The sequence below is a fragment of the Agrococcus beijingensis genome (genome assembly GCF_030758955.1).
Classification (GTDB): Bacteria; Actinomycetota; Actinomycetes; order Actinomycetales; family Microbacteriaceae; genus Agrococcus; species Agrococcus beijingensis.
In genome coordinates, this window is the sequence record NZ_CP132360.1 from 2123099 (window position 1) to 2177010 (window position 53912).

Annotated in this window: 61 protein-coding genes and 1 tRNA gene (1 of these 62 cut by a window edge); 35 read left to right on the forward strand and 27 right to left on the reverse strand. The window is 72.1% G+C overall.

Annotation, left to right across the window (positions count from 1 at the left end; translation table 11 throughout):
• The first annotated feature begins 500 nt into the window (after window positions 1–500).
• On the forward strand, window positions 501–1142 hold the full coding sequence (locus Q9250_RS10335) for a hypothetical protein (RefSeq protein WP_306231825.1): 642 nt from the start codon (window positions 501–503) through the stop codon (window positions 1140–1142).
• A 31-nt stretch (window positions 1143–1173) separates the two neighbouring features.
• On the opposite strand, the gene Q9250_RS10340 is transcribed toward Q9250_RS10335, so the two are convergent.
• Genes Q9250_RS10340 through Q9250_RS10355 form a run of 4 tightly spaced genes read right to left on the reverse strand, consistent with a single transcriptional unit; the run spans window position 1174 to window position 3739 of the window.
• Complete coding sequence (locus tag Q9250_RS10340; RefSeq protein ID WP_306231826.1) at window positions 1174–2091, reverse strand: asparaginase; 918 nt, start codon at window positions 2089–2091, stop codon at window positions 1174–1176.
• A 48-nt stretch (window positions 2092–2139) separates the two neighbouring features.
• Entirely contained in the window at window positions 2140–2781 is a 642-nt protein-coding gene (locus Q9250_RS10345) for a methylated-DNA--[protein]-cysteine S-methyltransferase (protein ID WP_306231827.1), read from the reverse strand.
• A complete protein-coding gene (locus Q9250_RS10350) occupies window positions 2778–3239 on the reverse strand; it encodes an RNA polymerase sigma factor (RefSeq protein WP_306231828.1) in 462 nt (153 codons plus the stop codon). Before Q9250_RS10350 ends, Q9250_RS10345 begins: the two co-directional genes overlap by 4 nt.
• Window positions 3236–3739 carry a methylated-DNA--[protein]-cysteine S-methyltransferase gene (locus Q9250_RS10355; protein ID WP_306231829.1) on the reverse strand — a complete coding sequence of 168 codons (504 nt, stop codon included), beginning with the start codon at window positions 3737–3739 and terminating at the stop codon, window positions 3236–3238. The genes Q9250_RS10350 and Q9250_RS10355 overlap by 4 nt, the downstream gene beginning before the upstream one ends.
• A gap of 91 nt (window positions 3740–3830) precedes the next feature.
• Between Q9250_RS10355 and Q9250_RS10360 the strand changes: the two genes are divergently transcribed.
• Window positions 3831–4376: a histidine phosphatase family protein gene (locus Q9250_RS10360; RefSeq protein ID WP_306231830.1), complete on the forward strand. Its 546-nt coding sequence runs from the start codon at window positions 3831–3833 to the stop codon at window positions 4374–4376.
• Complete coding sequence (locus Q9250_RS10365; RefSeq protein ID WP_306231831.1) at window positions 4373–5731, forward strand: FAD-binding oxidoreductase; 1359 nt, start codon at window positions 4373–4375, stop codon at window positions 5729–5731. The genes Q9250_RS10360 and Q9250_RS10365 overlap by 4 nt, the downstream gene beginning before the upstream one ends.
• 67 nt (window positions 5732–5798) lie before the next feature.
• Here Q9250_RS10365 and Q9250_RS10370 read toward each other — a convergent pair whose 3' ends face one another.
• Window positions 5799–6170: an FKBP-type peptidyl-prolyl cis-trans isomerase gene (locus tag Q9250_RS10370; protein WP_306231832.1), complete on the reverse strand. Its 372-nt coding sequence runs from the start codon at window positions 6168–6170 to the stop codon at window positions 5799–5801.
• Between the two features lie 104 nt (window positions 6171–6274).
• On the opposite strand from Q9250_RS10370, the gene Q9250_RS10375 reads away from it, so the two are divergent.
• Complete coding sequence (locus Q9250_RS10375) at window positions 6275–6697, forward strand: OsmC family peroxiredoxin (RefSeq protein ID WP_306231833.1); 423 nt, start codon at window positions 6275–6277, stop codon at window positions 6695–6697.
• A 338-nt stretch (window positions 6698–7035) separates the two neighbouring features.
• On the opposite strand, the gene Q9250_RS10380 is transcribed toward Q9250_RS10375, so the two are convergent.
• Window positions 7036–7527 carry a hypothetical protein gene (locus Q9250_RS10380; RefSeq protein ID WP_306231834.1) on the reverse strand — a complete coding sequence of 164 codons (492 nt, stop codon included), beginning with the start codon at window positions 7525–7527 and terminating at the stop codon, window positions 7036–7038.
• A gap of 71 nt (window positions 7528–7598) precedes the next feature.
• Window positions 7599–8063 (reverse strand): hypothetical protein, encoded by a 465-nt coding sequence (locus Q9250_RS10385; protein WP_306231835.1) that lies wholly within the window; start codon window positions 8061–8063, stop codon window positions 7599–7601.
• 599 nt (window positions 8064–8662) lie between these two features.
• Between Q9250_RS10385 and pstS the strand changes: the two genes are divergently transcribed.
• From pstS to pstB, 4 genes are all read left to right on the forward strand, one after another.
• Complete coding sequence (pstS, locus tag Q9250_RS10390; protein ID WP_306231836.1) at window positions 8663–9766, forward strand: phosphate ABC transporter substrate-binding protein PstS; 1104 nt, start codon at window positions 8663–8665, stop codon at window positions 9764–9766.
• Window positions 9767–9876: 110 nt separating this feature from the next.
• Window positions 9877–10812 (forward strand): phosphate ABC transporter permease subunit PstC, encoded by a 936-nt coding sequence (pstC, locus tag Q9250_RS10395; protein ID WP_306231837.1) that lies wholly within the window; start codon window positions 9877–9879, stop codon window positions 10810–10812.
• A gap of 3 nt (window positions 10813–10815) precedes the next feature.
• On the forward strand, window positions 10816–11898 hold the full coding sequence (pstA, locus tag Q9250_RS10400) for a phosphate ABC transporter permease PstA (protein WP_306231838.1): 1083 nt from the start codon (window positions 10816–10818) through the stop codon (window positions 11896–11898).
• Between the two features lie 7 nt (window positions 11899–11905).
• Window positions 11906–12685 carry a phosphate ABC transporter ATP-binding protein PstB gene (gene pstB, locus Q9250_RS10405; protein WP_306231839.1) on the forward strand — a complete coding sequence of 260 codons (780 nt, stop codon included), beginning with the start codon at window positions 11906–11908 and terminating at the stop codon, window positions 12683–12685.
• 237 nt (window positions 12686–12922) lie between these two features.
• Here the strand turns inward: pstB and Q9250_RS10410 are convergent, their stop codons facing one another.
• The 4 genes from Q9250_RS10410 to Q9250_RS10425 all read right to left on the reverse strand — a co-directional run bounded on the left by Q9250_RS10410 (window position 12923) and on the right by Q9250_RS10425 (window position 17678).
• Entirely contained in the window at window positions 12923–13882 is a 960-nt protein-coding gene (locus Q9250_RS10410) for an NUDIX hydrolase (RefSeq protein ID WP_306231840.1), read from the reverse strand.
• Window positions 13879–15984 (reverse strand): RNA degradosome polyphosphate kinase, encoded by a 2106-nt coding sequence (locus Q9250_RS10415; RefSeq protein WP_306233982.1) that lies wholly within the window; start codon window positions 15982–15984, stop codon window positions 13879–13881. Before Q9250_RS10415 ends, Q9250_RS10410 begins: the two co-directional genes overlap by 4 nt.
• A gap of 174 nt (window positions 15985–16158) precedes the next feature.
• Window positions 16159–17040, reverse strand: coding sequence for a mycothiol synthase (mshD, locus tag Q9250_RS10420; protein WP_306231841.1), 882 nt, complete (start codon window positions 17038–17040; stop codon window positions 16159–16161).
• Window positions 17040–17678, reverse strand: coding sequence for a winged helix-turn-helix transcriptional regulator (locus tag Q9250_RS10425; RefSeq protein WP_306231842.1), 639 nt, complete (start codon window positions 17676–17678; stop codon window positions 17040–17042). Before Q9250_RS10425 ends, mshD begins: the two co-directional genes overlap by 1 nt.
• On the opposite strand from Q9250_RS10425, the gene Q9250_RS10430 reads away from it, so the two are divergent.
• From Q9250_RS10430 to ygfZ, 4 genes are read left to right on the forward strand one after another with little or no spacing between them, the layout of a single operon-like run.
• Window positions 17610–18047: a hypothetical protein gene (locus tag Q9250_RS10430; RefSeq protein ID WP_306234011.1), complete on the forward strand. Its 438-nt coding sequence runs from the start codon at window positions 17610–17612 to the stop codon at window positions 18045–18047. The two genes, Q9250_RS10425 and Q9250_RS10430, sit on opposite strands and share 69 nt — an antisense overlap.
• 35 nt (window positions 18048–18082) lie before the next feature.
• Window positions 18083–18205: a hypothetical protein gene (locus Q9250_RS10435; RefSeq protein WP_306231843.1), complete on the forward strand. Its 123-nt coding sequence runs from the start codon at window positions 18083–18085 to the stop codon at window positions 18203–18205.
• 3 nt (window positions 18206–18208) lie between these two features.
• Window positions 18209–18823, forward strand: coding sequence for a heme-binding beta-barrel domain-containing protein (locus Q9250_RS10440; protein ID WP_306231844.1), 615 nt, complete (start codon window positions 18209–18211; stop codon window positions 18821–18823).
• Window positions 18823–19869, forward strand: a complete 1047-nt coding sequence (gene ygfZ, locus Q9250_RS10445; protein WP_306231845.1) for a CAF17-like 4Fe-4S cluster assembly/insertion protein YgfZ — start codon at window positions 18823–18825, stop codon at window positions 19867–19869. The genes Q9250_RS10440 and ygfZ overlap by 1 nt, the downstream gene beginning before the upstream one ends.
• A 10-nt stretch (window positions 19870–19879) precedes the next feature.
• On the opposite strand, the gene Q9250_RS10450 is transcribed toward ygfZ, so the two are convergent.
• Window positions 19880–20728: a class I SAM-dependent methyltransferase gene (locus Q9250_RS10450; protein WP_306231846.1), complete on the reverse strand. Its 849-nt coding sequence runs from the start codon at window positions 20726–20728 to the stop codon at window positions 19880–19882.
• A gap of 48 nt (window positions 20729–20776) precedes the next feature.
• Here Q9250_RS10450 and Q9250_RS10455 point away from each other — a divergent pair, with 48 nt between their 5' ends.
• Window positions 20777–21526 (forward strand): phosphoglyceromutase, encoded by a 750-nt coding sequence (locus Q9250_RS10455; protein WP_306231847.1) that lies wholly within the window; start codon window positions 20777–20779, stop codon window positions 21524–21526.
• A gap of 59 nt (window positions 21527–21585) precedes the next feature.
• Here Q9250_RS10455 and phoU read toward each other — a convergent pair whose 3' ends face one another.
• Window positions 21586–22317, reverse strand: a complete 732-nt coding sequence (gene phoU, locus Q9250_RS10460; protein ID WP_306231848.1) for a phosphate signaling complex protein PhoU — start codon at window positions 22315–22317, stop codon at window positions 21586–21588.
• Between the two features lie 144 nt (window positions 22318–22461).
• Between phoU and Q9250_RS10465 the strand changes: the two genes are divergently transcribed.
• Together Q9250_RS10465 and Q9250_RS10470 are read left to right on the forward strand one after the other, a co-directional pair.
• Window positions 22462–23610, forward strand: coding sequence for a sensor histidine kinase (locus tag Q9250_RS10465; RefSeq protein ID WP_306231849.1), 1149 nt, complete (start codon window positions 22462–22464; stop codon window positions 23608–23610).
• Complete coding sequence (locus Q9250_RS10470; RefSeq protein WP_306231850.1) at window positions 23607–24290, forward strand: response regulator transcription factor; 684 nt, start codon at window positions 23607–23609, stop codon at window positions 24288–24290. The genes Q9250_RS10465 and Q9250_RS10470 overlap by 4 nt, the downstream gene beginning before the upstream one ends.
• A gap of 27 nt (window positions 24291–24317) precedes the next feature.
• Here the strand turns inward: Q9250_RS10470 and Q9250_RS10475 are convergent, their stop codons facing one another.
• Window positions 24318–24779: a hypothetical protein gene (locus tag Q9250_RS10475; RefSeq protein ID WP_306231851.1), complete on the reverse strand. Its 462-nt coding sequence runs from the start codon at window positions 24777–24779 to the stop codon at window positions 24318–24320.
• A gap of 289 nt (window positions 24780–25068) precedes the next feature.
• Here Q9250_RS10475 and Q9250_RS10480 point away from each other — a divergent pair, with 289 nt between their 5' ends.
• From Q9250_RS10480 to rlmB, 4 genes are all read left to right on the forward strand, one after another.
• Window positions 25069–25557, forward strand: coding sequence for a CarD family transcriptional regulator (locus Q9250_RS10480; protein WP_306231852.1), 489 nt, complete (start codon window positions 25069–25071; stop codon window positions 25555–25557).
• 66 nt (window positions 25558–25623) lie between these two features.
• A complete protein-coding gene (ispD, locus tag Q9250_RS10485; protein WP_306231853.1) occupies window positions 25624–26829 on the forward strand; it encodes a 2-C-methyl-D-erythritol 4-phosphate cytidylyltransferase in 1206 nt (401 codons plus the stop codon).
• A gap of 53 nt (window positions 26830–26882) precedes the next feature.
• Entirely contained in the window at window positions 26883–28307 is a 1425-nt protein-coding gene (gene cysS, locus Q9250_RS10490) for a cysteine--tRNA ligase (protein ID WP_306231854.1), read from the forward strand.
• Window positions 28304–29275, forward strand: a complete 972-nt coding sequence (rlmB, locus tag Q9250_RS10495) for a 23S rRNA (guanosine(2251)-2'-O)-methyltransferase RlmB (RefSeq protein ID WP_306231855.1) — start codon at window positions 28304–28306, stop codon at window positions 29273–29275. Before cysS ends, rlmB begins: the two co-directional genes overlap by 4 nt.
• A 3-nt stretch (window positions 29276–29278) precedes the next feature.
• Here the strand turns inward: rlmB and Q9250_RS10500 are convergent, their stop codons facing one another.
• On the reverse strand, window positions 29279–30583 hold the full coding sequence (locus tag Q9250_RS10500) for a DUF4032 domain-containing protein (RefSeq protein WP_306231856.1): 1305 nt from the start codon (window positions 30581–30583) through the stop codon (window positions 29279–29281).
• A gap of 59 nt (window positions 30584–30642) precedes the next feature.
• Window positions 30643–31716, reverse strand: coding sequence for an ABC transporter ATP-binding protein (locus Q9250_RS10505; RefSeq protein WP_306231857.1), 1074 nt, complete (start codon window positions 31714–31716; stop codon window positions 30643–30645).
• A 174-nt stretch (window positions 31717–31890) separates the two neighbouring features.
• On the opposite strand from Q9250_RS10505, the gene Q9250_RS10510 reads away from it, so the two are divergent.
• Entirely contained in the window at window positions 31891–32793 is a 903-nt protein-coding gene (locus Q9250_RS10510) for a DsbA family protein (protein ID WP_306231858.1), read from the forward strand.
• On the forward strand, window positions 32793–33788 hold the full coding sequence (locus Q9250_RS10515) for a DsbA family protein (protein ID WP_306231859.1): 996 nt from the start codon (window positions 32793–32795) through the stop codon (window positions 33786–33788). Before Q9250_RS10510 ends, Q9250_RS10515 begins: the two co-directional genes overlap by 1 nt.
• 3 nt (window positions 33789–33791) lie before the next feature.
• Here the strand turns inward: Q9250_RS10515 and Q9250_RS10520 are convergent.
• Window positions 33792–33863 (reverse strand) — tRNA-Thr (locus tag Q9250_RS10520).
• 50 nt (window positions 33864–33913) lie between these two features.
• Here Q9250_RS10520 and Q9250_RS10525 point away from each other — a divergent pair.
• Together Q9250_RS10525 and Q9250_RS10530 are read left to right on the forward strand one after the other, a co-directional pair.
• Window positions 33914–34063 carry a hypothetical protein gene (locus Q9250_RS10525; protein ID WP_306231860.1) on the forward strand — a complete coding sequence of 50 codons (150 nt, stop codon included), beginning with the start codon at window positions 33914–33916 and terminating at the stop codon, window positions 34061–34063.
• Window positions 34060–34983: a DMT family transporter gene (locus Q9250_RS10530; protein ID WP_306231861.1), complete on the forward strand. Its 924-nt coding sequence runs from the start codon at window positions 34060–34062 to the stop codon at window positions 34981–34983. Before Q9250_RS10525 ends, Q9250_RS10530 begins: the two co-directional genes overlap by 4 nt.
• Before the next feature lie 49 nt (window positions 34984–35032).
• Here Q9250_RS10530 and msrB read toward each other — a convergent pair whose 3' ends face one another.
• Complete coding sequence (msrB, locus tag Q9250_RS10535) at window positions 35033–35434, reverse strand: peptide-methionine (R)-S-oxide reductase MsrB (protein WP_306231862.1); 402 nt, start codon at window positions 35432–35434, stop codon at window positions 35033–35035.
• A 71-nt stretch (window positions 35435–35505) separates the two neighbouring features.
• Between msrB and Q9250_RS10540 the strand changes: the two genes are divergently transcribed.
• From Q9250_RS10540 to groL, 3 genes are all read left to right on the forward strand, one after another.
• A complete protein-coding gene (locus tag Q9250_RS10540; protein WP_306231863.1) occupies window positions 35506–35865 on the forward strand; it encodes a DUF3263 domain-containing protein in 360 nt (119 codons plus the stop codon).
• The gene (locus tag Q9250_RS10545; RefSeq protein ID WP_306231864.1) at window positions 35862–36416 is read left to right on the forward strand and encodes a LytR C-terminal domain-containing protein; all 555 of its coding nucleotides are present in this window, start codon (window positions 35862–35864) and stop codon (window positions 36414–36416) included. The genes Q9250_RS10540 and Q9250_RS10545 overlap by 4 nt, the downstream gene beginning before the upstream one ends.
• A gap of 277 nt (window positions 36417–36693) precedes the next feature.
• Entirely contained in the window at window positions 36694–38313 is a 1620-nt protein-coding gene (groL, locus tag Q9250_RS10550) for a chaperonin GroEL (RefSeq protein ID WP_306231865.1), read from the forward strand.
• A 65-nt stretch (window positions 38314–38378) separates the two neighbouring features.
• Here the strand turns inward: groL and Q9250_RS10555 are convergent, their stop codons facing one another.
• On the reverse strand, window positions 38379–39077 hold the full coding sequence (locus tag Q9250_RS10555; protein WP_306231866.1) for a TetR/AcrR family transcriptional regulator: 699 nt from the start codon (window positions 39075–39077) through the stop codon (window positions 38379–38381).
• Window positions 39078–39175: 98 nt separating this feature from the next.
• Here Q9250_RS10555 and Q9250_RS10560 point away from each other — a divergent pair, with 98 nt between their 5' ends.
• A complete protein-coding gene (locus Q9250_RS10560) occupies window positions 39176–39490 on the forward strand; it encodes a hypothetical protein (RefSeq protein ID WP_306231867.1) in 315 nt (104 codons plus the stop codon).
• 81 nt (window positions 39491–39571) lie between these two features.
• On the opposite strand, the gene Q9250_RS10565 is transcribed toward Q9250_RS10560, so the two are convergent.
• From Q9250_RS10565 to Q9250_RS10580, 4 genes are all read right to left on the reverse strand, one after another.
• Complete coding sequence (locus tag Q9250_RS10565) at window positions 39572–39862, reverse strand: WXG100 family type VII secretion target (RefSeq protein WP_306231868.1); 291 nt, start codon at window positions 39860–39862, stop codon at window positions 39572–39574.
• Window positions 39863–39924: 62 nt separating this feature from the next.
• The gene (locus tag Q9250_RS10570) at window positions 39925–41526 is read right to left on the reverse strand and encodes a sensor histidine kinase (protein ID WP_306231869.1); all 1602 of its coding nucleotides are present in this window, start codon (window positions 41524–41526) and stop codon (window positions 39925–39927) included.
• The gene (locus Q9250_RS10575) at window positions 41527–42222 is read right to left on the reverse strand and encodes a response regulator transcription factor (protein WP_306231870.1); all 696 of its coding nucleotides are present in this window, start codon (window positions 42220–42222) and stop codon (window positions 41527–41529) included.
• A 49-nt stretch (window positions 42223–42271) separates the two neighbouring features.
• Window positions 42272–43900: a DNA repair helicase XPB gene (locus tag Q9250_RS10580; RefSeq protein WP_306231871.1), complete on the reverse strand. Its 1629-nt coding sequence runs from the start codon at window positions 43898–43900 to the stop codon at window positions 42272–42274.
• Between the two features lie 119 nt (window positions 43901–44019).
• Here Q9250_RS10580 and Q9250_RS10585 point away from each other — a divergent pair, with 119 nt between their 5' ends.
• From Q9250_RS10585 to Q9250_RS10595, 3 genes are read left to right on the forward strand one after another with little or no spacing between them, the layout of a single operon-like run.
• Window positions 44020–44421, forward strand: a complete 402-nt coding sequence (locus Q9250_RS10585) for an ArsR/SmtB family transcription factor (RefSeq protein ID WP_306231872.1) — start codon at window positions 44020–44022, stop codon at window positions 44419–44421.
• A complete protein-coding gene (locus tag Q9250_RS10590) occupies window positions 44405–45346 on the forward strand; it encodes a cation diffusion facilitator family transporter (RefSeq protein ID WP_306231873.1) in 942 nt (313 codons plus the stop codon). The genes Q9250_RS10585 and Q9250_RS10590 overlap by 17 nt, the downstream gene beginning before the upstream one ends.
• Before the next feature lie 43 nt (window positions 45347–45389).
• The gene (locus Q9250_RS10595; protein WP_306231874.1) at window positions 45390–46634 is read left to right on the forward strand and encodes an Nramp family divalent metal transporter; all 1245 of its coding nucleotides are present in this window, start codon (window positions 45390–45392) and stop codon (window positions 46632–46634) included.
• Window positions 46635–46691: 57 nt separating this feature from the next.
• On the opposite strand, the gene Q9250_RS10600 is transcribed toward Q9250_RS10595, so the two are convergent.
• A complete protein-coding gene (locus tag Q9250_RS10600) occupies window positions 46692–47822 on the reverse strand; it encodes a M23 family metallopeptidase (protein ID WP_306231875.1) in 1131 nt (376 codons plus the stop codon).
• Between the two features lie 281 nt (window positions 47823–48103).
• On the opposite strand from Q9250_RS10600, the gene Q9250_RS10605 reads away from it, so the two are divergent.
• A complete protein-coding gene (locus Q9250_RS10605; protein WP_422665041.1) occupies window positions 48104–48796 on the forward strand; it encodes a DsbA family protein in 693 nt (230 codons plus the stop codon).
• Window positions 48797–48866: 70 nt separating this feature from the next.
• On the forward strand, window positions 48867–49220 hold the full coding sequence (gene cmtR, locus Q9250_RS10610) for a Cd(II)/Pb(II)-sensing metalloregulatory transcriptional regulator CmtR (RefSeq protein WP_306231877.1): 354 nt from the start codon (window positions 48867–48869) through the stop codon (window positions 49218–49220).
• A gap of 106 nt (window positions 49221–49326) precedes the next feature.
• On the opposite strand, the gene Q9250_RS10615 is transcribed toward cmtR, so the two are convergent.
• Window positions 49327–50988, reverse strand: a complete 1662-nt coding sequence (locus Q9250_RS10615) for a helicase-associated domain-containing protein (protein ID WP_306231878.1) — start codon at window positions 50986–50988, stop codon at window positions 49327–49329.
• On the reverse strand, window positions 50988–51299 hold the full coding sequence (locus Q9250_RS10620; RefSeq protein WP_306231879.1) for a hypothetical protein: 312 nt from the start codon (window positions 51297–51299) through the stop codon (window positions 50988–50990). Before Q9250_RS10620 ends, Q9250_RS10615 begins: the two co-directional genes overlap by 1 nt.
• 96 nt (window positions 51300–51395) lie before the next feature.
• On the opposite strand from Q9250_RS10620, the gene Q9250_RS10625 reads away from it, so the two are divergent.
• Window positions 51396–51770: a cold-shock protein gene (locus tag Q9250_RS10625; RefSeq protein ID WP_306231880.1), complete on the forward strand. Its 375-nt coding sequence runs from the start codon at window positions 51396–51398 to the stop codon at window positions 51768–51770.
• The gene (locus Q9250_RS10630; protein ID WP_306231881.1) at window positions 51754–52392 is read left to right on the forward strand and encodes a DUF3027 domain-containing protein; all 639 of its coding nucleotides are present in this window, start codon (window positions 51754–51756) and stop codon (window positions 52390–52392) included. The genes Q9250_RS10625 and Q9250_RS10630 overlap by 17 nt, the downstream gene beginning before the upstream one ends.
• 36 nt (window positions 52393–52428) lie before the next feature.
• On the opposite strand, the gene serC is transcribed toward Q9250_RS10630, so the two are convergent.
• Window positions 52429–53529: a phosphoserine transaminase gene (gene serC, locus Q9250_RS10635; protein ID WP_306231882.1), complete on the reverse strand. Its 1101-nt coding sequence runs from the start codon at window positions 53527–53529 to the stop codon at window positions 52429–52431.
• Window positions 53530–53611: 82 nt separating this feature from the next.
• Here serC and Q9250_RS10640 point away from each other — a divergent pair, with 82 nt between their 5' ends.
• Window positions 53612–53912: the start of an iron-dependent transcriptional repressor DtxR gene (locus tag Q9250_RS10640; RefSeq protein WP_306231883.1), read on the forward strand. It continues 371 nt past the right edge of the window; only the first 301 of its 672 coding nucleotides appear in the window; the start codon lies at window positions 53612–53614; its stop codon lies beyond the right edge, outside the window.

The window sequence follows — 53912 nt, forward strand, 5'->3', positions numbered from 1 at the left end:
GCGCTTCGCGACTCTAGAGTGGAGGCCCTTTCGGGCCTCCTCGTCGCGCCAGCGCCGAGGCCCGTCCCGGGCCGAGGTCCCGCTGCGACTCTAGAGGGGAGGCCCTTTCGGGCCTCCCCGTCGCGCCAGCGCCGAGGCCCGTCCCGGGCCGAGGTCGCTTCGCGACTCTAGAGAGGAGGCCCTTTCGGGCCTCCTCGTCGCGCCAGCGCCGAGGCCCGTCCCGGGCCGAGGTCCCGCTGCGACTCTAGAGGGGAGGCCCTTTCGGGCCTCCCCGTCGCGCCAGCGCCGAGGCCCGTCCCGGGCCGAGGTCGCTTCGCGACTCTAGAGAGGAGGCCCTTTCGGGCCTCCTCGTCGCGCCAGCGCCGAGGCCCGTCCCGGGCCGAGGTCCCGCTGCGACTCCAGGACCAGGGCTGCACGGCGAGAGGCCCCGCGCTCACGTTCGGCTGAAGACCGGCGCAACCGCCTTCCCCGACAGTCCGGCCGACTGCTAGGCAGGGCGCGTGACCATCGACCAGCTCGCGGCCGCCCCGATGTCCATGCGCTCCGATCGCTCCCGGCGGGCTCGCCTGCTGCTCGCGCTGGCGGGTGGTGCGTGGGCGCTGTTCACGCTGCCGCTCACCGCCGCCGAATGGAGCTGGCCGTGGGTCGCGACGGTCAGCCGGCTCGAGCCGTGGCGCGCGCTGATCGGTGCGGTCGACGAGCCCTACGTCGTCTACGGGGCGCTGACCGGCCTCTCGTTCCTGGCGATCGGGCTCGCACTCCTGCCCGATCTGCGTCGCGCAGGCTGGGGCGGTGCGTTGCTGGCCTGGGCGGTCCTGGCGGGCACCATCGTCAGCCCGGTCAGCTACCTGAGCACGCCGCCCGGGTCGCCGCTGCATGCGCTCTGGGGCTCCGAAGGGCCGCTGCTCGTCGTGATCGGCCTGGTCGGCGTGCTTGCGGCCGTCACGGCTCGGGGCTGGCCCCGCGGCGCTCGCATCCTCCTCGGCATGACCCTCGCCGTGCTGGTCGCCGGCATGCTCGCCTTCGGCTACTACCCCCACGGTCCGCTCATCGGCCTGGCGATCGAGGCTGCGGCTCTGATCGCCCTCGCGCCCAGCCACACCTCGTCGCGCCGCATGGCCGAGCCGGCGGATCGGCTCTAGCCAGCGCGTTCAGCGCTTCCTGGCGAAGGCCTCAGACCACGACGCGCAGCATGCCGACCGGCGCATCGGCGCTCCGCTGCACCATGCCCAGCGGCTCCGCGAGCCGCTCGAGCGTGCCAGCCGGGATCGCGCCCGCGCGCTCCAGCATGGCGAGCGCAACGGGTGCGCCAGCGCGCCGCGCCCCGTCGGCAGTCTTCACGATCGCGGTGGTGCCATCGGGGGCGACCATCGCCTGGGTGCCCTCCGCGCCGAACTTGGTGACGCATCCGGTCTCACCGATCACGACCGCGTCGGGCCTGCCTGTCCCGTCGATGAGGGTCGGATGCGCGAGCATGGCCTGTCCGACCGAGCGGTGCGCCCCGGTGCCGTCGGGCGCGAGGCGGCGGAAGGCGCGGGCGAGGCCCACGGGGGTGGTCGGGAACACGAGCGCGCCGCAGCCGTCGTGCGCGACGCCGACGATCGGCTCGCCGGTCGCCTCGACGAGCCCGTCGCGGAGCAGCGCGCCGAGCGGGTGGGCGTCGGCCCAGTAGTCGGCGCCCGCACCCATCGCGCGCGCCGCGGCGGCGAACGCGATGTGCTTGCCGACGCACATGTGCGCGAAGCGTCGCATCGTGCCGTCCGGCGCCTTCATCGGCGGGCAGCGCAGGGCGTCCTCGGCGACGCCGTGCAGCGCGGCCATGTGCTCGGCCGTCGAGAGGTGCTCGGGGTCGCCCCAGTGGCTCGCGCTCGCCAGCGCCGCGTGCGCGGGCTCGAGCTCGATCAGGCCCGCGTCGATGAGCGCTGCGGCGAACAGCGGCTTCAGCGCGCTGCGGGCGAGGAAGGGGCGGTCGACATGGCCGTGGGCCTCGAGCAGGCGGCCGTCGGGGTCGACGAGCACGGCGACGCCGCGGTGCTCGGACTCCGCGAAGCCGTCGCGCTCGATCACGGCGAGGAGCTCGGTGGCAGGCATGGGCATCACGCTACCGGCGCGGTGGCCGGGCCGAGGCCGCGTCGGGGCTCAGCCGCGGCCCGAGCGCGGCTCCTGCTCGATCGTCGGGGCGTGCGCCTCGACGTCGAGCAGCAGGCGCTTCGCTTCGACGCCGCCGGCGTACTGGCCCATGCCGCCGTCGCTGCGCACCACTCGGTGGCAGGGGATGACGATCGGCAGCGGGTTCTTGCGGCACGCGGTGCCGACTGCCCGCACGGCCTTCGGCGAGCCGACGGCGGCCGCCACCTCGGCGTAGCTGCGGGTCTCGCCGTAAGGGATCTCGCGCAGCCGCTCGACCACCTGACGCCCGAAGCCGCGCGCGAGCGTCAGGTCGAGCGAGCCGTGGAAGGCGCGGGCACGCCCGGCGATGAGGTCGTCGAGGGCGTGCGCCGCGTCGTCGAGCACCGCGGGCGCCTCGAGCACGCGCGGGCTGAGCGCCTCGGCGAGCCGTGCGAGCGTCTCGTCGGGTCGGTCGCCGTCGAAGGTGACCGACACGAGCCCGGTCGGCGTCGCCGCGAGCAACAGCCTGCCCAGCGGGGTGTCGAGCGTGCGGTACGCGACGTCGAGCAGTCCGCGCTCCGCGGCACGCGCCACGAGGCGGGCGCGCAGGCCGTCGAGCGGCGGCGCCGGCACCAGCCCTGCCAGGTCGCTCGCGTCCGTCAGGTCGCTCATCGCGCGTCTTCCAGCAGCTCGCGCAAGCGACGCACGCCGTCGGACGAGGCGCGACGCACCGCATCCGCCGACGATCCGAGCACGATGGCCACCTCGGCGAACGGCAGCCCGCCGAGGTGGTGGAGCACGACCGCCTCGCGCTGCCGCGGCGGCAGCGCGGCGAGCGCGCGGGCGAGGTCGAGGTCGCGCCCGACGTCGGTGACGGCGCGCTCGGGCACCTCGCCCACCTCGAGCCGCGAGCGCCGCCGCAGCACGTCGATCGCCTTGCGGTGCGCGATGGTCACCAGCCAGCCCTCGATGCTGGCGTCGTGCGCGAGCCGGGGGTAGGCCTCGAGCGCCGCGAGGAAGGTCTCGCTCCACGCGTCGTCGGCGTCTTGGCTCTCGAGCAGCGCCCGGCACACCCGCCAGACCCGCGCGCCGTGCAGGTCGACGAGCGTCTCGAACGGCGCACGGCTCACGCCACCGAATCTAGCCCGGAGGCGCCGATCGCCGCGCTCATCTCGTGCTCGAGCAGGAACCGCTTGCGGTCGACGCCGCCGGCGTAGCCGGTCAGCGCGCCGGTCGAGCCGACCACCCGGTGGCAGGGCACCACGATCGACAGCGGATTGCGGCTGTTCGCGAGGCCGACGGCGCGCACTGCCGTCGGCTGCCCCAGCTGCGCAGCGATCCAGCCGTACGTGCGGGTCTCGCCGAAGGGGATCGCCCGCAGCTGCGCCCAGACTCGGCGTTGGAACTCGGTGCCGCGCGGGTCGAGCGGCAGGTCGAACGACGTGCGCGCCCCCGCCCAGTACTCGCCGAACTGCTGCACCGCATCCGCGAACGCCGCGTCGTCGCGCTCGCCGAACCCCGCCTCGTCCGGTGCCGGGCGGTGGTCGAGCATGTAGATGCCGGTGAGCCCCTCGTCGCCCCGCACCAGCGTGAGCGGGCCGATCGGGCTGTCGATGATCGTGTGCGTCATGGCCGTATTCCTCTCATACCCTGCCAACGCGCGGGCGGTGCGGAATGTGAGGCTGTGGATGGAGAGCGCTCGCGCGGCCTACGCTCGAGCCATGGAGATCGCGCTCGTACGCCACGGCCAGACCGACTTCAACCGCGACGGCAGGCTGCAGGGCTCGAGCGACATCGAGCTCAACGAGACCGGCATCGCGCAGGCCCACGAGGCCGCTCGCCTGCTCGCCGACGAGTCGTGGGATGCGGTGGTGTCGTCGCCGCTGACGCGCGCGGCCGTCACCGCCGACATCATCGCGGCCACCCTCGACCTGACGGTCGCCGGCCGCCACGCGAGCCTCATCGAGCGCGCGTACGGCGAGGCGGAAGGCCTCACGAAGGAGGAGGCCGTCGCCCGGTTCGGCACCGACTGGCCGGGCGAGGAGGCGTTCGACGACCTGCAGCGGCGGGCCGTCGCAGCGGTCGACGAGGTCGCCGGCCTGCACCCGGTCGAGGGGCTCGTGATCGTCACGCACGGCACGTTCATCCGCGCCTTCGTCGATCACGTCACCGGGCTCGAGACGCGGACACCCGACAACGCCCACTCGGTGCGGTTCGCGGGGCGCCCGGGCGCGTGGCAGCTCGTCGGCGGGCTGGTGCGCAAGTGAGCCTCGAGGCGCTGCGCGCGGCGCTCCCCGCCCACGTGCTCGTGACCGACCCGGCGGCGCTCGAGGTCGCGCGCGCCGACAAGTCGGGCCATCGCTCGCAGGGGCCGCCGCTCGCGATCGTCGCCGCCGAGACGGTCGAGCACGTGCAGCTCGCGATGCACTGGGCGAGCCAGCACGGCGTGCCGGTCGTGCCGCGAGCCGCCGGCACGGGCCTGGCCGGCGGCGCCATCGCCGGCGACGGCGAGCTGGTGATCTCGACCGACGCCATGCGCGAGCTGCGGCACGTCTCGCTCGTCGACCAGTCGTGCGTCGTCGAGCCGGGCATCCGCAACGCCGAGCTCAACGACCTGCTCGCCGCGCACGGCCTCTGGTGGCCGCCCGACCCGGCCAGCCGGGCCATCTCGTCGGTCGGCGGCAACATCGCCACGAACGCCGGTGGCCTGCTCTGCGCGAAGTACGGCGTGACCCGCGAATGGGTGCTGGCGCTCGACGTGGTGCTGGCCGACGGCAGCCTCATCTCGACCGGCCACCGCACCGTGAAGGGCGTCACCGGCCTCGACCTCACGGCGCTCATGATCGGCTCCGAGGGCACCCTCGGCATCATCGTCGGCGCGACGCTGAAGCTGCGCCCGCTCGTCGAGGGCGGCATCTGGACGGTCGGCGCCTTCTTCGACGACGAGGCCCTCGCGGCCGCCGCGTGCACGGCCGTGACGGCCGCACGCATCCGCCCCGCGATCATGGAGCTCGTGGGGCGCGACGCGGTCTCGATGCTCGCCGCGTACACCGGCCAGCCCATGGAGGGCGCGTTCGTGCTCGTGCAGACCGACGACCTGGGCGCCGAGGCGTCGTCGGAGCTGGTCGCGCAGATCCTCGCCGCGCACGGCGGCCGCGTCGAGCGCACCGACGACATGACGCGGTCGGATGCCCTGGTGCAGGTGCGCAGGCAGGTGCACTTCGCGCTCGAGTCGTTCGGGACGGTGCTGGTGGAGGACGTCTCGGTGCCGCGCTCGCGCCTGGCCGACATGTTCCGCGCCTGCGACGAGGCGGCGGCGCGCCATGGCGTTCGGTTGGCGACCACCGCGCATGCGGGCGACGGCAACCTCCACCCGACGTTCGTGTTCGACGGCACGGAGTCGGCCGATGGTGGGCCGTCGGAGGCGATCTGGGCGTGCGCGAACGAGGTGTTCGAGGCCGCGATCGCGATGGGCGGCACGCTCACGGGCGAGCACGGCGTCGGCATCCTGAAGCGCCGCTGGCTCGTCGACGAACTCGGCGAGCGGCAGCTGATGCTGCAGCGCGCGGTGAAGTCCGCATTCGACCCCGACGGCATCCTGAACCCCGGCAAGGCGATCTGACGCCCGATGCAACGAAAAGAGGAGGCCCTTTCGGGCCTCCTCTGGTGAACCGGCTGGACGCGTGCAGCTACTTGACGGCGATCAGGTCACACACGAAGATCAGCGTCTCGTTCGGGCCGATCACGCCGCCGGCGCCGCGCTCGCCGTAGGCCAGGTGCGGCGGGATCACGAGCTTGCGGCGTCCACCGACGCGCATGCCCTCGATGCCCTGCTCCCAGCCCTTGATGACCATGCCGACGCCGAGCGGGAACTCGAGCGGTGCGCCACGGCCGTACGAGGCGTCGAACTCCTCGCCGCCGGAATGGGTCACGCCGACGTAGTGGACGCTGACCTGCTTGCCGGCCACCGCCTCCTCTCCGTCACCGATCGTGATGTCGGTGATCTCGAGCTCGGTGGGTGCGGGCCCCTCGGGGGCGTCGATCTCAGGCTTCTCAGTCATGCCTCCATCCAAGCACTCTGTCGATGGTCGGATGCGGTGCGTAGCCTGGGCTGGTCCGGCCACCGTCGGTCGGACCGCGATATCGCACGACCGAGGAGCACCCGATGGCCATCACTTCGAACGCAAGCACCGCCTGGACCGGACCCCTGAGCACGGGTTCGGGCACGACCACGCTGGGCACTGGATCCACCTTCGACGTCAACTGGAAGGCGCGCGCGGAGGAGGGCGGCGCGACCACGCCCGAGGAGTTCCTCGCCGCCGCCCACGCCTCATGCTTCGCGATGGCGTTCTCGCACGCGCTCGACCAGGCCGGGCACGCTCCCGACTCGCTCGAGACGAGCGCCAAGGTCACGTTCGAGGCAGGCAAGGGCGTCACGACCAGCGTGCTCTCGGTCACCGGCTCGGTGCCCGGCATCGACCAGCAGCAGTTCGAGCAGATCGCCCAGCAGGCGAAGGCCGAGTGCCCCATCTCGCAGGCTCTGGCGGGCGTCGACATCCAGCTCGAGAGCGCGACGCTGAACGCCTGAAATCGCCTCTCGCGAAGATTGCGGTGATGCTCTACATTCGGCAGTAGCACGAAGCCTGGTCGAGTCACGACGACAGCATGAGCAGGTCCCACCCCACCCATATCGAACGAGGAGCGCCCATGCGTTTCAAGCAGCTTCCCACCCACCTCATGACGACGCTCCGCGGTGATGACGACTTCATCATCATGGGCGACGACGACGACTTCATCATCATGGGCGGTGGCAGCCTCTAAGCTGCTCCGCCCGCTCGCGGCCGCGTGCTGATCCTCGGATCGGCCCGCGGCCGCGGTGCGTCGGGGCCGGGTTGCGCTGCCGTCGTCACCGGATCGCGCGCAGCCTCAGGCGCCGCGACCTGCCTGTGGGCGGACGCAGGCGCACCCTGGCTGTCCGAGCTCGGCACGGCGCGCGTCATAGGTCGCCAGCACCCGCTGGCGCACGCCGGCGACATCGAGGAACCACCAGGGGAGCCCCAGCGCTGCGGCGATGCGCTTGAGCGGCGAGCCGATGATCGTGCCGATGAACGCGAGGCCGACGACGATCTGCACGGCGATCCAGCCCGCATCGGTCTCGCCTGCGGCGATGCGACCGATCGCCGGGATCGCAACGAGCACGAAGACGCCGGCGTTCACGGGCCGCTCCCAGCGCGGACGCCAGATCGCCTCGAACGCCGCATGCTCGGCGATCGCCAGGTGCGCGGTGTGCGCGGCGATCCGGTGCGCCTGCTCATGGTCAGCGCCCTCGTCGGCGGCGAGCCGTCCGATGCGCGCTGCCCGCTCGGCGAAGCCCTCGAGCAGCTCGACAAGCGCCTGGCTGGCGTTCTGGCGGTCCATGCTTCCTCGTTCCGGTGCGTTGCTCCATCCATGGTGCAACATCCGCTGGCATGCAGACGACCGCGATGGGCTCAATACCCGCAGAGCGCCAGCTCGGCCTCCTCGGCGATGATGCGGTACTCCTCGGTCGACCAGCCGTATCGCTCGGCCATCTCGCCGTGCTCACCTTCGTCGCCCTCCCGGCTCTCGTCGACGTAGAGACGGTCGCACCACTCGTACCCGACGCCGACGACGAGGTGCCGGAACTGGTCGAGCGACTCGCCCTCGGCTGGCGGCACCTGCGAGCCTGCGGCGCGCAGCTCTTCGGCGACCTCCTCCGCGAAGTCGAGCTGCCACTGGCGGTTGTCCTCCTGCCACTGCTCTTCCTCGGCCGCGTCGAACTCGTAGTCCTGGTCGTATGCCGGGGCGAGGAAGGGGTCGTTGACGGGGCTGGACCCGGCGGAGTACCCGAATCCTGTGCCGGGAGGCATGATCATGCAGCCGGTGAGAGCGAAGGCCGCGGCGGCGAGGGTGAGCGAGGCGAGGGTGCGGCGCATGGGCGGCCTTTCGTGCAGGCGGGCTCGGGCGGCCGCGCTGATGCTCGTCGCTCCGTCGGGAGTATCGCACGGCAGGCGTCCGTTGCACCATGCAAAGCGGGCTCGGTTGTTGTGCGCGTTGGCGGTGGAGCGAGCGGCGTCCGGAGAGACCGAGAAGGCCACCTGCTCTCGCAAGTGGCCTTCACTACTGTCTCAACACAGTGCGCGCCCGGAGGTGTCTCATGCGCCCCATTTCGCGAGCACCTTAGGTGAGTCTTGTCGTCCGCCTGCATGTCGCACGCGGATTGGCTACCCTGGACGAGCCGGGCCGCGGAACCCCGGGCGCCAATATTCGCCGCTGCGTGCGGCCATCCGCCGAGAGGCGTTCGCGGCCCGGCACTCTTCCTGCTGGCGCGCGCGTGCGCGCTCAGCGAGTATCGTTCCGACCCGGAATCTCTGCGCATTCTGCGCGTTCTTGGTCGCTCGTCCGTGTTCACCCTCTGTTCACCTGCGGGGTGGCTTCGCGCCACCCGCGGTGCCTACCGTTGACGGTGGCGTGCGAACGCGCGTCGACCAGGGCGCCATAGGCCCCTGCACCATTCATTCCGAAAGGGAACACCGTGAAGTTCACGAAGCTCGGCCGCACTGCGGTCGTCGCTGCAGCGGGCGCACTCCTGCTCAGCTCCTGCGCTGCCAACGAGCCCGCCCCCAACGCGGCACCCGAGTCCGAGGGCCCCGCCTCGACCCTCTCCGGTGACCTCGCCGGTGCCGGCGCCTCGTCGATGGGCGCAGCCCAGGAGGCCTGGATCGCCGGCTTCCAGACGGAGAACCCCGACGTCAACGTGACCTACGACCCCGCCGGCTCCGGCGCGGGCCGAGAGCAGTTCATCGCGGGCGGCGTCGCGTTCGCCGGCTCGGACTCGGCACTGAAGGACGAGGAGCTCGCGGGCGAGTTCGCCGCGTGCGTCGCCGACACCCTGCCGGTCGACCTGCCGGTCTACATCTCGCCGATCGCCGTCATCTTCAACGTCGAGGGCGTCGACTCGCTCAACCTCGACTCGGCGACCATCGCGAAGATCTTCTCGGGCCAGATCACCAACTGGAACGACGAGGCCATCGTCTCGCAGAACCCCGACGCGACGCTGCCCGACGCGACCATCACCGCCGTGCACCGCTCGGACGACTCGGGCACCACCGAGAACTTCACCGAGTACCTGGCCGCCACCGCGGAGACCGACTGGACCGAGGGCGTCTTCGAGACGTGGCCCGCCTCCTACGGCGGCGAGGGCGCGCAGGGCACCTCCGGTGTCGTTGACGCCGTCACCAACGGCGTCAACACCATCGGCTACGCCGACGCCTCGCGCGCCGGCGACCTGGGCACCGTCGCGCTGAAGGTCGGCGAGGAGTACGTGCCGTTCACGGCCGAGGCCGCCGCCGCCGCCGTCGACGCGTCGCCGCGCGTCGAGGGCCGCCACGAGGGCGACCTCGCCGTCGAGCTCGACCGCACGACCACCGAGGCGGGCGTCTACCCGCTCGTGCTCATCTCGTACGCGATCGCCTGCACCGAGTACCAGGACGCCGCAGCCGGCGAGCTGGTCAAGGCCTACCTGACCTACGTCGCCTCCGAGGAGGGCCAGGCCGCCGGCCAGGAGAACGCGGGTAACGCACCGATCTCCGACGACCTCCGCGAGGAGATCAACGCCGTCCTCGAGACGATCAAGTAGTCATACTGTTCTGAGCACCCCCGCAGCCTGACGGCTGCGAACGTCCGGCCGGGGCCCCACCGCCCCGGCCGGACGCTTTCCGGTCCTTGTCCGACATCGCTGGGAGCCCGATGACCACCGCAGCACCGCCCGCCGTTTCGCGAGCCGCGGCGCCGAACCGACCGGCAGACGTCGTCTTCAAGGCGATCTCGACGATCGCCGGCGTCCTCATCCTCGTCGCCCTCGCCGGTGTCGCCATCTTCCTGGTCGCGCAGGCCGTGCCCGCGATCATCGGCCCGCTGCCGGAGGACGACAGCTTCTGGGCGTGGGTCTGGCCGCTCACCTTCGGCACCCTCTGGTCGGCGTTCCTCGCGATGATCATGGCCGTGCCGGTCGCGATCGCCATCGCGCTGTTCATCACCCACTTCGCGCCCCGCCGGCTCGCCGCCGTCCTGGGCTCCGCGATCGACCTGCTCGCGGCCGTCCCCTCGGTCATCTACGGCCTGTGGGGCATCACGGTGCTCGCCCCGTTCATGCAGCCCGCCTACACGTGGCTCGCAGACAACCTCGGCTGGATCCCGCTCTTCACGCCGCCCGCATCGGGCACCGGCCGCACCATCCTCACCGCCTCGATCGTGCTCGCCGTGATGGTGCTGCCGATCATCACCGCGCTGACGCGCGAGATCTTCCTGCAGACGCCGCGCCTCAACGAGGAGGCCTCGCTGGCGCTCGGCGCGACCCGCTGGGAGATGATCACGATGGCGGTGCTGCCGCACGGCCGCTCGGGCATCATCGCCTCGTCGATCCTGGGCCTCGGCCGCGCGCTCGGCGAGACGATGGCGGTCGCCATGGTGCTCGCCTCCGCCGGCGTCGTCTCGTTCGTGCTGGTCGGCTCGCAGAACCCCTCCACCATCGCGGCCAACATCGCGCTGCGCTTCCCCGAGGCGCACGGCATCACGGTCAACATGCTCATCGGCTCCGGCCTCGTGCTCTTCGCGATCACGCTGCTGGTCAACGCCGTGTCGCGCTGGATCATCGCCCGGACCACCGTCGACGGAGGCCGCTAGACCATGACCACCGCAACCGCACCCCGTCGGCAGGCCGAGAACCCGCTGACCGCCGGCCAGCTGCCCGCGTGGAGCCCCTGGGCCCTGCTCGGCGCCGCCGTGCTGGTGGGCGCCGCGATCGCCGCGCTCATCGCCGGCGCCTCGGGCAGCCAGTTCAGCATCGTCACGACCGCCGTCATCGGCTTCATCCTCTACCTGGTCGCGATCACCGTCGTCAGCCAGCTCATCGAGGGCGGCCGCAAGGCCACCGACCGCTTCGTCACCGGCCTCGTGGTCGGCGCGTTCCTGCTGGCGCTCATCCCACTCGTCTCGCTGATCTGGACCGTGCTCGTCAACGGCCTCGCGCGCTTCGACGTGGAGTTCTTCACCTTCACCATGCGCAACGTGGTGGGCGAGGGCGGCGGCGTGCTGCACGCCATCGTCGGCACGCTGCTGGTGACGCTCTGGGCCGCGATCATCTCGGTGCCGGTGGGCATCTTCACCGCCATCTACCTCGTCGAGTACGGCAAGGGCGGCCTGTCGCGGGCGATCACCTTCTTCGTCGACGTCATGACCGGCATCCCCTCGATCGTGGCCGGCCTGTTCGCCTACGCGCTCTTCGCGCTCTTCGCCGGCGAGGGCGTGCGCAGCGGCATCGGCGGCGCCGTCGCCCTCAGCCTGCTGATGATCCCGACCGTCGTGCGCTCGACGGAGGAGATGCTGAAGCTCGTGCCGAACGACCTGCGCGAGGCATCGCTCGCGCTCGGCGTGCCGAAGTGGCTGACGATCGCCAAGGTCGTGCTGCCCACGGCGCTCGCGGGCATCGTCACCGGCATCACGCTCGCCATCGCCCGCGTCATCGGCGAGACGGCACCGCTGCTCATCATCGCCGGCTTCACGACGAACATGAACTACAACGTGTTCGACGGCCGCATGATGACCCTGCCGGTGTTCGCCTACAACCAGTACGTCAGCCCCGGCGTGCAGGAGCAGGCCTACTTCGACCGCGCCTGGACCGCGGCGCTCATCCTCATCCTGATCGTGCTCGTGCTCAACATCGGCGCGCGACTCATCGCCCACTTCTTCGCACCGAAGGCCGGAAGGTAATCCCCCCATGTCCAAGCGCATCGAGATCAACGACCTCGACGTCTACTACGGCGCCTTCAAGGCCGTCGAGGGCGTCTCGCTCGAGATCGAGCCCCGCTCGGTCACGGCCTTCATCGGCCCGTCGGGTTGCGGCAAGTCGACCGTGCTCCGCACCATCAACCGCATGCACGAGGTGATCGCAGGCGCCTACGTCGACGGCGAGATCCTGCTCGACGGCGCCAACCTCTACGGCCCCGGCGTCGACCCGGTGAACGTGCGCCGGCAGATCGGCATGGTCTTCCAGCGCCCGAACCCGTTCCCCACCATGACGATCCGCGAGAACGTGCTGGCGGGCGTGCTGCTCAACAACCGCCGCATGTCGAAGAGCGACCAGGACGACCTGGTCGAGCGGTCGCTCCGCGGCGCCAACCTCTGGAACGAGGTCAAGGACCGCCTGGGCATCCCCGGCTCCGGCCTCTCCGGCGGCCAGCAGCAGCGCCTCTGCATCGCCCGCGCGATCGCCGTCAGCCCCGACGTGCTGCTGATGGATGAGCCCTGCTCCGCCCTCGACCCGATCTCGACGCTCGCGATCGAGGACCTCATCGAGGAGCTCAAGCAGGAGTACACGATCGTGATCGTGACCCACAACATGCAGCAGGCGAGCCGCGTCTCCGACAAGACCGCCTTCTACAACATCGCCGGCACCGGCAAGCCGGGCAAGCTCATCGAGTTCGGCGAGACGACCAAGATCTTCTCGAACCCGACCGTGCAGGCCACGGAGGACTACGTCTCCGGAAGGTTCGGTTGATCTGACGATCGACGAATGCCCCCGCGAGAGCGGGGGCATTCGCGTCTCCCGGTCGCGGAACGCGGATGGATCCGGCATCCGACCCGAAACGCGGACGAATCGTCCGCCTCCGGTGACCGGTCCGCTTCTCGCAACTGGCCAGACCGCGAACGATCCGCTTCTCGCGACTGGCCACACCGCGAACGATCCGCAGCTCGCGACTGGCCACGCCGCGAACGATCCGCCGCTCGCGGCCCGTCAGTCGGCGGGCGGCCCGTGCGTCTCGAGCGCGACCAGGTCGGGGCGCTCGCCGGCGCTCACGTGCAGCACGGTGAACTCGGCCGTGTGGAGCATCGACGCGCGGTGCGTGCGCTCCGACTCCAGCGCATCCGTCGTGTGCACGACCGCGGTGACGATCTCGGGGATGATCGGCGCGTGCGAGCACAGCACGGTGCCGCGGCGCTTGCGCACCGCCTTGCCGATGCGCCGGCCGAGGGCCTCCCGCGGGTCGACCGTCGACTCCTGGCTGATGTCGGAGCGAGGCTTGACGGCCAAGCCCGTCAGCGCCGCGAGCGGCGCGACGGTCTGCACGCAGCGCACGGCGTCGGAGGTGAACAGGCGCGTCGGCCCGAACGCCGCGATGCCGCCCGCGATCGACGCCGACTGGCGCTCGCCGCGCTCGGTGAGCGGCCGATCCGCATCCGACCCCTCCCACGAGAACGCGCTCGCGGCCTTGCCGTGCCGCAGCGCGACGATCGGGAACGTGTGCTCGTGCCCGCGCGAGAGGCGCTCCTCGAAGCGCTCGATGATGGTGACGTCGTGCGTGTAGGTGCAGGCGGCCTTCGCCTCGGCGAAGGGCATCCAGTGCAGCGCGTGGATCTCGCCGTTCGCCTCGAAGGGCGCCCGCGCCACCTCGTCGGAGTCGACGAACGCCTGCCAGTAGTAGACGACCTTGTCGCGGTCGTCGGGCAGCCGGTACTCGCTCGTGCCCAGCGGCGCGCCGAGCGAGACGCGCAGCCCGGTCTCCTCCTCGATCTCGCGCGCCGCGCACTCGGGCAGCGTCTCGCCCGGGTCGAGCTTGCCCTTCGGCAGCGAGAGGTCGCGGTGCTGGGTGCGCTCGACGAGCAGCAGCTCGCGGCCGCCGTCGGTGTCGCGCCAGACGAGCGCGCCGGCGGCGAGCACCGGGGTTCCGGGCGTCACCGGGCTTTCGGGCGTCATCGGCCCGAGCGCTTCCGGCGCTGGATCTGGATCATCCGGTCGCGATGCAGGTCGTCGAGCGGCGTGCCGTCGTCGTCGTAGGCGCTGCGGGTCCAGGTGCCATCGGCGTTCGCCGTCCACGCGGCCGTCCTCGGCGACATCGCCTTGTCGAAGTGCTGCTGGATGTCGCGCTTGTGCTCCGACGAGGTCAGCTCGATGAGCGTCTCGACGCGGCGGTCGAGGTTGCGGTGCATCATGTCGGCCGAGCCGATGAACACCTCCTCGTCGCCGTCGTTCCAGAACGCGAAGACCCGCGAGTGCTCGAGGTAGCGGCCGGCGATCGAGCGGATCGTGATGTTGTCGCTCAGCCCCGGCACGCCGGGCTTGATCGAGCAGATGCCGCGCACCCACATCTCGACCTGCACGCCCGCCCGGCTGGCCCGGTAGAGCGAGTCGATGATCTGCTCGTCGACGATCGAGTTGACCTTGATGCGGATGCGTGCGGTGCGGCCCTGGCGCGCCGCCTCGGTCTCGCGCTCGAAGCGGTCGAGCAGCCCGCGCCGCAGGTGCCGGGGTGCGACGAGCAGCCGCTGGAACGACTTCTCCTTGGCGTAGCCGGAGAGCTCGTTGAACAGGCGGGTGATGTCGCGGCCGACCTGGTCGTTGTCGGTGAAGAGGCCGAAGTCCTCGTAGATGCGGCTGGTCTTCGGGTTGTAGTTGCCGGTGCCGACGTGGCAGTAGTGCCGCAGCCGGCCGTTCTCGCGCCGCACGATCATCATCAGCTTGCAGTGCGTCTTGAGCCCGACGATGCCGTAGACGACGTGCACGCCCGCGCGCTCGAGCTGCCGCGCCCAGCGGATGTTCGCCTGCTCGTCGAAGCGCGCCTTCACCTCGACGAGCGCGAGCACCTGCTTGCCCTGCGCGGCGGCGCGGATCAGCGCAGCGACGACGGGGGAGTCGCCGGAGGTGCGGTAGAGCGTCTGCTTGATGGCGAGCACGTCGGGGTCGTCGGCCGCCTGCTCGAGCAGCGCCTGCACGCTGGTCGCGAACGACTCGTAGGGGTGGTGGACCAGCACGTCCTTGCGGGTGATGGCGGCGAAGAGGTCGGGCCGCTCGTCCTGGTCGGTGGGCAGGAACGCCGCCGGGGTGACGGGCACCCGCTTCGTGTAGTGCAGGTCGGGCCGGCCGATCGCCGAGAGCTGGAACAGGCCCGTCAGGTCGAGCAGGCCGGGCAGCCGGTAGACCTCGGCGTCGGTGATGTCGAGCTCGTCGACGAGCAGCTCGAGGGTGTCGTCGTCGATGTCCTCGGCGACCTCGAGGCGGATGGGCGGCCCGAACTTGCGTCGCGAGAGCTCGTGCTCGAGCGCCTTGATGAGGTTCTCGGTGTCGTCCTCGTCGATCGTGACGTCTTCGTTGCGGGTGACGCGGAAGACGTGGTGGTCGAGCACCTCCATGCCGGCGAACACCTCGTCGAGGTTGTTGGCGATGAGCTCCTCGAGGGTGAGGAACCGATGCGAGTGCCCGTCGCGCGGCAGCTCGATGAAGCGCGGCAGCACGGCAGGCACCTTGAGGCGCGCGAACTGCGAGTCCTCCACCTCGTCGGGCACGCGCACGCGCACGGCGAGGTTGAGCGAGAGGCCGGAGATGTAGGGGAACGGATGCGCGGGGTCGACCGCGAGGGGCATGAGGACGGGGAAGATCTCGGCCTCGAAGCGCGCCGACATGGCCGCGCGCTCGCCGTCGGTCAGGTCTCCCCAGGTGACGACCCGGATGCCGGCGTCCTCGAGCCCGACCTGCAGGCCGTCGCGGGCGGCGCGCGCGTGGCGCTGCTGCAGGTCGTGGGCGCGCTGCACCAGCAGGTCGAGCAGCTCCTGCGGTGCGAAGCCGACGTTGGTGGGCACGGCGAGGCCGGTCGCGATGCGCCGCTTGAGGCCGGCGACGCGCACCATGAAGAACTCGTCGAGGTTCGAGGCGAAGATCGCCAGGAAGTTGGCCCGCTCGAGCAGCGGCACGCGGGGGTCCTCGCCCATCTCGAGGATCCGCTCGTTGAACGCGAGCCACGAGAGCTCCCGATCGAGGAACCGGTCGGCGGGCAGCCCGTCGTCGGTGGGCGTGCCCTGCATCTCGGCAGACCACTTCGACTCGAGGTCGTCGTCGTCGAAGTCGGCCTCGTTGGCGTCGTGGAAGCTGCGGGCCTCCTCGAGGGTGCGCGAGCCGCGCTCGAGGCGCGGCTCCTCGCCGATCGGACCGGGGGTCGGACCGGGGATCGCTGTGGCGTCGCTCATGCGCTCATCCTCTCAACCCGAGATGGACGGCGCATGCCTCCATCGCACATCGATGGCCCACTGCGCGAAGCCCGCGCGCTCGTAGAGCGCGAGCGCCGGCGCGTTGTCGCCCTCGACGTAGAGGTGCGCGGTGGTCGCGCCCGACGCGCGCATCCGCACGAAGGCCGCCTCGAGCATCCGCCGACCGATGCCGGCGCCCTGCCGCGCGGGCGAGACGCCCAGCACGTAGAGCTCGGCGACGGCGCCGCCTGAGTCTGCGTCGGGCTTCACCCAGGCGAATCCGTCGAGCCCGCCGTCGCCCGGCAGCACCACCAGGTTGGCGGGGTCGTGCCACGGCTCGGCCATGCGCGCGGCGAGGTCGGCGGCCGACATGCGGCCCTGCTCGGGGTGGTCGGCGAACGCGGCGGCGTTCAGGGCGAGCAGGGCGGATGCGTCGTCGGGCTCGAACGCGCGCACCCCGTCGGGCAGGCGGTCGCCTCGGGGTGCAGCTGGCACGGGCTCGGCTGGCAGGGGCGCCGCTGGCACGGGCGCGGCCGGCACCGGCATCCGCAGCTGCAGCAGCGTGCGCACCTGCGAGGCGCCCAGCCGTCGCGCGATGGCGCGGGCCGCCGGATGGTCGCCGTGCGCCCACGCCTCGAAGTCGCCCAGCTCGTCGGCGACCCGGGCGGCGAGCGCCGTGCCGAGGCCGCGCCTGCGGTGCTCGGGGTGCACGGCCAGCTCGACCTCGTGCTCGCCGTCGCTGACGACCGCCAGCGCGGTCGCGTCGCCGATCGCTCGGCGCTCGCCTCGGCGCAGCTCGATGAGCGCCTGGTCGTTGAAGGGCCGCGCGCCGTCGGCGGCGAGGCAGGCCGCGCCGATCCGCTCGGCGAGCTCGACCGCCATCGCCGTGCGCATCAGGAGTCCGCCAGCTCGAACCGGTAGCCGACGCCCCGCACCGTGCCGATGACGGTCTCGAGGTCGCCGAGCTTCGCGCGCAGGCGCCGCACGTGCACGTCGACCGTGCGGGTGCCGCCGAAGTAGTCGTAGCCCCAGACCTCGCTCAGCAGCTGCTCGCGGGTGAAGACGCGGGCGGGGTGCGAGGCGAGGAACCGCAGCAGCTCGAACTCCTTGTAGGTGAGGTCGATCGGGCGGCCGTCGACCTTCGCCTGGTAGCTGGTCTCATCGATGCTGAGGCCGCTGGCGACGATCGGCCCGCTGCGGCGGCTGCGGGTGATGGCGAGGCGGATGCGTGCCTCGAGCTCTGCAGGACCGGCGGAGTCGAGCACGATGTCGCTCGCGCCCCACTCGGCGGTGATGGCGGCGAAGCCTCCCTCGGTGAGCCCCAGCAGCACCGGCACGTCGCCTTCGAGCAGCCGGCAGAGCGCCTTGGCCGCGGCCAGCTCGGTCGCCCCGTCGACCACGAAGACGTCGGCCTCGGGGGCGTGCGCGACGGCTTCCGCTGTGCCGGGGAGGATGGTCACGCGGTGCTCGAGCAGCTCGAGACCGGGCAGCACTCCTCGATCACGGCGGGTGAAGATCACGACGTGCGCCATCCAGCCTCCTGCCGCGCCAATCCTAGGGGAAGTCAGACCGGGCTCCGAGCCGTGCCCGGCCGGGTGTGCGGCGGTGACGGCGCCGACGATGTGCGCCATGATGGGCGGGTGTCGTGGCGATGGGGAAGCGTGTGGCCGGTCTGGCTGCTGGCCGCCATCGGCGCGGTCGTCGTCGGCGTGCTGCAGCCGAGCGAGGGCATCGTGTGGATGCCGATCCTGCTCGGCATGTGCACCCTGGTGGCCTTCGGCATCCAGCTGGGCGGGCCGACCGAGCCCGGCCTCGTCGACCGGTTGGCGGCGGCGGTGTTCGGGTCGGTGGTGGTGCTGGCGGTGGCGAGCGCGATCATTGTGCCGTTGACCGCGCTGTAGCCGACGCCCCCGACGGCTGGCGATAGGATCGAGCCATGGATGCCATCCCCGTCATCGCCCTCGAGATCTTCTTCCTCGGCCTGCTCGGACTCGCCATGGTCGCGATCCTGGGCGTCTCGTTCGTCGTGGTCCGCAACCTCTTCAAGGGCCAGCGCTAGCCGGTGCTCGAGCTCGACCCGACGCTGCCCGCCGAGCTGGGCCCGCTGCAGTGGCTCATCGGCGACTGGGAGGGCACCGGTGTGCTCTCCTTCCCCGTCGGCGAGCGCACCGTCGAGCACGAGTTCGGCCAGCGGGTCTCGTTCGCCCACCACGGCCACCCCTACCTCTCGTACGAGGCCTACGCGTGGCTGCTCGACGACGAGCTGACGCCGCTCGCCGCCGAGACGGGCTTCTGGCGCCTGGCGCGCGAGTCGCACGAGGCCGACGCCGGCCCCGGCATGCTGCCGCCTGAGGGCGAGCCCGCCTACGGCACCGTCGACGCGGTCGAGGCCCTCCGCCGCCCCGACGGCGCCTTCGACCTGCAGGCGCTCATCGCGCACCCCGCGGGCGTCGCCGAGCTCTACCTGGGCACGATCGCCGGCCCGCGCATCGATCTCGCGACCGACGCGGTGCTGCGAGGTGCGGGCGCGAAGGAGCACACCGCATCCACTCGCATGCTCGGGCTCGTCGACGACCACCTGCTGTGGGCGTGGGATCTCGCCGCGCTCGGCCGCGGCCTCGAGAGCCACGCCTCGGCGCGGCTCGCCCGGCAGACGCCCAAGGGGCCGGAGTCCTGATGAACACGTTGCAGATCGAGGGCGCCGTGCTCGACGAGGCCACCGGCCTGCCGCTGCACGTCGGCAACCCGATCGCCGAGCAGCGCCGCCTGCGGCAGGGCGCGCTCGTGCTGCTGCCGCGCGACGTGCTGCTGCTCACCGGCCCCGACACGCTGCCCTGGCTCGACTCGATCACCAGCCAGGCGCTCGAGCAGCTCGCCGACGGCGCGTCGACCGAGTCGCTGGTGCTCTCGCCGGAGGGCCGCATCGAGCACGCGATGCGCCTGCACCGCGCGGGCGAGCAGCTCTGGATCGTCGTCGACGCCGGCACGGGCGACGCGCTCGAGGCGTGGTTGACGCGGATGCGCTTCTACAAGGAGGTCGAGATCGCTCGACCCGAGGTGGTCGTCGTGGGCACCGCCGGTGAGCCCGCCGCTCCGCTGGCGTGGATCGACGGCTGGCCCGACGTCGCGCCCGGCGGCGTGCGCTACGGCCAGCCGACGGGGGAGCCGTGGCGCTGGTCGGAGGCGATCCTGATGCCGGCCGAGGCCGAGGCGCTCGACGCGGCCCGCTTCGTCGGCACGATGGCCGCCGAGGCTCTGCGCATCGCCGCTGGGCGCCCCTCGATCGCCGAGGTCGACGACCGCTCGATCCCGCACGAGCTCGACTGGCTGACGACCGCGGTGCACCTGGCCAAGGGCTGCTACCGCGGGCAGGAGACGGTCGCGAAGGTGCACAACCTGGGCGCGCCGCCGCGCCGCGTGGTGCTGCTGCACCTCGACGGCTCGCAGAACCTGCCCGTCGCCCCGGGCGACGCGGTGCTCGCCGGCGAGGCCGAGGTGGGCGCCGTCACGTCATCGGCGATGCACGACGAGCTGGGCCCGATCGCACTGGCGGTCGTCAAGCGCGGCACGCCCGCCGACGTCGACCTGACGGTGCGCTCGGCCGAGGGTCCGCTCGTCGCCGCCGGGCAGCAGGTGCTGGTGCCGCCGAGCGCGGGCCACGCCCACCGGCCGCCGCGGCTGCCGCGGCTGGGCGCCGTGCAGCGCCCCGCACCGCCCGCCTGACCGTCCCGCGCTACGCCGGGTGCGCGCCCGGCGCCACCGCGGCCCACGCGACGGTCAGCTCGCCCAGCCGCCACCGCGCGGGGCCGTCAGCGACCGGCCAGCCGGCCGCACGCATCCGCCCCACCGTCGCCACCCAGCGCTGCACCGCGCCGAAGCCGGCCAGCGGCGCCTCGATCGCCCAGGCCCGGTCGAGCTCGGCGAGCAGCGCGTGCACGCGCTCGCCCGCGACGTTGCGGTGGATGAGCGCCTTCGGCAGCCGTTCGGCGACGACCGAGGGGGCCTCCATCGGGCCGGAGCCGAGCTCGTCGACCTTCAGCGCGATGGTGAGCGAGCGGGGACCGGCGGCGTCGAGCGCCACCCACGAGCACACCCGCCCGACCTCGTTCGACGTGCCCTCGACGAGCAGCCCGCCCGGCGCGAGGCGGTCGAGCATCGTCGCCCAGTGGCCCGCGACCTCGTGCTCGTCGTACTGCCGCAGCACGTTCATCGCCCGGATCACCTGCGGCGGGCGCGGCGCGGGCACCTCGAAGCCGCCGAGCGCGAACGACACCTTCGCCTCCGCGGCGATCGCCCTGCCGTAGCGCTCGGGCCCGGCCGCTCGGGCGGCGTGCAGCTCGGCGGTGGCGAGCGCGACCCGCTCCGGATCGATCTCGAGGCCCAGCACCTCGACGGTGGGGTTCTGCCGCGCGAGCCGCTCGTGCAGCTCGAGGCTGGTGGTCGCGCTGGCGCCGTAGCCGAGGTCGACGACGAGGGCGCCCGGCACGCGCGCGGCCGGCTGCGCGGCGATCCAGCGGTCGACGCGGCGCAGCCGGTTCACCCCGGTCGTGCCGCGCGTGATGCGCCCCGTCGGCTTGGCCATGCAGCCATTCTCCCGGGTGGGCACGCGGCCGCCGACTAGGCTGGCGGCATGACCGAGCGCACCCTCATCCTGCTCCGCCACGGCCAGTCCACCTGGAACGAGAAGAACCTCTTCACCGGTTGGGTCGACGTCCGTCTGACGCCGAAGGGCGAGGAGGAGGCGAAGCGCGGCGGCGAGCTGCTGCGCGAGCGCGACCTGCTGCCCGACGTGCTCTACACGTCGCTGCTCACGCGGGCGATCCAGACCGCCAACATCGCCCTCGACGCGGCCGACCGCGGCTGGATCCCGGTCGAGCGCTCCTGGCGGCTCAACGAGCGCCACTACGGCGACCTGCAGGGCAAGGACAAGGCGGCGACCCTCGAGCAGTACGGCGAGGAGAAGTTCATGATCTGGCGTCGCTCGTTCGACACGCCGCCGCCGCCCATCGCGGCCGACAACGAGCACTCGCAGGCCGACGACCCGCGTTACGCCGGCATCGACGGCGAGGTGCCCCAGACGGAGTGCCTGAAGGACGTCATCGAGCGCTTCCTGCCCTACTGGGAGTCGACGATCACGAAGGATCTCGACGCAGGCAGGACGGTGCTCGTCACGGCGCACGGCAACTCGCTGCGGGCGCTCGTGAAGCACCTCGACGGCATCTCCGACGACGACATCGCGAGCCTCAACATCCCCACCGGCATCCCGCTCGTCTACAAGCTGGGCGACGACAACATGCCGCTCGGCCCGGGCGAGTACCTCGACCCGGAGGCCGCGGCTGCGGGGGCGGCGGCGGTGGCGGCTCAGGGGCACAAGCAGTAGTCATCCAGCACGCAGAAGAGGGGCCCGCCTGAGCGGGCCCCTCTTCTGCGTGACGCGGCTCAGTCGGAGGTGGTGAGCGGGTGCTGCGGCTCTCCGGACGAGTGCGGCCGCACCGGCTCGGGCGCCATCTCGGCGTGCGCATCCTCGTCGCCGACCCAGTCGCCGGTCGCGAGGTACTTGACCTTCTTGGCGATGCCGACCGCGTGGTCGGCGAAGCGCTCGTGGTAGCGGCTCGCGAGCGTGGCGTCGACGGTGGTGTGCGCGGCGCCCTCCCACTCGGTGCCGAGCACGTGCGCGAACACGTCGCGGTGCAGCTGGTCGACGTGGTTGTCGATCTCCTCGATGCGGTCGCCGATCGCGATGTCCTGCGTCTCGAGCAGGTCGCGGATCATCTTGGCGATCTCGATGTCGCGCGCGCCCATGTCGGCGAACGTCGGCTGCAGCGACTCGGGCACCACGTTCATCGGGAAGCGGTAGCGCGCGAGCAGCGCGATGTGCCGCGCGAGGTCGCCCATGCGCTCGAGCGACGCCGAGATGCGCAGCGCCGAGACGACGATGCGCAGGTCGCGGGCCACCGGCGACTGGCGCGCGATGATGTCGATCGCGAGCTCGTCGAGGGCGGATGCCTTGTCGTCGATGATCGGGTCGGTCGCGATCACCTGCTCGGCGAGCTGCACGTTCGAGTCGCCGAACGCGCGCACCGCGTGCTCGATCGAGACCACCACGTGGTTGGCGATGTCGACGAGGCGCACCTGCACCTCGGCGAGCTCCTGCTGGAATACGTCGCGCATGGCTCCTGCTCCTCGGGTTGCCGATCAGTCTCGTCGTCGAGCACCGACACGGCTCGAATCATCAGTCTTCTGGCCTCAGGTTACCGGCGGGTGACCGGAGACTGAACCGCCGGGGCGATCCGCGCGCCCCACTACGCTGGCAGGGTGGATGCGTCTTGGTACGTGCTCCTCGCGCTCCTGCTCGGATTCGCGATCGGAGCGGCCTCCGTGCACCTGCTCGGCATCGCCGCGCAGCGCGGCAGGCAGGTGATGGCCATCGCCAGCGAACCGGTGCCCGACGGCGTCGCCGCGATGGTCGGGGTGCTCGAGTCTGCGGGCATCGTGCTCGACGGGTCCAACCAGGTGCTGCTCGCCTCGCCCGGCGCCCACAACCTCGACATCGTCGACGGGCGAACGCTGCGCTCGCACGAGATCCTCGACGCGGTGCGGCGCGTCTGGCGCACCGGTGAGACCGAGGTGCTCGACCTGGTGCACCGGCGCGGTCGCATCGGCGCCGGCACCGAGCTGCACCTGCGCGTGCGCATCGCGCCGCTCGGCAACCGCTTCATGCTGGTGCTCGCCGCCGACCGCACCGAGGAGCTGCGCCTGGCCGGCGTGCGCCGCGACTTCGTCGCCAACGTCAGCCACGAGCTGAAGACGCCCATCGGCGCGGTGACCGTGCTCGCCGAGGCGATCGAGGCCGCAGCGGACGATCCCGACCGCGTGCGCTCCTTCGCCCAGCGCATGCAGGTCGAGGCCGACCGGCTCGCCCGCATGACGAAGGGCCTCATCGACCTGTCGCGCATCCAGTCCGACGATCCGCTCGACCGGCCCGAACGGGTGTCGATCGCGGCCGTCGTCGACGTCGCGATCGACCGCAACCGGGTGCTCGCCGATGCGAAGCGGATGCGCATCATGCCCCGGGTGCTCGAGGACGCGGTGGTGCTGGGCTCGGAAGAGCTCATCACCATGGCCGTCCAGAACCTGGTCTCGAACGCCGTGCAGTACTCGCCGGAGGCCACGCACGTGGGCATCGGCGTGCGCGTGGTCGACGGGGTGATCGAGATCGCGGTGACCGACAAGGGCGTCGGCATCGCGGTGGAGGAGCGCGAGCGGATCTTCGAGCGCTTCTACCGCGTCGACCCCGCGCGCAGCCGCGTGACGGGCGGCACCGGCCTCGGCCTCAGTATCGTGAAGCATGTCGCCGTCAGCCACGGCGGCGAGGTCACGCTCTGGTCGCGCCCAGGTCAGGGCTCGACGTTCACCCTGCGACTCCCGGTCGCCCAACAGCCCGCCCGCAAGGAGATCGCATGACGCGCATCCTGATCGTCGAGGACGAGATCGCTCTCGCTGAGCCGCTCGCCTACCTGCTCGAGATCGAGGGATACGAGACGGCGCACGCCGCCGACGGCGACGTCGCGGTCGAGCTGTTCGAGCGGGAGGGCGCCGACCTGATCCTGCTCGACCTGATGCTGCCCGGCCAGAGCGGCACCGAGGTGTGCAAGGCGATCCGCCGCACCTCGAAGGTGCCGATCATCATGGTCACCGCCAAGGACAGCGAGGTCGACACGATCGTGGGCCTCGAGCTGGGCGCCGACGACTACGTGACCAAGCCGTACTCCTCGCGCGAGCTGGTGGCACGCATCCGCGCTGTCCTCCGCCGCCGCGCGGTCGAGGAGGAGGACGACGACGACTCGGTCGTCGAGATCGGCCGCGTGCGGCTCGACGCCGACAGCCACACGGTCACGGTGGCGGGCGAGGAGGTGGCGATGCCGCTGCGCGAGTTCGAGCTGCTGGAGTACCTCATGCGCAACGCCGGCCGCGTGCTCACGCGGGGCCAGCTGATCGACCGGGTGTGGGGCAGCGACTACTTCGGCGACACGAAGACGCTCGACGTGCACATCAAGCGCCTGCGGGCGAAGGTCGAGGAGGATCCCGGCAATCCGACGCGCGTGGTGACGCTGCGCGGGCTGGGGTACCGCTTCGAGCGGTAGCCGTCCGCTCCGACTTGGCGGGCGGCCTTACTCGGCCGGCCCGAGCTCCGCGTAGTCGGGGAACTCGGTCGAGAAGACCTGCACGCCCACGCCGGCCGGGTCGGGCTCGACGCCGTCGGCCGTGAACGACACGTTGCGCTGCCCGCCGAACTCGACGTCGCTCACCTCGAAGACGAGCTGCTGCTCGGGGAAGCCGAAGGTCGTCACGCCGTTGGGCACGCGCACCTCCTGCGCCTCGTCGTCGACGCGCACCTCGACGAACGTCGCCTCGCCGGGGTTCGTGAAGGTGACGGCGAGGTTCAGCGCGTCGCCGTCGGGCTCGCCGATGAGCATCGCGTTGTGGAACTCCACGCCGCCGGTCTCGCCAGAGATGCCGTCGGAGGCGTCGTACTGGATGGTGGTCGCCTGCGGCGTGAGCATGTTGCATCCGGTCACGGCGAGCGCGACGACGACTGCGGCGGCTGCGGCGGCGAGGGGGCGAGGCTGCACGGGATCCCTTTCGACGGTGGCCGCGGGCGCGAGACGGGTGTGCGCGCGGTCGCGTTCGACTCTACTACCGCTGTCAGGCCGGCGCCCGCGACCGCGGCGGGGGCTCGACGTGAGGCCGCAGACCGACGCCCGGGACGGGCGTCGGCGCTGGGGTCGCGTCGGCGACCCGAAAGGGTCGCCGCCTTTGCGCTCCACCGCGCGAGGGGGTGATCCTGGCACGGCGACCGATGCGGCCGCGAGCGACACGCTGTGATAAAATCAAGGTTCTGGCTATGACGAGGAGCATTCGATGAACTTTGAGGTCGGAGAGACGGTCGTCTACCCCCACCACGGTGCCGCGACGATCACCGAGGTGAAGATCCGCAAGATCAAGGGCGTCGAGACCACCTACCTCAAGCTCAACGTCGCGCAGGGCGGGCTCACGATCGAGGTCCCCGCGCAGAACGTCGACATGGTGGGCGTGCGCGACGTCATCGGCGAAGAGGGCCTCGGCCGCGTCTTCGAGGTGCTGAAGGCCGACTTCACCGAGGAGCCCACCAACTGGGCCCGCCGCTACAAGGCCAACGTCGAGAAGCTCGCCTCCGGCGACGTCATCAAGGTGAGCGAGGTCGTGCGCGACCTGAGCCGCCGCGACCAGGACCGCGGCCTCTCGGCCGGCGAGAAGCGCATGCTCGCGAAGGCCCGCCAGATCCTGGTCTCCGAGCTGGCGCTCGCCGAGCACACCGATGAGGATGCCGCCGCGGCGCGCCTCGACGAGGCGCTCGCCCCCGCGAGCTGATCGATCTCGAGAACCGAGGCGCCCTGTCCCCAAGGCAGGGCGCCTCTTCTGTCTAGGCTCGACCCTGTGACCGACACCGCCCTCATCGTCGTCGCCGCGGGCAGCGGCACCCGGCTCGGCCGCACGCGTGCGGGCCGACCCGTGCCGAAGGCCTTCGCCGAGGTCGCCGGCGCGCCGATCCTGGAGCACGCGCTGCGCGGGGTCGCCGGGCTCGGCGCGAGCATCGTGCTGGTCGTGCCGAGCGGGTTCGAGGCGGATGCGTCGGCGATCGCCGCGCGCGCAGGCGTGCGCGCCGCCGTGGTCGCCGGGGGCGCCACGCGCGCCGACTCCGTGGCCGCCGGGCTGGCTGCGATCGGCCACGCCCGCCTCGTGCTGGTGCACGACGCGGCGCGCGCGCTCACACCGATGGCGTCGTTCGACCGGGTGCTCGCCGCGCTGCGGGCGGGGGCGGCGGCGGTGGTGCCGGTGCTGCCGGTGGTCGACACGATCCGCTCGGCGGGCGAGGAGGGGCTCGGCGCGATCGTCGACCGCTCGTCGCTGCGCGCGATGCAGACGCCGCAGGGCTTCGATGTGCCGACGCTGCGCCGGGCCTACGAGGCGGCTGGCGATGCGCGCGCCGCCTCGACCGACGATGCGCAGCTCGTGCAGGCGCTCGGCGAGCCGATCGTCGCGGTGCACGGCGACGAGCTCGCCTTCAAGATCACGACCCCTGCCGACGCCGCCCGGGCCGAGGCGCTGCTGGCGCAGGAGGCGGGCGTGGCGGAGCAGGCGACCCCGGCGGGGCAGACGACGGGTGGCGCTGCGCCCGAGCTGCGCACCGGCATCGGCGTCGACGTGCACGCGTTCGGCGGCGACGGCGCGCTCTGGCTCGCCGGGCTCGAATGGGAGGGGCAGGGCCTCGCAGGCCACTCCGACGGCGACGCCGCCTGCCATGCGATCGTCGATGCCCTGCTGGGCGCCGCGGGCCTGGGCGACATCGGCGCGCTGGTCGGCGTCGACGACCCGCGCTTCGCGGGTGCTCGTGGCGAGGTGTTCGTGCGCGCGGCGGTCGCGCTCCTGGCCGAGCACGGCTGGGCGCCGGTGAACGTCGCCGTGCAGGTGCTCGGCGTGCGGCCGCGCATCGGCACCCGGCGCGACGAGGCGCAGCGGGTGCTCTCGGCGATGGTCGGCGCACCCGTGAGCGTCAGCGGCACCACGACCGACGGGCTCGGCGCCATCGGCCGCGGCGAGGGTGTGCAGGCGATGGCGACGGCGCTCATCCGTCGCCCTTGAGCCGGTCAGCCCGGATCAGCCGCGAGACCGAAGCGCCAGTAGCCTTGGGAACCGTGACCGTGCGCATCTACGACTCGAAGCAGCAGACGATCGTCGACCTGCAGCCGCTCCGCGCGGGCGAGGTCTCGATGTACGTCTGCGGCCCGACCGTGCAGTCGTCGCCCCACATCGGCCACGTGCGCAGCGCCGTCGCCTACGACGTGTGGCGCCGCTGGCTCGAGCACCGCGGCAACCGCGTCGTGTTCGTGCGCAACGTCACCGACATCGACGACAAGGTGCTCGTGAACGCGGTCGACGAGCCCTGGTGGGCGCTCGCCTACCGGGTCGAGCTCGAGTTCAGCGCCGCCTACCGGGGTGTCGGCGTGCTCGCACCGACCTACGAGCCGCGCGCCACCGCATCCGTCATCGAGATGCACGAGATCATCGCGCTGCTCATCGAGCGCGGCCACGCCTACCCGGCGCTCGACGGCTCGGCCGACGTCTACTTCGACGTGCGCTCGTGGGAGGCCTACGGCGCGCTCACCCGGCAGTCGATCGACAAGATGGAGCCGGCCGCCGACGCCGACCCGCGCGGCAAGCGCGACCCGCGCGACTTCGCGCTCTGGAAGGCGAGCAAGGCCGACGAGCCCGACTCCGCCTCGTGGGCGTCGCCGTGGGGGCGGGGCCGCCCCGGCTGGCACATCGAGTGCTCGGCGATGGCGCGCCGCTACCTGGGCGACGCGTTCGACATCCACGGCGGCGGGCTCGACCTGCGGTTCCCGCACCACGAGAACGAGCTGGCGCAGTCGACCGCCGCCGGCCTCGGCTTCGCACAGCTGTGGAGCCACAACGGGCTCGTGCACGTCGACGGCGAGAAGATGTCGAAGTCGCTCGGCAACTCGATCTTCGCCGCCGACCTGCTGCGCTCCGTACGGCCGATCGCGGTGCGCTACTTCCTCGTCGCGCCCCACTACCGCTCGACGATCGACCTGCGCACGGCCGGCGGCAGCCTCGAGGGCGGCTCGCTCGCCGAGGCCGAGTCGGCGTTCTCGCGCATCGAGGCGATGCTCGAGCGCGCGGCCAGGGCGGGCTCGCTGCCCGACGTCGGGGTGCCGGATGCGTTCGCGACGGCCATGGACGACGACCTCTCCACGCCCCAGGCGGTCGCGGTGCTGCACGAGACGACGCGCGCCGCGAACGTCGCGCTCGACGCGGGGGAGACGGATGCCGCGCTCGCCCGGGCGGGAGCGGTGCGGGCGATGCTGCGGGTGCTGGGGCTCGACCCGGAGGACGCGGTGTGGCATTCTGGAACGTCGGCCGAGTCCGGCGCGGGCGAGCATGCCGCTTTGACCAGCCTGGTCGAGACGCTGCTCACCGAGCGCCGTGAGGCCCGCGCGGCGAAGGACTTCGCCGCCTCCGACCGCATCCGCGACGCGCTCGCGGCAGCCGGGATCCTCGTCGAGGACGGCCGAGACACCACCACTTGGAGCATCACATGACGAAGCCGCAGCGCGCCCCGCGCAAGAAGGGCCCCCTGAAGGGCACCGGCGGTCACGGCCGCAAGTCGCTCGAGGGCAAGGGCCCGACGCCGAAGGCCGAGGATCGCTCCTGGCACGTCGCCGGCAAGCGGAAGGCTGCGCGCGAGCGCTTCGAGGCCGCCTCCTCGAAGGGCCGCAAGCCCGAGCCGCCCCGCCACCGCAAGCCCTCGTCGGCGAAGGACGACTCCGAGCTGGTCACCGGCCGCAACTCGGTGCTCGAGGCGCTGCGCACCAAGGTGCCGGCGACCACGCTGATCCTCGCCGCCCGGCTCGAGATGGATGAGCGCGTCAAGGAGATCCTGCAGCTGGCCAACAAGCGCGGCCTGCCGGTGCTCGAGATGATGCGCCCCGAGCTCGATCGCATCACCGGTCACGACTCGGTGCACCAGGGCGTCGCGCTGAAGGTGCCGCCCTATCAGTACGCGCACCCGATCGACCTGCTCGAGCAGGTCGTCGACCGCCAGCAGACGCCGCTGTTCGTGGCCCTCGACGGCGTCACCGACCCGCGCAACCTGGGCGCGATCATCCGCTCGGCCGCCGCGTTCGGCGCGCAGGGCGTCATCGTGCCCCAGCGCCGCTCGGTGGGCGTGACCGCGAGCGCGTGGAAGACCAGCGCCGGCGCCGCCGCCCGCGTGCCGGTGGCGATGGCCGCCAACCTGACGAGCACGCTCAAGGAGCTCAAGTCGCAGGGCGTGTTCGTGGTCGGCCTCGACGGCGGCGGCGACGTGCAGCTGCACGAGCTCGAGCTCGCCGACCGGCCGCTCGTGATCGTCGTCGGCAGCGAGGGCAAGGGCCTGTCGCGGCTCGTCACCGAGACCTGCGACGCGATCGTCTCGATCCCGATCGAGTCGATGACCGAGTCGCTGAACGCCGGCATCGCGGCATCCGTCACGCTCTACGAGGTCGCGAAGCGCCGCTCCTCTCGCTAGCGCTCACACCAGGTCGCGCCAGTCGGCCGCGTCGTCGTCACCGGGCATGTCCTGCAGCGTGACGATCGGCATCGTCATGGTGACCGGCACGTCGAGCAGCGCCGCCTCGTCGCGCCGGAAGGCGAGCTGCGTCGCGATGTAGGCGGCCGCGGCCTCGCGCAGCGGCACCTCGCGCTGCTCGCGCTCGGAGAGGTACCAGCGGTGCTCGAGCACCTGGTGGAACACCTCGGGCCCCTCCAGCTTGCCGCGCAGCTCGATCGGCACCAGCTCGACGATCGGCGCGAAGATCTGCTCGAACCACTCGTGCGCGAGCGTCTCCTCGTCGATGCCCGGCCGGGCGTCGTGCTGGATCGCGACGTACTCGTCGAGGTCGTTCAGCATGCGGCGCGCCTGGTTCTCCTCGGCATCGATGCCGGTGAGCGACTGCAGGCGTCGGTGGTGGTGCCCGGGGTCGACCACCTTGGGCTGGATGCGCACGGTGGTGCCGCCGTCGCCGGTGGAGATCGAGAGCTCCTCGATGTCGTAGCCGAGCAGGTTGAGCCGCTCGATGCGGTCGCGGATGCGCCAGCGCTCGCTGAGCGGGATCACCTCCTGCTCGGTCAGCTCGGCCCACAGCGACCGGTACTGCTCGACGATCGAGCCGGCCACCGCGACCGGGTCGATCGACTCGTCGAGCCGATCGCCGGCGGCGAGGTCGAGCAGCTCGCCGGCGATGTTGACGCGCGCGACCTCGAGGTCGTCGGCCCGCCGGCCGTCGGAGAGGCCGGAGGGCTCGATGCTGCCCGTCTCGGCGTCGACCAGGTAGGCGGCGAAGGCGCCGGCGTCGCGGCGGAAGAGGGTGTTCGACAGCGACACGTCGCCCCAGTAGAACCCGACCAGGTGCAGCCGCACGAGCAGGCCGGCGAGCGCATCGACGAGGCGCTCGGCGGTCGACTCCTTCATCGACGACGAGTACAGCGCCCGGTAGGGGAGCGAGAAGCGCAGGTGGCGGGTGACGAGCGCGGTCGGCAGCGGCTCGCCGTCGCCGTCGGTGCGGCCGGCGACGATCGCGAGCGGCTCGACGCACGGCACGTCGAGGCGCTGCAGGCGGCGCAGCATGGCGTACTCGCGCGCCGCCATCTCCTCGGTCGTCTCCTTGATGGCGACGACGCGGCTGCCGAGCCGGGCGAAGCGCACGAGGTGGCGCGAGATGCCCTTCGGCAGCTGCACGACGTCGGCCTCGGTCCACTCGTCGAGCGCGATGCCCCACGGCAGGTCGAGCAGGGTCGCGTCCATCACCGAGGAGGTGATCCGCAGATCGGAGCGCATGCCGCCATGGTAGGCCGAAGGGCCCCTGCCGAGGCGGGGGCCCTTGGTGCTGGCGCTGGTCAGAGCCGCTGGCCGGTGGTCTTGTCGAACACATGCAGGTGCGTCGGGTCGGGCGTGATGTAGACCGTGTCGCCGAGCGACGCGTGCGTGCGGCCGTCGACGCGCGCGACGATGTCGACGCGCTTGCCCTCGACATCGGCGTGCCCGTAGAGGTAGCCGTCGGCGCCGAGCTCCTCGACGAGGTCGACGAGCACCGGCAGTCCGTCGCCCTGCTCGGCGACCGAGACGTCCTCCGGACGCACGCCCACGATGATGCCGTCCTTCGCGCCGGCGATCTGCTCGCGCGGGATCTGCACCAGGTGCTCGCCGAAGAGCACGCCCTGGTCGTGGCGCTGCAGCTCGAGCAGGTTCATCGCGGGGCTGCCGATGAAGCCGGCCACGAAGAGGTTCGAGGGCTGGCCGTAGAGGTCGCGCGGTGTGCCCACCTGCTGGAGCACGCCGTCCTTGAGCACGGCGATCCGGTCGCCCATGGTGAGCGCCTCGGTCTGGTCGTGCGTGACGTAGACCGTGGTGACGCCGAGGCGGCGCTGCAGCGAGGCGATCTGGGTGCGGGTCTGCACACGCAGCTTGGCGTCGAGGTTCGACAGCGGCTCGTCCATCAGGAACACCTGCGGCTGCCGCACGATGGCGCGGCCCATCGCGACGCGCTGCCGCTGGCCGCCGGAGAGCGCCTTCGGCTTGCGACCGAGGTAGGGCTCCAGGTCGAGCAGCTTGGCCGCCTCCTCGACGCGCTTCGCCCGCTCCTCCTTCGCGATGCCGGCGATCTTGAGCGCGAAGCCCATGTTCTCGGCCACGGTCATGTGCGGGTACAGCGCGTAGTTCTGGAAGACCATCGCGATGTCGCGGTCCTTCGGCGGCATGTCGGTGACGTCGCGGTCGCCGATCATGATGCGGCCGTCGTTGACCTCTTCGAGGCCCGCGAGCATGCGCAGGGCGGTGGACTTGCCGGAGCCTGAGGGGCCGACCAGCACGAGGAACTCCCCGTCGGCGATCTCGAGCTCCATCTGGTCGACCGAGGGAGCGGTGCTGCCGGGGTAGACCCGGCTCGCCTTGTCGAACGTCACTGACGCCATTGTCGTCTTCCTTCCACCGGCAGGCACGTGCCGGACGATCCGTCGTGGAATGAGCGCGGGCGGCTCTGCCCGCGGGGACATCCTCGCACGAGTGACGGCCGGTACCCTAGAGATCGGTGCGCTTCTCGCGCGCGCCACCTCGCCGGACCTCCGGCCGACCCCAGGACAGGACGCATGACCGACAAGCTGACGAAGAACGAGCGTCGCGCGCAGGCTCGCGAGCAGGCGCGCAAGATGCAGGAAGAGCGCCGCAAGAAGGAGCAGCTCAAGAAGGGGCTGACCGTCGGCGGCATCATCGTGGCCGCGGTGGCGATCGTCGCGATCGTCGCGGTCGTCATCATCAACAGCATCCGCCCCCCGGGCCCGGGCCCGGAGAACATGGCCGCGAACGGCATCGTGATCGGCCAGGACTTCGTCGCCGAGCGCACCGCCGCGACCCCCGCCGAGGGCGAGCCCACGCCGACCGAGCCGCGCGAGGACATCGTGCAGATCGAGATCTACCAGGACTACATGTGCCCCGCGTGCGGCGCGTTCGACGAGGCCAACCGCGCCACGCTCGAGCAGCTGATGCAGAGCGGTGCAGCCACCCTCGAGGTGCACCCGATCTCGATCCTCGACCGCACGTCGCTGGGCACGAAGTACTCGACCCGCTCGGCCTCGGCCGCGGCGTGCGTCGCCGAGTACGCGCCCGACCAGTTCTGGGCCTTCAACACCGGCATGTACGACAACCGGCCTCAGGAGGGCACGTCGGGCCTGACCAACCAGGAGATCGTCGGGGTGGCCGAGGCTGCCGGCATCGACGTCTCCGGCGGGCTCGCCGACTGCATCAACGAGGGCCGCTTCATGAGCTGGGCCGAGGACGCCACCGTGCGTGCGGGCAGCCAGCCGCTGCCCGGCACCGACGGCGTGGTCGCCGACCGCACTCCGACGGTGATCGTCAACGGCGAGCGCTTCCCGGGTGCGCCCGGTGACGCGGCCGGCTTCCAGGCGTTCGTGACCGCGACCGCGGGCTCGCTCACCGAGGCCCCGGCCGAGACCGAGGCTCCGGCGGAGTCGCCCGCCCCGAGCGACGGCTGATGCGGCTGCGCACCCTGCTGGCGACGGGCGCGGTCGCCGCGCTGACGCTGCAGGCAGGGTGCGCCGCCACGCCACCGCCGCCGATCTCGACGATCGGTGAGCTCGGCGCCGCCTACCTCGACGCGGGCGGCGCCTGCGACGACCTGGTGGAGCAGTTCCGCGCGAGCGACGCGGAGCCCGTCGTCGCGGCCTGCGGCACCGACACCGAGCTGATCCTGGCGACCGATGCCGAGCAGGCGCAGGCGGTCGCGACGCAGCGCCAGCTGCAGGAGCAGACGGTGCTGGTCTTCGACCGCTGGGTGATCCGCGATCCTGAGCTCGAGACCATCCAGCAGTCGCTGGGCGGCCAGATCGTCACGCTGGCCCCCGCGGATGGCCCCGCGAACATGGCCGACGCGATCGCGTTCGACGCCGACGGCGTGGTGGAGGCCGACCCCGTGCCCGCCGACGGCGATCCCGCGGAGCTGCCGGAGGCATCCGGTGTGCCCGATGTGCTGGTGGCGGTCGACGCGGGCTGCGAGTTCTGCGACCGGCTGCTCGGCTCGAGCGGCGAGCTGCTCACCGCGCTCGCCGACGACGGCGCGGCGCGGGTCGCGTACCTGCCCGTGTCGCTGGGCGACTCGATCGAGAACCGCTACGCGTCGACGCTCGGCGCCAACGCGCTCGCCTGCGTCGCCGACGGCGCCCCCGAGGGCTACCGCGGGTTCCAGACGGCGCTGCTCGCGCAGCTGCAGCAGCAGCCCTTCGACGCCGGTGCCGTCTCGGCGCTGGCGAGCGAGCACGTGCCCGACGACGGCGCCGCCGACATCGGCGCGTGCATCGCCGACGCCCGCTTCGCGTGGTGGGTGCGCCAGGCGACCGTGCGCGCGATCGAGCAGCCGCTGCAGGGCGTCGAGCCGCTGCGCGGCGTGCCGAGCGTGCTCGTCGACGGCCGGCTCTACGCGGGCGACGTCACCGATGCGGCGGCCCTCGAGGCGTTCATCGCCGAGGGCTGAGGGAGCCCCCTGTCAGGATTGAACTGACGACCTACGCTTTACAAGAGCGTTGCTCTACCACTGAGCTAAGGAGGCGTCGCGCCGACGTGGTCGGCGCTGCACGCCAGCCATTCTAGGCTTGCCCGGTGAGTCGACTGCGCCCGTGGAGCCCCGAGCGCGACGCGGCGTCCGTGCTCGCCGCGTTCGACGCATCCGCCGAACTGCACCGGCAGGCGCCGCCGCTCGTCACCCTCGCCGAAGAGCACTCCGATCTCGAACCGATGGAGCTCGCATGACCGCCTTCCTCTGGCTGCTCGCCTCGATCGCCGCGGGCGTCGGCCTGGCGCTGCAGAGCCGCGTGAACGGCGAGCTCGGCGCGCGCCTCGACCACGGCATGCTCGCTGCGCTGATCTCGTTCGGCGTGGGGCTCGTGGTGCTGGCCGGCATCCTCGCCGTGTCGCCGGTCGCGCGGGCCGGGGTCCGTCGCCTCGTGGGGGTCATCCGCGACGGCTCGATGCCCTGGTGGTACGCCACCACGGGCCTGTTCGGCGCGTTCCTGGTCGCGACTCAGGGCCTCGCCGTCGCCACGCTCGGGGTGGCGCTCTACACGGTCGGCGTGGTCGCCGGCCAGACCATGAGCGGGCTCGCGGTCGACCGCATCGGCCTCGGTGGGCTCGCGCGCAAGGCGATCACCCCGCCGCGCGTCATCGGTGCGCTGCTGGCGCTCGTCGCCGTCGGCCTGGCGCTCGTCGGCACCGGGGAGCTCGAGGGCGTCTGGCTCATCCTGCTGCCGTTCGTCGCCGGCCTGCTGCAGTCGCTGCAGCAGGCGATGGGCGGGCTCGTGCAGCGGCACGCGCGCTCGGCGATGGCGCAGACCTTCTCGAACTTCCTGGTCGGCACGGTCGCGCTGGGGATCTTCGTGCTCGTGCAGACGCTCGCGGGCGTGCGCTCGCAGCCACTGCCGACCGAGCCGTGGCTCTACATCGGCGGGGTGCTCGGCATCGTGTTCATCGCGCTGATGTCGGTCGCCGTGCACCACCTGGGCGTGCTGACGATGGGCCTCGGGGTGATCTGCGGGCAGGTCGTCGCCTCGGTGCTGCTCGACCTGGCGTTCCCGGCAGGCCATCCCGTCACGGTGTGGTCGGTGCTCGGGGCGGCGCTGACGATCGCGGCGGTCGCCGTCTCGGCGATCCGCCCGCGTCGCGCCAAGGCGTGAGACAAGTGAGGCTCAGCGCCTGAGGCTCAGCGCTCCGGCGTGGAGTGGCTCAGCTCTCGGGCGTGAAGTTCAGCGCGAGCGAGTTCATGCAGTAGCGGTCGCCGGTGGGCGTCTGCGGGGCGTCGTCGAAGATGTGGCCCAGATGGCTGCCGCACTTCGCGCAGCGCACCTCGGTGCGCACCATGCCCAGCGTGCGGTCCTCGATGAGCTCCACCGCGTCCTCGCGGACGGTCTCGTAGAAGCTCGGCCAGCCGCAGCCGGCGTCGAACTTCGTCTCGTCGCGGAACAGCTCGTTGCCGCACGCGCCGCAGGTGTAGACGCCCTGGCGCGCCTCGTCGAGCAGCGCGCCCGTCCACGGGCGCTCGGTGCCCGCCTCGCGGAGCACGCGGAAGGCTTCGGGGGAGAGCGTCTCGCGCCACTCGGCGTCGGAGCGCTGGATTCGATCGGTCATGCCCCCAGGGTACGCCGCCCCACGCGCGTTTCGCGGCGGGCGGAACCGCGCCCGGTCGTAGGATCGAACCCATGCCCAGCCAGCCCCGACCCCGCAGCACGGCCGACGCGGCGCCGGCAGCGGACGACGCGGCGCTGGCGTTCGCGGCCGCCGGATCGTCGACCGAGGCGCTGCCCGCGGCACCCCAGACGACGGATGCGGTGGGTCACGACCTCGCCGCAGCCCGCGAGGAGCGCATCCGCCGCGTGCTCGACTTCGAGGCGGGCTGGAGCAGCCACGGGGGCGCGAAGGCGCGCGCGATCCGGGCGGAGTTCGGCTGGTCGACGACCCGCTACTACCAGGTGCTCGACGGCCTGCTCGAGGCGCCCGCGGCCGTGCGCCACGACCCGATGCTCGTGCGTCGCCTGCTGCGCCTGCGCGAGGCACGATGAGCCCCACGCGTCGCGTCGGGGCGCACCGCTCCGTCACGCGGCAGCGGATGCCGCGCTGGGTGATCCTGCTCTGCGCGCTCGGCGCGGTCGTGCTGCTCACGGTCGCCGGGCTGTTCCTGCTCGACCGCCTGCGGCCGCAGGCGCAGACGCCTTCGCCGGCGGCGCAGGAGGTCATCACCGACCCGAGCCTCGTCGACCCCGCGCTCGACGCCACGATCACCGTGCTCGACCAGTCGGGGGAGCCGGGCCTGGCCGCCGGCGTGGGCCAGGCCGCGGCCGACGCGGGCTGGCGCGTCATCGCGACCGGCGACGCGACCGGCGGCGACGCCGCGACCACCATCGTCTGGTACGACAGCGAAGCGCTCGCGCCGGTCGCCCGCGGTCTCGCGCAGGGGCTCGGCGTGGGCGAGGCGCGGCTCTCCGACGGTCGGCTCTCGGGCACGCCGATCACGATCGTGCTCGGCGCGGATGCGGTGGGCGTGGCACCCAGCGTCGCTCCCGACCCCGACGGCGGGCTCGAGAGCGCGACGCCGGAGGCGCCCGCGCCCTGAGCGGCCGCGACGCCGGAGGCGCCCGCGCCCTGAGCGGCCGCGACGCCCGGCGGGCAGCGGCTTGCACTCGCATGGGCAGAGTGCCAGACTTGGGTACTGGCACTCCCTTCGTCGGAGTGCCAGTTTGAACGTCCACAGACGTCCAGGAGGGACGAACTGCAANCGGCGGGCAGCGGCTTGCACTCGCATGGGCAGAGTGCCAGACTTGGGTACTGGCACTCCCTTCGTCGGAGTGCCAGTTTGAACGTCCACAGACGTCCAGGAGGGACGAACTGCAATGGCAAAGATGATCGCATTCAACGAGGAGGCCCGCCGCGGGCTTGAGCGTGGATTGAACACGCTCGCCGACGCGGTCAAGGTGACCCTCGGCCCGCGCGGCCGCAACGTCGTGCTCGAGAAGAAGTGGGGCGCCCCCACGATCACGAACGACGGTGTCTCGATCGCCAAGGAGATCGAGCTCGAGGACCCCTACGAGAAGATCGGCGCCGAGCTGGTCAAGGAGGTCGCGAAGAAGACCGACGACGTCGCCGGTGACGGCACGACGACGGCCACCGTGCTCGCTCAGGCGCTGGTCCGCGAGGGCCTCCGCAACGTCGCCGCAGGCGCCGACCCGATCAGCCTCAAGCGCGGCATCGAGAAGGCCGCAGCCGCCGTCACGGCGCAGCTGATCGCGAACGCCAAGGAGATCGAGACCAAGGAGGAGATCGCCGCCACCGCTTCGATCTCCGCCGCGGACGAGGAGATCGGCGCGCTGATCGCCGAGGCCATCGACAAGGTCGGCAAGGAGGGCGTCGTCACCGTCGAGGAGTCGAACACCTTCGGCACCGAGCTCGAGCTCACCGAGGGCATGCGCTTCGACAAGGGCTTCCTGTCGCAGTACTTCGTCACCGACCCCGAGCGCCAGGAGACGGTCTTCGAGGACCCGTACATCCTGATCGTCAACTCGAAGATCTCGAACATCAAGGACCTCCTCCCGGTCGTCGACAAGGTGATCCAGGCCGGCAAGCAGCTGGTCATCATCGCCGAGGACGTCGAGGGCGAGGCGCTCGCGACGCTCGTGGTCAACAAGATCCGCGGCATCTTCAAGTCGGTCGCCGTCAAGGCTCCGGGCTTCGGCGACCGCCGCAAGGCGATGCTCGCCGACATGGCCATCCTCACGGGTGCCCAGGTCATCTCCGAGGAGGTCGGCCTCAAGCTCGAGAACGCGACGCTCGACCTGCTCGGCCGCGCCCGCAAGGTCGTCATCACGAAGGACGAGACGACCATCGTCGAGGGTGCCGGCGAGGCCGACGCCATCGCTGGCCGCGTGCGCCAGATCCGCTCGGAGATCGAGAACACCGACAGCGACTACGACCGCGAGAAGCTCCAGGAGCGCCTCGCGAAGCTCGCCGGTGGCGTCGCCGTCATCAAGTCGGGTGCCGCGACCGAGGTCGAGCTCAAGGAGCGCAAGCACCGCATCGAGGACGCCGTCCGCAACGCGAAGGCAGCCGTCGAGGAGGGCATCGTCCCCGGTGGTGGCGTCGCGCTGATCCAGGCCGCCAAGACCGCGTTCGAGACCCTCGAGCTCACGGGCGACGAGGCGACGGGCGCGAACATCGTGCGCGTCGCGGTCGACGCTCCGCTGAAGCAGATCGCCCTCAACGCCGGCCTCGAGCCGGGCGTCGTGGCGGAGAAGGTCCGCAACCTCCCCGTGGGCCACGGCCTCAACGCCGCCACGGGCGAGTACGTCGACATGCTCGCCGCGGGCATCTCCGACCCGGTCAAGGTGACGCGCTCCGCGCTCGCCAACGCCGCGTCGATCGCCGGCCTCTTCCTCACCACCGAGGTCGTCGTCGCCGACAAGCCCGAGAAGGCGTCGGCCATGCCGGCAGACCCCACGGGTGGCATGGACTTCTAGTCCGCAGCAGTCGAAGGGCCCCAGCAGCGATGCTGGGGCCCTTCGCCGTGCGGTCAGCGGTGCGGTCACTCCGGCAGGACGGCTGCGGGGAGCGACCGCGCGAGCCAGGCCTGCGCTCGCTCGGCGCTCCAGCCGCGATCCTTCGTGAGGGAGAGGTACGTGCGCGGCGAGAACAGCACCGCCAGGACGTCGACGGCTGCGTCGAGGTCGAACGGATCAGGCATCGGATGCGCGGCCACGATGCGGGAGAGCATCGACCGGTAGACGTCGATCCGCAAGCGCTCGAGCCGCTCGAAGAGCAGCGCAGCATCGGGATCCTGGCGAGCGGCCTCTCGCACCACCTCGTTGAGCGCGCTCGCGCGCTCCATGATGGGCGCGGAGGCGAGGATGAAGGCCGTGAGGGCCTCCTGGGCCGTCGCGCCGCTGGGTGCGTCGCGGAACCACGGCGCCTCTTCCGGCTCGACGCCCTCCGGCCCGCTCATGACCGCGTGATCGACGAGCGCACCGAGCAGCTCGATCTTCGTGTGGAACACGAAGTGCACCGTCTGCACCGCGACGCCGGCGGCGCGCGCGATGGCGGCCATCGTCGTGCGCTGGTAGCCGTTCTCCGTGAACTCCCGATGGGCCGCCTCGAGGGTGCGGAGACGCGTCGCCGCCGCCCGCTCCTTGCGAGAGAGCCTTGGGACGGTCTCGTCGCCAGCGCCGCCCGCACCTCCGGCTGCGCTGCTCGATTCCGGTGGTTGCGGGGTCTTGACGGTCGCCATGCACGCGAGCATACTGCAGACGCTCGCTAGTGAATCTCACTAGCGAAATTGGCTAATGAATCGCCGACGATCGATCGCCGGCGGGAGAGCAGGCGACCATGTACGCAGTCCTGGGCATCTGGACGGTGCCCGGCACGCGGGCGGAGCGAGTCGAATCGATCGAGACCCACGTCGTGCCGTTCGTGCGCACGGTGCACGGCTTCCATGACGCGCGATACGCCTTCGATACGGATTCGGATCGCGCCTACACCTATGTCGCGTTCGACACGGAGGCGGACGCGCGCCGGTTCATCGACCTCGTCGCCACGGAGCGCAGGCCCGTGCAGCAGGCGCACGGTGTGCAGCTCGACCAGGAGTTCGTGCTGCTCGACATCCTCCTCGAGGTCGCTGCAGAGCCCGCAGCGGCGGCCTGACCGCGGCAGGGCTCTGCGCGCACACGGCCCGATCCGGCCGGCCCCGACAGGGCCGGACCGGGCCGTGCACGCCGCGACCGCTCAGCCCGCGAAGAGGCGCGTGTTGCCCTGCTCGACGTCGGCGTACTGGCGGCCGGCCGCGGCGAGCGCCTCGTTGATGCTGGTCAGCGACTCCTCGACCCGCATCTGCGTGGCCCGCCACTCCTGCAGCACGCCCTGGAAGGCCACAGAGGCCTGGCCCGTCCAGGAGTCCTGCAGCGCCTGCAGCTGCGCGTGCATGGCCGCGGCGTCGGACTGCAGACGCGATGCGGTGGCCCGCACCGCCACGTGCGCCCCGTGGATGGCGTCGGCGTCGACGACGTACCTGCTCATGATCCCCTCGATCCCGCGCGGAGCATCCGCGCTCGAGGGCACACGGTAGACGGATGCGTCGGCTACCCGAGGCGGCGGGCGGCGGCCTGTGGATCGCTGCCGGTGTGCACGTCTGGCCGCAGCCGCTGGCTGAGCTGCATGACGGCCTCGTCGGAGGCGAGCGGGATGGCGATGCGGAAGGTCGCGCCGCCGCCGGGCGTCTCCACCACGTCGATGCGGCCATTGTGCGCGCGCACGATGCCACGCACGATCGCGAGCCCCAGCCCGGAGCCGCCCGTCTCGCGGGCGCGCGACGAGTCGGCGCGGAAGAAGCGCTCGAAGATGCGCTCGCGCTGCTCGGCGGGCACGCCGGGGCCGTGGTCGATGACCATCACGATCGCCTCGCGGCGGCGCAGCGAGACGCCGACGCCGAGGTCGATCGCGGTGTCGTCGGGCGTGTAGCGCAGGGCGTTGCCGATCAGGTTGGAGATCACCTGGCGCAGCGTGTGCTCGTCGCCCAGCACGATCGCGGGCGGCGCCAGCGGCGGCGGCGCGAAGAGCTCGGTGGGGAGCGTCTCGTCGGTGGCGCCGGCGACGGGACCCATCGCATCCGCATCGACCGGGAGCACGCGCACCTCGCGCTCGAGCGCGCCCGCGCGCGTGTCGGAGGCGGCGTCGTTGACGAGCGGCACGAGGTCGAGCGGCTGCACGTCGAGCGGCCGGCGCTCGTCGAGGCGGGCGAGCTGCAGCAGGTCCTCGACGAGGCGGGCCATGCGCTTCGCCTCGCCCTCGATGCGCTCCATGGCGTTCGCGACGTCCTCAGGGCGCGAGAGGGCGCCCATCCGGTAGAGCTCGGCGTAGCCGCGCACCGACACGAGCGGGGTGCGCAGCTCGTGGCTCGCGTCGCCGACGAACTGGCGCATCTGCGCCACCGACTCGTCGCGCTGCTCGATGGCGGCCTCGATGCGGCCGAGCATGGCGTTCAGCGACTGCTGCAGCGAGCCGACCTCGGTGCGCGGGTGCTCGCCGGTGAGGCGCGCGTCGTAGTCGCCGTCGGCGAACCGCTGCGCCTGCTTGGCCACGCCCCGCAGGCCGCGCAGCGCCGCTCCCGCGAGGATTCGCGTGAGCGCCGCACCGAGCACCACGGCGAGCAGCGAGAACCCCGTGAACACGATGGTGAACGAGGTCGTGCCCGACTCCACCTGCTCGAGGTCGATGGCGACGATCGAGATCAGCACCTCGCCGGTGGTCTCGACGGTCGAGGGGGCGATCAGCATGCGCCACTCGGTCGCGCGGTCGACCGACACGGCGGTGAACGCCGAGTCCTGGCCGGGCAGCGACGCGATCGAGAGATCGGTCAGGTCGGGGTTGCCGGGGTTCGGCAGCTTGTTGTCGCAGAGCACCTCGCCCGACGCATCCGCGACGCCCAGGTAGTAGGTGTTGGGCATGCGCTGCGCGAGGTCGCACTGCTCGGGCGACTCCGACTGCGCGATGGGCTCGCTCGTGAACGCGCCCATCGCCTGGTCGAGCTCGCGGTCGACCTCGGCGACCTGCGCGTCCCGGATGATGCTGAGGGTGCCGATGCCGGCCAGGGCGAGGCCGAAGGTCATCACGACGACGGTGAGTGCGCTGATGCGCCCGGCCAGCGACATGCGGCCGAGCAGGCGGGTCAGCCGCGTCGCCACCTACGCCTTCGGCGACTTCAGCATGTACCCGAAGCCGCGCTTGGTGACGATCATCGGCTCGCTCTCGCCGTCGTCGATCTTGCGCCGCAGGTACGAGATGTATGACTCGACGATGCCGACGTCGCCGTTGAAGTCGTACTCCCAGACGTGGTCGAGGATCTGCGCCTTCGACAGCACCCGGTTGGCGTTCAGCATCAGGTAGCGCAGCAGCTTGAACTCGGTGGGGGAGAGCTCGATCTCGGTGCCCCGCACGGTCACCTCGTGCGTGTCCTGATCCATCGCGAGGTCGCCGACGTGCAGCGTCGAGTCGTCGGTCTCGGCCATCGTGCGGCGCAGGATCGCCTTGATGCGGGCGATGATCTCGTCGAGCGAGAAGGGCTTCGTGACGTAGTCGTCGCCGCCCACGGTGAGGCCGTTGATCTTGTCCTCGGTGTCGTCCTTCGCGGTGAGGAACAGGATCGGGGAGGTGAAGCCGGATGCGCGGAGGCGCTTGGTCACGCCGAAGCCGTTGATGTCGGGGAGCATGACGTCGAGCAGGATCAGGTCGGGCTCGTCCTCGAGGACGGCGGAGATGGCCGCCGCGCCCGCGCCGACGGCGCGGACGTCGAATCCGGCGAAGCGGAGGCTCGTGGACAGCAGGTCTCGGATGTGCGGCTCGTCGTCGACGACGAGGATCTTGGCGTTGGGCTCGGTCATGCTTCCAGTCTCTGACTGTCTGCTGATCGTTGCCTGGACGTCACGTGGATCAGACCGTCGCTCGGTCGCCGACGCCGAGGTCGTGCTCGTCGAGGATCGTGTAGGCGTAGCCCTGCTCGGCGAGGAACCGCTGGCGGCCGAGCGCGAACTCCTGGTCGACGGTGTCGCGCGCGACGATCGTGTAGAAGCTCGCGGTGCGGCCGCCCTTCGGGCGCAGCAGGCGGCCGAGTCGCTGTGCCTCCTCCTGCCGGGATCCGAACGAGCCGGAGACCTGGACGGCGAGGGAGGCATCCGGCAGGTCGACCGAGAAGTTCGCCACCTTCGACACCACCAGCACGCGCTCCTCGCCGGTGCGGAAGGCCTGGAAGAGCTCCTCGCGCATCGAGACCGGCGTCTCGCCGGTGATGAGCGGCGCGCCGAGCGCGGCGGAGAGCTCGTCGAGCTGGTCGAGGTACTGGCCGATCACGAGCGTCGGCTCGGTCGGGTGCATGTCGAGCACGCGGCGGACGGTGTCGATCTTGCGCGGGCTCGAGGCGGCGATGCGGTAGCGGTCGCGGTCGCTCGAGGCGGCGTACTCGAGCCGCTCGTCCTCGTCGAGGTCGATGCGCACCTCGTAGCACTCGGCAGGCGCGATGAAGCCCTGCGCCTCGATCTCCTTCCAGGGGGCGTCGAAGCGCTTGGGGCCGATGAGGCTGAAGACGTCGGACTCGCGGCCGTCCTCGCGCACGAGGGTGGCGGTGAGGCCCAGGCGGCGGCGCGCCTGCAGGTCGGCGGTCAGCTTGAAGACCGGCGCGGGCAGCAGGTGCACCTCGTCGTAGACGATGAGGCCCCAGTCGAGCGCGTCGAGCACGCCCAGGTGCGCGTACTCGCCGCCGCGCTTGACGGTGAGGATCTGGTAGGTCGCGATCGTGACCGGCTTGATCTCCTTGCTGGCGCCGGAGTACTCGCCGATGTCCTCAGCGGTGAGGCTCGTGCGGGCGAGCAGCTCGCTGCGCCACTGGCGCGCAGAGACGGTGTTCGTCACCAGGATCAGCGTGGTCGTGTCGGTGGCGGCCATGGCCGCGGCGCCCACGATCGTCTTGCCGGCGCCGCAGGGGAGCACGACGACGCCCGAGCCGGCGTCGGCGAAGTGGTCGACCGCATCCTGCTGGTACGGCCGCATGCTCCAGCCGTCCTCGACCAGGTCGATCTCGTGCGGCGTGCCGGGGGTGTAGCCGGCGAGGTCCTCGGCGGGCCAGCCGAGCTTCACGAGCTCCTGCTTGAGCTCGCCGCGCGCCCAGTCGACGACGCGGATGCCGCCCTCGGCGGGGCCGGCGAGCAGCGGGGCGATCTTCTTCGAGCGCCGCACCTCCTCGAGCACCGGGCGGTCGTCGCTGCGCAGCACGAGGCCCTCGTCGTCGCGCTCGATGACCAGCCGGCCGTAGCGGCTGATGGTCTCGCGGATGTCCTGCGAGACCCCGGCGGGCACCGGGAACTTCGCGTAGCGGTCGAGGGTGCCGACGATCTCGTCGGCCGTGTGGCCGGCGGCGCGGGCGTTCCACAGCCCCAGCCGCGTCACGCGGTAGGTGTGGATGTGCTCGGGGGCGCGCTCGAGCTCGGCGAAGACCTGCAGCGCCTGACGGGCGGAGGTGGCGTCGGGGTGGGCGACCTCGAGCAGCACCGTCCGGTCGGACTGCACGATGAGAGGGCCTGGGAGTGTCACAGCCTTCGAGCCTACTCCTCGCCCTTCGTGGATGCGGCGAGCAGGCCGGTTCCCTCCCATTGCGACTCATCGCCACAATGCGATACCATCGCTCTATGGCGATGAAAGAGGCGGTGCACATCGACCGCGACGCGACCGCGGCGTTCGCGCACCTGTTCCAAGCGCTCGCCGACGGGTCCAGGCTGACCGTGCTGCAGCACCTCGCCTCGGGCGAGCACCGGGTGCGCGACCTGGTCGACCACCTGGGCCTCGCCCAGTCGACCGTGAGCAAGCACGTCGCCTTCCTGCTGGAGTGCGGGCTCATCGATGCGCGCGTCGAGGGCCGGGCGACCTGGTACGTGCTCGCGCGGCCGGCGCTGCTCGCGGCGCTCATCACCGCGGCCGGGCAGCTGCTCGACGCCGCCGGCGAGCAGCACGTGCTGCACGCCCATCTGACGGATGCCGCGCGCAGCGGTGGCGCGACGGAAGAGGAGGGCATCCATGGGAGCCGGACATGATCACGGATCAGCAGGAGGCGACGGTGCAGTGACGGGCGACTTCCGCGTCCGGCTCGGCATCGCGTTCGGGCTGACGGCGACGATGGTGGTCGCTCAAGCCGTCGGGTCGGTGCTCACCGGCAGTCTCGCGCTGCTCACCGACACGGCGCACGCGCTCGCGGACGCCTCCGGGCTGCTCGTCGCGCTCATCGCCGCAACGCTCATGCGGCGGCCATCGACTCCCAAGCGGACCTGGGGCTTCCGCCGCATCGAGGTGATCGCGGCGCTGGGGCAGGCGACGCTGCTGCTCGGCGTCGGCGTCTACGCGGCGATCGAGGGCATCCGTCGGCTCTTCGAGCCGCCCGACATCCCCGCCTCGGAGCTCGTGGTGTTCGGCATCATCGGCCTCGTGATGAACATCATCGCCATCGTCATCCTCTCGTCGAGCCGGGGCGCCAACTTCAACATGCGAGCCGCGTTCCTCGAGGTGCTGAACGACGCGCTCGGCTCGCTCGGCGTGATCGTCGCCGCGATCGTGATCTCGACCACCGGCTTCCAGCAGGCCGACGCCATCGCCGGACTCTTCATCGCGGCGCTCATCGCGCCCCGGGCGTTCATGCTGATGAAGGAGACCACCGCGGTGCTCATGGAGTTCACGCCGAGCGGCCTCGACCTCGACGAGGTCCGCCGTCACATCCTGGAGCTCGAGCACGTCGAGGATGTCCACGACCTGCACGCCTCGACGGTGGCCACGGGACTCCCCACGATCAGTGCGCACGTGGTGGTCGACGACGGGTGCTTCTCCGACGGGCATGCTGCGGCAGTGCTCGAGGACATCCAGCGCTGCGTCGAAGAGGACTTCAGCGTGGCGGTGCATCATTCCACCTTCCAGATCGAGACCGCGGGGATCAGCGAACGCGAAGCCGCAGGAGTTCGGCACCCCTGACGCGAAGGTTTCGGTGCACCGAAATCCCGGCTACGCTCGCGTCATGAGCAGCCGCGTGATCGCCGAGCCCAGCACCGCACGCGGGCCGCACTGGTTCCTGCTGCTGGGGCCGGCGCTCGTCGCGGGTGTCGCGTACCTCGACCCCGGCAACGTCGCGTCGAACGTGACGGCCGGCGCGCGCTACGGCTACCTGCTCATCTGGGTGGTCGTGAGCGCGAACCTCGTCGCGTGGCTGATCCAGTACCTCTCGGCCAAGCTCGGCGTCGTGACGGGCAAGAGCCTGCCGGAGCTGTGCGGCGAGCGGATGGGCTCGCGCGCCGGCCGCATCGCCTACTGGCTGCAGGCCGAAGGCGTCGCGATGGCGACCGATCTCGCCGAGGTGATCGGCGGAGCGGTGGCGCTCTGGCTGCTGTTCGACGTGCCGCTGCTGCTCGGAGGGCTGATCACCGGCGGCGTGTCCATGGCGCTGCTGGCGGTGCAGTCCCGACGCGGACCGCGTGCGTTCGAAGGCATCGTGATCGCGCTGCTCGCGGTCATCGTGCTCGGATTCACCTGGGGAGTGGTCGTGTCGCCGCCAGACGCCGCAGGCGTCGCGGCCGGGCTCGTGCCTCGCTTCCAGGGCACCGACTCCGTCCTGCTCGCCGTCAGCATCCTGGGGGCGACGATCATGCCGCACGCGATCTACGCGCACTCCAGCCTCGCGCGCGACCGCTTCCGCGATCGAGCCGGCTTGAGCACCCCGCGACTGCTGCGCGCGACGCGCATCGACGTGTCCGTCGCGATGGTGATCGCCGGAGGGGTCAACATCGCGATGATGCTGCTGGCCGCGGCGAACCTGGCAGGCGTCGCCGGCACCGACTCCCTGGAGGGAGCGCATGCTGCGCTCGGGGAGTCGCTCGGACCCGTCGTCGCGACGCTCTTCGCCGTCGGCCTGCTCGCCTCCGGCCTCGCCTCCACCTCGGTCGGTGCATACGCCGGCGCTGAGATCATGCAGGGGCTGCTCCGCACGCGCGTGCCGCTGGTGACCCGGCGCCTCGTCACCCTGATCCCGGCGCTCGCCGTGCTCGCCCTCGGCGTCGACCCGACCCTCGCGCTCGTGCTGAGCCAGGTGGTGCTGTCGTTCGGCATCCCGTTCGCCCTCATCCCGCTCGTGCGCCTCACCGCCGACCGCGCGCTCATGGGAGAGCATGTGAACCGGATCTGGACGACCCTCGGCGGTGCGATCGCCGCGGCGGCGCTCACGGGGCTCAACGGCGTACTGGTCTGGCTGGTGGTCGCGGGTTCGTGAGGCGGGCGGCGCATCGGCCGCCCGCCACCCAGGGCGGTGGCAGCGGAGCGCTGGGGCCTAGGAGGTCTCGAGGCGCATCTGTCGCGTCTGCAGCCAGAGCACCGGATCGAACGAGACGTAGTCGCTGTTCTTCAGCTCCAGGTGCAGGTGAGGGCCCGTGGATCGCCCGGTGCTGCCGACCTCGCCGACGACCGTCGAGATGTCGACCACCTGCCCCACCTCGACCTGGATCGAGCCGGCCAGCATGTGGGGATACCACGACTGGACGAACTGTCCGTCGATGTTGTGGTCGATGAAGACGGCGTAGCCTCCGCCACCGGGGTTGTTGCCCTGCCACACCGCGGAGACGACGCCGTTCGCGATCGGGCGGATCTCCTGCCCGGGCGGGAGCGGGATGTCGGTGCCGCCGTGGAATCCGCCTGTGCGGTAGCCGAAGCCGCTCGAGATGGGCAGCTGCGCGAGCTCGGGGAACGGCGTCTGCACGTAGGCGGTCTCCAGCTGCGACCACGTCTCGGGGAACGCTGGGCTGCCGCCGAAGTAGGAGCCGCCTCGCTCGGAGTCTGCGGTGCGCTGCATCGCTGCGCGCTCCTCGGCGGTCAGCAGGGCGCTCGCACGCGCGTCGTTGACCACGATCTCGTCGCGCGGGAAGAGGGTCGTCACATCGGCAGCCACCGGATCGAGCGACTGCACGCCGGGCTCGAGCTGTGCGACGTCAGGCTCGAGCTGACTCGGTGTCTGCACTGCCTGCGCGGGCAACGAGGTCACCACGACCAGGGAGCCGATGAGCAGCAGCGCTCCTCCCGCCGTGACGTGCTTCGCGACCGTGCTGGCCCAACGCCCGCGGGCCGGTCGGCGGCTCGGCCGGATCGCAGCCGATCGTGCGGGCGCCCCGGATCCTCCCGACGGCTGCGGGCGCCGCGCTCTGGTGGTGGGCGTGTGCTCGCCGGCGTTGCCGAGCGCGGGCGCGTCGACACGGATGCTCGGGCTCTCGGGGCCACCGGGCGCGGCCAGCTGCACGGGAAGCGCATGGGCTGCGCGGGTCGCCGTCTCCCGCATGGCCCGCCGGCTCGTGTACAGGGCGGGCGAGCCCTCGGCCACCGTCGGACGCGGCCCGGTGCGGCCCTCCGCCGCAGTGCGCTGGATGGCAGAGGCGGCTCGCTCGCGCTCCCGGAGTGCCTTCCGTGTCATCGGAGCCTCGCTCGGGACGCTCTGGGGTGGCGCGCCGGATGCTCCAGGGACGGGCGTGTTCACAGGGGGAGGGCTCCTCAGGGCCGGGGTGGTGGTGCGCAGGGACGGTGGCGGGCTGCCGCGGGTGGTCGCAGACGCGTGGCGTCGATCGCCCAGCGTCGAAGATAACAAATCGGTAACGCGAGCGCGAATGCGTCCCATCGGCAGCGGGGCCGGTCCGGTGCCGCGACGGCGTGGGCCGATGGCCGCCGTGGGCTGAGCCAGCGCGGATCGACGGTACGATGGGGTGCGTGCGTAACCGACTTGCAGCCGTGATCTCGATCATCCTCGGAGCGGCGGCGGTCATCGCCATCGTCCTGCTCCTCGTCGTGCGCCCGTGGGAGAGCAGCGGCTCGCCCGTGGACGGGGCGGCGCCCAGCGAGACCGGCCAGTCCGAGGCTGCGCTGCCGCCGCTGGTCGACGAGACCACCCACATCCTGAACGACGCGGGCGAGGGCGCGCCGGTCGTGGTGGAGTTCCTCGACTTCGAGTGCGAGGCGTGCGGCGCTGTCTATCCCACGATGGAGGAGCTCCGAGAGAAGTACGACGGCCAGGTCACGTTCGCGGTGCGGTACTTCCCGCTCCCGGGCCACTTCAACTCCGGCAACGCCGCGGTCGCCGTGGAGGCGGCAGCGCAGCAGGGCGCGTTCGAAGCGATGTACCAGCGGATGTTCGAGACGCAGACGGCGTGGGGAGAGGCCCAGACCTCTGCCGCCGACCTGTTCCGCGGCTACGCGCAGGAGCTGGGGCTCGACCTGGCCGCCTACGACGCCGCCATCGCCGATCCGGCGACGCTCGCGCGCGTCGAGCTCGACTTCCAGGCAGGCATGGCGCTGGGCGTCGACCGCACGCCGAGCATCTTCATCGATGGCGAGCGGCTGGAGCTGGAGACGATCGACGACATCGAGACCGCGATCCGCTCGGCGATGGAGTAGTCCGCGGCGCGACCGGTTGTCTCCGGGCGTCGCAGGCAGTGTCGGTCAGCGCCTCCTGTACAGTCATTGCATGCTGACCATTGCCACGCGCCTCGACGTGATGCACCGCCTGGGGCGCGCCATGGCCGACCCGACCCGCGCCCGCATCCTGCTGCAGCTGCTCGACCAGCCCGGCTACCCGGCGGTCCTCGCCCGCGACCTCGCGCTCACGCGCACGAACGTCTCGAACCACCTGGCGTGCCTGCGCGACTGCGGCATCGTCGTCGCCGAGCCGGAGGGCCGCCAGACGCGGTACGAGATGGCCGATGCGCACCTCGCCCGCGCGATCGAGTCGCTGATGGCGGTCACGCTCGCGGTCGACGAGGGCGCGCCCTGCATCGACGACTCCTGCACGGTCGAGGGCTGCTGCGAGGCGTCAGCCTGACCGCGGATCGGCGCTGACGACGACGCGGGCGGAGATGCCTGCTGCGTCGTGCCCGCACGAGCCGACGGCGGCGCAGCCGCAGCGCGGCGCAGCCCCGCAGCGGCACTCAGGCGCGAGCGGCTCCGAGGCCGGCGACCTTGGTGATCGCGCTCAGCGGCAGGGTGCGCTCGACGTCGCGGTTCGCGTCGCGGGCGCGCAGGCGGCCGTTGGCGACGGCGAGCGGCACGAGCTCGACGTCGACCGGCTCGCCGGTGGTGGTGACGGTGAGGCGCACGGGCATGCGCTCGCGCACGGCGGCCTGGAGCTGCCGCTCGAGCCAGGCGCGCTCGTGCTCGCCCACCTCGAAGCCGCTGTCGCGGAGCCGGGCGACCAGGCGGTGGCGCTCGTGCTCGCGGCGCGGCGCCCGCTCGATGGCGCGCACGATGAGCCTGCCGGCGTCGTCCTCGAGCACGGCGGGGTAGCGCTCGTCGAGCAGCACCTCGAGCGCCTCCTCGGGGCTGACGCGGAACGTGACGCGGTGCGCGCCCGTCTGCTGCGGCCCGATCGCGACGAGCGCCCGGTCGACCGCGATCGTGCGGATCAGCTGCTCGTCGTCGCTGCGCGCCTGCGCTCGGGCGCCGCCCTCGGCGACGGCGCGCACGCGCAGCGAGCCGAACCGCGAGGCGGTGTCGCGCACGAGGTAGGCGACCGGCTGCGGCAGCCCGGTGAGCGAGATGTCGGCGAGGAAGGCGAGCAGCCCCTCGGCGGTCTCGCCGGCCGCGAGGCCCGCGGCGACCGACTGGGCGGTGATGCGCCACTGCGAGGCGATGCCGGCGCGCTCGATGCGGGCCATGCCGCGCAGGCGCGCGTCGACGGCGGCCTCGAGCGGACCGGGGGCGACGGCCGACAGGTCGGGCTGCAGGTAGACGGATGCGGTGGCGGGCGGCACGTGGGCGGCGAGCGTCGCGAGCGCGGCGGCCGGGTCGTCGCGCAGGGCGACCGCGAGCGTGGTGAGCGCGTCGCGCTCGGCGAGCCCGAGCCGGTGCGCCTGGCGCAGCTGCCGCTGGCGCGCGGCGCGCACGGTGTCGTCGGCGAGCGGGAAGTCGCCCGAGGCGACGGCCGCGGCGTCGGGCGTGGCGGCGAGCCAGGCGCGTGCGATCGCGAGCCAGCGCTCGGGCACGGCGGCCCCCAGCCAGGCGTCGGCGTCGACGGTGGCGCGGAGGCGGCCGTCGTGGCGGTCGACGAGGCCGGCGAGCGCGGCGAGGTCGAGCCGCTCGTCGAGCTGCGCGGGCTCGGCGTCGATCGCGGCGGCCAGGTCGCGCACGGTGGCGGCGGGCAGCTGCGCGCGGCTGCGCAGCGTCACCGGGTGGTCGGCGATGCGGTGCACGAGCTCGGCGATCTTGATCGCCTCGTCGATCGCGAGCTGGGGCGCGACGGCGCTGTCGAGCGGCGCGGGCGGCTCGGGGGCGTCGCCCGGCCCCGGGCCCGCCGATCCCGGCAGCGACGAGAGGGCGGCGGCCGCCGCGGCCCGCACCTGCGGCAGCGCGAGCCCGTCGGCGCCCAGCAGCAGCGCGTCGAGCCGGGGCGTCGAGGTGCCGGCGGCGAGCGCGACGAGCTCTGCACCCGACCGCCACCGGAGCGCCTGCGCGATGGAGGCATCCGCCACCAGGTGCTCGGCGAGGTCGAACGTGGAGCTCAGCTGCGGCGGCGCCTGCCGCTCGACGACCAGCTGGTCGAGGGCGTCGTCGGCCATCGCCTGGATGCGGGCGGCGAGCGCGACGACGTCCATCAGCGGCTGCGCGACTTGCCGCGGGCGCTGACGACGATGAGCGCCACGAGGCAGACGATCGCCAGCGGCAGCGCGACCAGCGGCAGCCAGTAGGCCCACTGCCAGACGACGCTGGCGAAGAAGGCGACGCTGTCGCGGAAGCCGACGTGCGCCATCGTGGCGGCGAAGCCGAGCAGGGCGATCCCCAAGAGGACGACCACGCTCACCGCCAGCGCGCGCTCCCAGCGGTCGCGGGCGGAGCGGGGCGTGGCGACGCCGGCGGCCTCCCGCGGGCGGGGGCGCTGCGTGGGGTTGCTGCTGGCCTTCGGCATCCGTCCAGGGTATCGCGGTCGGGCGCTCAGCGGCACGCCCAGTACGCTGGGGCGGTGCGGCAGAGCGCCGCTCTGACAGCGCAGCGGGAGGGTGCCATGCCGACGGGCAGGGTCAAGTTCTTCGACGACGCCAAGGGCTTCGGCTTCATCGCCGGCGACGACGGCGGCGAGGTGTTCCTGCATGCCTCGGCGGTGCCCGAGGGGCTCGTCATCAAGCCCGGCGCCAAGGTCGAGTACGGCATCGCCGAGGGCCGTCGCGGCCCGCAGGCGCTGTCGCTGCGACTCATCGGCACGCCCGCGGTGAAGGCCGCTCGTCGCGACACCGAGGACATGGCGATCATCGTCGAGGACCTCGTGCGGCTGCTCGACACGATCGGCAACGACCTCCGTCGCGGCCGCTACCCCAGTGCGGCGCACGGCTCGACCGTCGCCCAGATGCTGCGAAGGGTCGCCGATGACCTCGACGCCTGATCCCGTTCCCGCTTCCGACGACGTGGCTGAGGCTGCCGAGACCGACGAGCGCACCGAGCGCACTGAGCCCGCGGAGCCCGGCGCCGCGCTCGAGCCGCGCCGCGCGCCCGTGCCCACGACGCCGACGATGCAGGAGCTCGAGCTGGCGCAGGCCGCGCTCGACGAGATCGCGGCGAGGGGCTCGGTCGGCGAGGTGCAGGACGCGCTCGCCGAGGGCGCTGCCAACGGCCCGCAGGTCATCGCGATCCGCCACGCCTCGCTGCTGCCCGGCTACCCCGACTGGTCGTGGACGGTGCTGCTCTCGCGCGGCCTGGAGGGCGGCCCGACCGTGCTCGAGGCGATGCTGCTGCCGGGCGACGGCTCGCTGCTGGCCCCCGCGTGGGTGCCCTGGTCGGAGCGGCTCGCCGACTACCTCGCCGCCAAGCAGGCGGCCGGCGAGGAGGACGACGAGGAGCTCGAGTCGGATCTCGAGTCCGACCTCGACGACGACTTCGACGACGACTTCGAGGACGTCGATGTCGACGCCGAGGATGCCGACGACGCGGACGACGCGGACGACGACGACGATGATGACGACAGCGACGCAGACGACGACGACGGCTGGGTCGACGCCCGCGGGTAGCCGCGTCCGTCCGGCCGTCGCCGCCGGCCGCCTCGCCTAGCGCTCGAGCAGGAAGTCGAGGCTGCGCGTCAGCTGCACCACGTCGGCGGGGTCGATGGCAGCGAACGTCGCGACGCGCAGCTGGTTGCGGCCGAGCTTGCGGTAGGGCTCGGTGTCGACCACGCCGTTGGCGCGCAGCGCCTTCGCGAGGGCTGCCGCGTCGACGGACTCGTCGAAGTCGATGGTGACGACCACGTTCGACCGGTGCGCCGGGTCGGCCACGAAGGGCGTCGCCTCGTCGCGGCCGTCGGCCCACGCGTAGAGCGTCGACGCGGACTCGGCCGTGCGCGCGGCCATGGCGTCCATCCCACCGGAGGCCAGCATCCACTGGATCTGCTCGTCGAGCAGCAGCAGCGTCGTGAGCGCGGGCGTGTTCAGCGTCTGGTCGAGGCGCGAGTTCGCGACGGCCTGCTGCAGCGAGAGGAACTCGGGGATGTAGCGGTCGGTCGCGGCGATGCGCTCGATGCGCTCGATCGCCGCCGGCGACGCGATGGCGAGCCACAGGCCGCCGTCGGCCGCGAAGTTCTTCTGCGGGGCGAAGTAGTAGAGGTCGCTCTCGGCGATGTCGACCGCGAGGCCGCCCGCCGCGCTCGTCGCGTCGACGACCGTCAGCGCGGAGCCCGCGGCGCGCACGACCGGGTGGAAGACGCCGGTCGACGTCTCGTTGTGCGGGTAGGCGACCACGTCGACGCCCTCGACGGGCTCGAGCTCGGGCCGCGAGCCGGGCTCGGCCGAGGCGACGCTGGGATCCTCGAGCCACGGCGCCTTGGCCGCCTTGGCGAACTTCGCGCCGAACTCGCCGAAGGTGAGGTGATGCGAGCGGTGCTCGATGAGGCTGAAGGCCGCGGCGTCCCAGAAGGCGGTCGAGCCGCCGTTGCCGAGCAGCACCTCATAGCCCTCGGGGATGGCGAACAGCTCGGCGAGCCCCTCGCGCACCGAGCGCACGAGCGACTTCACCGGCGCCTGCCGGTGGCTGGTGCCGAGCAGGTGGAGGCTCGACTGCAGCCGCTGCAGCTGCTCGGGCCGCACCTTCGAGGGACCGCAGCCGAAGCGGCCGTCGGCGGGCAGGAGGTCGGCGGGGATGACGATGTCGCTCACACCGACGATCCTACGAGCGCCTGAAGCATAGGGTGGGATGCGTACGGCTGTGAGGGATGCGGACAGGAAGCAGGAGCTGCGGGTGACGGATCTGGTCGACACGACCGAGATGTACCTCCGCACCATCCTCGATCTCGAGGAGGAGGGCATCACGCCCCTGCGCGCCCGCATCTCGGAGCGGCTGAACCACTCGGGCCCCACCGTCTCGCAGACGATCGCCCGCATGGAGCGCGACGGCCTGGTGGTCGTGGCCGCCGACCGGCACCTCGAGCTCACCGAGGAGGGCCGCATCCTCGCGACCCGGGTGCTGCGCAAGCACCGGCTGGCGGAGCGGCTGCTCGCCGACGTGATCGGCCTCGACTGGAGCCTCGTGCACGACGAGG

Coding starts and splice junctions, on each gene's coding strand:
- Q9250_RS10340 (WP_306231826.1), bottom strand. CDS start 2,091: ATGCCTGCCACCGAGCTCCTCGCCGTGATCGAGCGCGACGGCTTCGCG.
- Q9250_RS10345 (WP_306231827.1), bottom strand. CDS start 2,781: ATGAGCGACCTGACGGACGCGAGCGACCTGGCAGGGCTGGTGCCGGCG.
- Q9250_RS10355 (WP_306231829.1), bottom strand. CDS start 3,739: ATGACGCACACGATCATCGACAGCCCGATCGGCCCGCTCACGCTGGTG.
- Q9250_RS10360 (WP_306231830.1), top strand. CDS start 3,831: ATGGAGATCGCGCTCGTACGCCACGGCCAGACCGACTTCAACCGCGAC.
- Q9250_RS10370 (WP_306231832.1), bottom strand. CDS start 6,170: ATGACTGAGAAGCCTGAGATCGACGCCCCCGAGGGGCCCGCACCCACC.
- Q9250_RS10375 (WP_306231833.1), top strand. CDS start 6,275: ATGGCCATCACTTCGAACGCAAGCACCGCCTGGACCGGACCCCTGAGC.
- Q9250_RS10380 (WP_306231834.1), bottom strand. CDS start 7,527: ATGGACCGCCAGAACGCCAGCCAGGCGCTTGTCGAGCTGCTCGAGGGC.
- Q9250_RS10385 (WP_306231835.1), bottom strand. CDS start 8,063: ATGCGCCGCACCCTCGCCTCGCTCACCCTCGCCGCCGCGGCCTTCGCT.
- pstC (WP_306231837.1), top strand. CDS start 9,877: ATGACCACCGCAGCACCGCCCGCCGTTTCGCGAGCCGCGGCGCCGAAC.
- pstA (WP_306231838.1), top strand. CDS start 10,816: ATGACCACCGCAACCGCACCCCGTCGGCAGGCCGAGAACCCGCTGACC.
- pstB (WP_306231839.1), top strand. CDS start 11,906: ATGTCCAAGCGCATCGAGATCAACGACCTCGACGTCTACTACGGCGCC.
- Q9250_RS10410 (WP_306231840.1), bottom strand. CDS start 13,882: ATGACGCCCGAAAGCCCGGTGACGCCCGGAACCCCGGTGCTCGCCGCC.
- Q9250_RS10415 (WP_306233982.1), bottom strand. CDS start 15,984: ATGCAGGGCACGCCCACCGACGACGGGCTGCCCGCCGACCGGTTCCTC.
- mshD (WP_306231841.1), bottom strand. CDS start 17,040: ATGCGCACGGCGATGGCGGTCGAGCTCGCCGAGCGGATCGGCGCGGCC.
- Q9250_RS10425 (WP_306231842.1), bottom strand. CDS start 17,678: ATGGCGCACGTCGTGATCTTCACCCGCCGTGATCGAGGAGTGCTGCCC.
- Q9250_RS10435 (WP_306231843.1), top strand. CDS start 18,083: ATGGATGCCATCCCCGTCATCGCCCTCGAGATCTTCTTCCTCGGCCTG.
- ygfZ (WP_306231845.1), top strand. CDS start 18,823: ATGAACACGTTGCAGATCGAGGGCGCCGTGCTCGACGAGGCCACCGGC.
- Q9250_RS10450 (WP_306231846.1), bottom strand. CDS start 20,728: ATGGCCAAGCCGACGGGGCGCATCACGCGCGGCACGACCGGGGTGAAC.
- Q9250_RS10455 (WP_306231847.1), top strand. CDS start 20,777: ATGACCGAGCGCACCCTCATCCTGCTCCGCCACGGCCAGTCCACCTGG.
- phoU (WP_306231848.1), bottom strand. CDS start 22,317: ATGCGCGACGTATTCCAGCAGGAGCTCGCCGAGGTGCAGGTGCGCCTC.
- Q9250_RS10470 (WP_306231850.1), top strand. CDS start 23,607: ATGACGCGCATCCTGATCGTCGAGGACGAGATCGCTCTCGCTGAGCCG.
- Q9250_RS10480 (WP_306231852.1), top strand. CDS start 25,069: ATGAACTTTGAGGTCGGAGAGACGGTCGTCTACCCCCACCACGGTGCC.
- rlmB (WP_306231855.1), top strand. CDS start 28,304: ATGACGAAGCCGCAGCGCGCCCCGCGCAAGAAGGGCCCCCTGAAGGGC.
- Q9250_RS10500 (WP_306231856.1), bottom strand. CDS start 30,583: ATGCGCTCCGATCTGCGGATCACCTCCTCGGTGATGGACGCGACCCTG.
- Q9250_RS10505 (WP_306231857.1), bottom strand. CDS start 31,716: ATGGCGTCAGTGACGTTCGACAAGGCGAGCCGGGTCTACCCCGGCAGC.
- Q9250_RS10510 (WP_306231858.1), top strand. CDS start 31,891: ATGACCGACAAGCTGACGAAGAACGAGCGTCGCGCGCAGGCTCGCGAG.
- Q9250_RS10515 (WP_306231859.1), top strand. CDS start 32,793: ATGCGGCTGCGCACCCTGCTGGCGACGGGCGCGGTCGCCGCGCTGACG.
- Q9250_RS10530 (WP_306231861.1), top strand. CDS start 34,060: ATGACCGCCTTCCTCTGGCTGCTCGCCTCGATCGCCGCGGGCGTCGGC.
- msrB (WP_306231862.1), bottom strand. CDS start 35,434: ATGACCGATCGAATCCAGCGCTCCGACGCCGAGTGGCGCGAGACGCTC.
- Q9250_RS10540 (WP_306231863.1), top strand. CDS start 35,506: ATGCCCAGCCAGCCCCGACCCCGCAGCACGGCCGACGCGGCGCCGGCA.
- Q9250_RS10545 (WP_306231864.1), top strand. CDS start 35,862: ATGAGCCCCACGCGTCGCGTCGGGGCGCACCGCTCCGTCACGCGGCAG.
- groL (WP_306231865.1), top strand. CDS start 36,694: ATGGCAAAGATGATCGCATTCAACGAGGAGGCCCGCCGCGGGCTTGAG.
- Q9250_RS10555 (WP_306231866.1), bottom strand. CDS start 39,077: ATGGCGACCGTCAAGACCCCGCAACCACCGGAATCGAGCAGCGCAGCC.
- Q9250_RS10560 (WP_306231867.1), top strand. CDS start 39,176: ATGTACGCAGTCCTGGGCATCTGGACGGTGCCCGGCACGCGGGCGGAG.
- Q9250_RS10565 (WP_306231868.1), bottom strand. CDS start 39,862: ATGAGCAGGTACGTCGTCGACGCCGACGCCATCCACGGGGCGCACGTG.
- Q9250_RS10575 (WP_306231870.1), bottom strand. CDS start 42,222: ATGACCGAGCCCAACGCCAAGATCCTCGTCGTCGACGACGAGCCGCAC.
- Q9250_RS10585 (WP_306231872.1), top strand. CDS start 44,020: ATGGCGATGAAAGAGGCGGTGCACATCGACCGCGACGCGACCGCGGCG.
- Q9250_RS10590 (WP_306231873.1), top strand. CDS start 44,405: ATGGGAGCCGGACATGATCACGGATCAGCAGGAGGCGACGGTGCAGTG.
- Q9250_RS10595 (WP_306231874.1), top strand. CDS start 45,390: ATGAGCAGCCGCGTGATCGCCGAGCCCAGCACCGCACGCGGGCCGCAC.
- Q9250_RS10600 (WP_306231875.1), bottom strand. CDS start 47,822: ATGACACGGAAGGCACTCCGGGAGCGCGAGCGAGCCGCCTCTGCCATC.
- Q9250_RS10605 (WP_422665041.1), top strand. CDS start 48,104: ATGGGGTGCGTGCGTAACCGACTTGCAGCCGTGATCTCGATCATCCTC.
- cmtR (WP_306231877.1), top strand. CDS start 48,867: ATGCTGACCATTGCCACGCGCCTCGACGTGATGCACCGCCTGGGGCGC.
- Q9250_RS10615 (WP_306231878.1), bottom strand. CDS start 50,988: ATGGACGTCGTCGCGCTCGCCGCCCGCATCCAGGCGATGGCCGACGAC.
- Q9250_RS10620 (WP_306231879.1), bottom strand. CDS start 51,299: ATGCCGAAGGCCAGCAGCAACCCCACGCAGCGCCCCCGCCCGCGGGAG.
- Q9250_RS10625 (WP_306231880.1), top strand. CDS start 51,396: ATGCCGACGGGCAGGGTCAAGTTCTTCGACGACGCCAAGGGCTTCGGC.
- Q9250_RS10630 (WP_306231881.1), top strand. CDS start 51,754: ATGACCTCGACGCCTGATCCCGTTCCCGCTTCCGACGACGTGGCTGAG.